Here is a 57,051-nt window from a genome sequence, read left to right on the forward strand (position 1 = left end):
TAGGAGTTAGGAGTTAGGAGTTAGGAGTTAGGAGTTAGGAGTTAGGAGTTAGGAGAATTTCCCCCATCTCCCTCATCTTCCTCATCTCCCCCATCTCCCTCATCTCCCCACTCCCCACTCCCCACTATTTTGGTGAGTTAAACTACTAAAGTTAAGCACTTAGCCGAAAAAGGTGACAAATTTAGCTATAGCTTGTTAATCTCAAGTGACAGCATTAGAAAATTCTGTCACTAGTTAATCATAAAAGGAATGCCACGGGGAGGGCTTTAGTGATTCATATAGACCAAAAAACCTATACAACCCAAGACGGAAACACTGTTATCGTCTTGACACCATCAGGCCGTCTGGATATCACCACTGCTTGGCAATTTCGCCTGAAGTTACAAGAGTGTATTTCCAAACTCAGTCGCCATGTAGTTGTAAATCTGGCTCAGGTAAATTTTATTGATAGTTCTGGTCTTACATCTTTGGTCGCTGGAATGCGTGATGCTGATAAAGTCAAGGGCAGTTTCCGCATCTGTAATGTACATCCAGAAGCCAAGCTCGTGTTTGAAGTGACGATGATGGATACTGTTTTTGAAATCTTTGAAACAGAAGAGGAAGCTTTAGAAGGTGTACCTCGTAGCATTGCTAGCTAAAAAAGAGTTAGAAGTTAGGAGTAAAGACGCGACGCCAGTCGCTACAACGGGGAGCCACTGCGGTCTTGGGGTTTCCCCAAGTGGAGCAAGTGGCGTGGGAACCCCCGCAACGCGCTGGCTCATTAATCGCGTCTGTACAGGAGTTAATTCAAAATTCAAAATTCATAACTCATAACTCATAACTTTATCTTATTGAATACTGATTTCGCTTGGTGTAGCGATAAGGCCCCATAATCGCCCCCCAGGTTGCTTTTCCAGTCGCGGGATCAATTCCTTTGTCGTAGCTGTGAAATTCTGTTGCTGTAGCGGCAAAACCTAAAGAAACATAGAGGCTATTGCCAAGATAAGTAAAGCTACAACGAGTCTCTGGTAGTGGGGTAGCGGTAAACTTATAGCGATCGCCAGCTAGTTTCTCTTGAGTAACTGTTAGGATACAACCTGGTAGTAAATCTAATTGTTCGGATGTCAGTGTGTTTAGTAGAGCAGGGTTATTACCTGCGCCTTTTAATGCACCTGGATCTTGAGGCATATAATATTGTACTTCCACAGTTGCGTCAGAGTCGCTGCTTTGACGCAACCGGATAATTCGTTGGCGGTAAGGTTGATCTAGGGTAATAACGTTAGCCTGTTCGGCAAATAAGGTGATGCTATCTTCTGTGAACAGATTAACTGGTCTTTGCCACAGGCACAGGTGGACATACCAAACTGGTTCTGCTATGGCTTGTTCTTGATTATCAAATTCACCAGCTAGGTACTCACCTAAAGCAATTAACTGTGGCGAGAAGTTCATAAGTATAATAAATAAATCATTAAGGATAATAATTTTTGGCTAGTTTTTGAGGAGAAAAGGTCTTATTTCCTGTAACTACCAGCTTATAAAATACTTCTGATATGTATATATTGTAAATGAAACCGTCACCCGCTAAAAGCTCAACTTGGCAAAGTAGCCTTTAAGCGAGAAAATAAAGATACGTCGCCCTTAACATTTCTTTTTTCTTTGTGAATAACGTCCGTACAGTCTCTGATACAAAGCGAACTTTCTACAATCTTCACACCCGTCCGATCAACACTATTTATCGTCGGGTAGTAGAAGAATTGATGGTGGAAATGCATCTGCTGTCAGTAAATATTGATTTTAGCTACAATCCAATTTATGCCTTGGGTGTCGTCACTACTTTTGACCGCTTCATGGAAGGCTATCAACCAGAACGGGATCAAGAATCAATTTTTAACGCCTTATGTCAGGCTATAGAACAAGATCCGCAACGCTATCGACAGGATGCGCAAAGATCGCAAACTGTAGCTAAAGGTTTGCCAGTTAAAGATTTAATTGCGTGGCTAGGCCAAACTAGTTACTTAGATCGAGATGCTGACTTGCAAGCAAACCTGCAAGCGATCGCCAACAATCCTAACTTTAAATACAACCGTTTGTTCGCAATTGGTGTATTTTCGTTATTAGAACAGTCAGATCCCGAATTAGTCAAAGACGAAAAGCAACTCACTGAGGCGCTGAAAGCGATCGCTGCTGGACTGCACCTCTCTGACGACAAACTCAACAAGGATTTGGAGCTATACCGTTCTAACCTAGACAAAATGGCGCAAGCGCTAGTGGTAATGGCAGATATCCTCTCAGCCGATCGCAAAAAACGCGAGCAACGTAAACAACAATCAACTACCCCAGTTGCTCCCCCAAGTTCCAACGAATAGTTAGGAGATGGGAGTGAGAAGTGAGGAGTGATGAGTTAGGAATTGTTAATAACTCTTAACTCCTAACTCCTAACTCCTCACTTTGAACTCCTCACTTTTGATTTTAGACGCCCAATATTTTGTAGATTAAGCTGTTAATTATAGTCAGCGTAAATGCCCCAATAACAGCACTCCAAATCCCGTAACGCAAGCGAAACCCCTCTACTAACCAAGCAGCAATACTAAAACAAACCACGGCAATCATAAATGTGAAAATGCCAGATAATAAGTCCAATGTGAGTAGATTTGGTACTGCAAAAATGAGGCTTAAAATCGGTCTGACTATTGCCGTCACGATACCAAGCACTGCGGCAGAAAGAAACGCTTTACCAGGAGTATCAATTTCAACTCCCAAAGGCAACTTACTAATTATCAACAAGCTGATAGCTGTTACAACCCAAACAATTAAAAGCGTCACGATATTCATGCCACAACCCCTGATATTAATTCGTAATTCGTAATTCGTAATTTGTAATTGGGACACACTGAAAGACGCTTGATCTAAGCGCTTTTCAATCTGTTAACCTATTTGGACATCCTTCCCCAATTTGGTATCAAATGTGGATGGTAATTGGTGATGAATTGCTCAGTCTATAGGTGGAAAAATCTTTAAAGCTCAACCAATTATTTGTAAATTAGCAGCTTTTTTTCCTCTAGCCAAGATTTATTCTAGATATCTTTAGGTTTGGGAAAAGGCTTGAAAAGGGACAAGGGGAGCAGGGGAGCAGGGGAGAAGGGGAGCAAGAAAGAAGTTGCAGTAAGTCTTTCCCCTCTGCCCCTCGTGCCCAATGTCCCTATCTCATCTTTTAAGAGGAGGTTGGGTTTGTTTGGGTGCTAGAGGCGCTTGAGGTGCTGGTGAGTTAGGAACCACGGGAGAAATACCAGGATTGATAGGATTGATACCTTGCCCAGTTGGAGGCTGAGTGATGCTAGGAAAGGGTACAGAAGAATTAGGTGCTAAGGGGAATTTTGGGGTAATATTTCCTTCGGGATTGATGCCTGGAACTGGTGCAGCACCAGGATTGATTGGGAAAGAGGGGACAGTAGGCTGGTTAGGTAAGTTTATGGATGGTTCAGATGGGCCAGGAATAATTCCCAAAGAAACGCGATCGCCTCCTACTTGTCGTAGCAAGTCCAATGTCTCAATCACATCGTTGTAAGTTGCTGTGCGCGAAGCATTCAGCACGACAATGGCACTGGGGTTTGCTTGGAGATACTGTTTTAACCTCTGTCCCAAATCTTCCTGTTTTACAGGCTGTTTTTCTATGTAAGTATTGCCCACAGCATCGATAGTTACAATCAGACTTCCACTCTGTGACGTGATTCCAGAGACTGTACTGGGGCTGGCTTTAGGCAAATCAACATTTATTGCCTGTTGGCGTGTAAATTGTAAAGCCGCTAATAAAAAAAACGTCAGGATACAAAAAACAACATCAATTAAAGGGATGATTTGAATTTGGACTTCTTCAATTGGAGTATGTAGGTTAACTTTCATGTCTCACTCTCAAGCCTGGTTCAGGGGTTGAATTATTAATTATTAATTAGGTGTATTTGGGGGTTCAGGAGGTTCAGAAACTCTAGTCTTTCCTGGCTTGCGGGGTGGAGTAAAATTTTCTGCCACAATTGCTGATGTCCTATTGCTAAAGTCAGGAGGAGACTGGCGATAGAGCAATTCCATCTCATTCCCTGCCTTCCGAAAAACTTTGACTTGGTTGACTACAAAACTTTGAAATAGGCGGTAAAATACCAAACTAATGATGGCAACTATTAGCCCACTTGCCGTACTAATTAAAGATTCACCAATACCAGTAGTCACCCCAGCGGTAGATTCAGTTCCCAAATCGCCAATCCGAATTGAGCGCAGAGAGTGGATTAAACCCAAAACTGTACCCAACAATCCTAGCAACGGCGCTAAGGCAATTACAGCTTCTAAAAGTTTTTCGCCCCTTCGCATCCCAGCTAATTCGTCTTCTGCCGTAGCCTCCAGTGCTAGTCGAAAGGTTTCCGCATCACTTTTGGCAAAACGTAGAGGGGCGTAGAGAAAACGCCCGACGGGCTGATGGCTTGCTTGTCTTGCTATGTCCGCAGCTACTTCCCAATTATCCTGGGCAGCATCCAAGATGCGATCGACTATTTGCTTTTCTTGAGTCAAAATTCGTAACCAGAACCACAAACGCTCGAAAATCACACTCAAAGCCAGAATCGATAGAACTAGCAATGGCCACATCGCTGGCCCACCCTTATAAAACAAATCTAAAATATCCACTGTTTAAGTTTCCTCCCTCCACGACTAAAGCAAATGTGTTAAGGCATTTTAATTCTAGAGATTAATGCAAAATGAGGGACTTCCAAAATATAAATTTCAGGGTAACCTAAAAAAACAGTGCAAGGATGACGTATTTCACTGAGACTGCTGTACAAACTTGCTGCTGGGTAAGCAATTGAATGATAGATCAGTAATTTTTGGCATACTTTTGCTAGACTTCCTTGTAATACCAATTTGAAAATAAGAATGCAATACATAGATAAGACCCCACCCAACCCTACCCAAGGCTTCGGGGAAGGTGCGCGTCAGTGAGGATGGGGTGTCGGCCGCAAAAATTTTTTGAATTGATATAACCTAAAGTTTCACCACAGGATATTTTCACGTAAAGGAGAGCAAATTTTGGCAGCAGTCCGAGTCCGCCAGCATGTTAATCCACTTGGTAAAAAGTATCAAACACCAGCAAGTCCCCAAGACTGGGAAAAAATTTATGCAAACCTAAATCAACCACTACATTTAGATATTGGCTGTGCTAAGGGGCTGTTTTTGTTGAATATGTCCAAGATAGAACCTAACTGGAATTTTCTCGGCTTGGAAATTCGGGAACCGCTGGTGGTGGAGGCGAATAAGTTACGTTCTGAGTTAGGTTTAACAAACCTGCACTATTTATTTTGCAATGTGAATAACTCACTGCGTAGGCAAAGCCCGCCGCAGGCATCGCTTTTATCTTCCTTCCCTCCAGGAAGTTTACAACGCGTTACAATTCAATTTCCCGATCCTTGGTTTAAAACCCGCCACGCTAAACGTCGTGTAGTTCAACCAGAACTAGTGGCAGACTTAGCTAATTATCTCGCGGTTGGAGGATTGGTCTTTCTGCAATCAGATATGGAATTTGTGGCTGTAGAAATGCGCGATCGCTTTGCTATTCACCCAGCTTTTGAGAAAATTGGTACAGAAGAATGGTTGGCTGAAAACCCGCTGCCAGTTCCTACAGAACGGGAAATAGGTACGCAAAAAAAAGGTGAACCTGTTTATCGGGCTTTGTTTGAAAGGGTGAGAAGTACAGAATAGAGATGTTTATAATATCAACTCTATTCCCCAATTTTGAATTTGAAGTTTTATTAAGCACTCTGATAAATATTTATTAATATTATTTAAGTTTTGCTTATTATATTTTTATTAAACATTGTCCATGATTGGAAAATTTTTTGGGACATAAATGTTTTATTAAAGGTCAAAATTTTAATTAAATATTCTCTGATAATTGGTAAAAAAGTCTGCTGCTGAAGTATTCATAGAGATATAACTTTTATTAATCAATAGTTATTAATGAAAGGTTTTAAATTATTGTTTAGTGACATAAAAGGTTTATTTATGTCAGTTTATAAATTTTTAAAACATAGTTAAATCTCTTATTACTATGCTTAAAATATATATAGGCTAGATAATTACAGTACTTAATCATTAAGCCTATATCTAGTTATATCTTCAGAGGAAAAGCACAATGGAAAGGAATAAAAAGAATTCAAATTTTCAATTTGATATTAGCAATCTGATTGATAATGCTGTTAACAATGCACTAGCACGACGTAACCAAAATCAGGATTTAGAAGATGCTTTGCTAACTCTGTCTGATGAAGAAATGGCAAATGTTGCAGGTGGTATTGCAAGCGTTGCAAGTGTTTCTCTTGTGAAAGAGCCGATCATTGCTGGTGGTATTTCTGTGAAAGTACCGATTACTTGTGGAATAATTGCACAAAATAACCTTATCTGAAAGCACAAGTCTTTGAAGTTACCAGTCAGTATTAAACTCTTGGACATTTAATTTGCTTATTTAAGTTGATGGAGAGCAGTTCAACTCAAAACTAGGTGTAAATCTCCATCAGCTTAAAAATACAATTCACTGCTGGTGAAGTGATTCATAATGATATGATATAAACTTTATTAATAAATAGTTACTAATGAAAGTTTTCAAATTATTGTTTAGTGACATAAAAGGTTTATTTATGTCAGCTTATAAATTTTTAAAACATAGTTAAATCTCTTATTACTATGCTTAAAATATATACAAGCTAGGTAATTACGGTACTTAATCATTAAGCCTATATCTAGTTATACCTTCAGAGGAAAAGCACAATGGAAAGGAATAAAAAAAATTCAGATTTTCAATTGGACATTAGCAATCTGATTGATAATGCTGTTAACAATGCACTAGCACGACGGAACTCCAATCAGGATTTAGAAGATGCTCTGCTAACTCTGTCTAATGAAGAAATGGCAAACGTTGCAGGCGGTTTTGTAACGGTAACAAAATTCAATCCAATCATTGCAGGTGGTATTACAGGTGGTACTGGTGTGATAGAACCGATTAGTGATATTCGTGTGATAAAACCGATTATTTGTGGACTAATTGGAGACCAGAACTTGATCTATTGATCTGAAAGCACAAGTTTTTGAAGTTACCAGTCAGTATTAAACTCTTGGACATTTAATTTGCCTATTTAGGTTGATGGAGAGCAGTCCGACTTAAAACTACGTATAAATCTCCATCAGCTTAAAAATACAATTCACTATAGGTTCAATTTATGGAAGACATCGCTACTGAAAAGACTACACTTTGCCCTAGTGCAAGACCAGAATGGCAGGACAGTGTTGTTTTCGGCGTCGTTGGTGGCACAGTCACAGAACCCCGCGTAGCTTATCTTAAGCACCCCCAACCTGTCACAGATGAACTGATAGCAAAGGCTAGTCCAGTAACACCCACTGAAATTTTTCGGACGGCTGCACCCTGTGCAACTAAGGGTTGCCAACATTTTGATGGTAAAGATTGTCGTTTAGCAATGCGAGTTGTAGAAAATTTGCCAAAGGTAGTAGAGGATTTACCACCTTGTTCCATACGCCGAGATTGCCGATGGTGGCAACAAGAAGGCAAGGCAGCTTGTATGCGTTGTCCACAAGTTATTACAGATAACTACAATCGCTCTGAATTACTGCTTAAAGTGGCGACACCAACTGTTAGTTAACTGATATCTTGCACCATTCTCAATAACCTTCAGTAAGGCACAAAACATAAGGTAAAAATGTGGAGAAATGAAACTCAGAATAGAATCCAGTAAAAGAATAGTAGCCATCAGCAAAACTGGTAGTGGTTTTGGTGGCAGCATTTGGACTCGTTAGAGTTGTTGCTCTAACTGAGAAAGGTACTGGCGCTATCTAATCAAACAATTTACGCAGTATCAGTTGTGTTTAAATAATTTCAGGAGAATATTATGTCCGTAGAAAATGTTCAAGCCTTTTATGCAAGGCTAGCAAGTGATGAAGCTTTCCGCAATCAAATGCAAGGGGTTACAAGTAAGGATGAATGTAGCCAACTTGTTAAAGGCGCTGGCTATGATTTCACTCAGGAAGAGTTTGAAGAATATACGGCTCAATTGTTGGAGTCAGAGGCTGCTGAGGGCGAACTCCAAGATTTAGGTGAAAAAGAACTGGAAGCTGTTGTTGGCGGACTTATTCAAAGCTATAACCTATTGATTTATGGAGCACCAAGTGGTCTCTGGAATAATATTGATTGTCCGCATAAGCCACCTGGTTCCCAGCTTGCGTATGGAGTTATTCAGTCAGATATTTCCCAGATTGCCTAATTAGTATTTTTAAGAATGAAGGAAGCAAGCTGTTCTTGAACTCTTGAGGCTCTTTAGGCTGAGGGAGAAAGAGAATTATTGAACAATAACTCTTTGATCTGACTTTTCCCGTTAAGTCGTGAAACATCCAGATAGCAAGGGTTTCATACTACAGCTAATTATCAACAACTTAATGTTAATGACAATGACTCACGAGATAATAGGACTTTGCGATAGGCGTATAGTAAGCGATTGCTCCGCCAAGAAGATAACGGGAAAAGTCAGTCTTTGATAGATAGTAATTTCAGCAATTTCAAGGAGAAAATTATGTCCCTAGAAAATGTTCAAGCCTTTTATGCAAGGCTAGCCAATGATGAAGCTTTTCGCGCTCAAATTCAACGAGTGACAAGTAAAGATGAATATAGCCAAATTGTCAAAGACGCTGGCTACGATTTTACCCAGGATGAGTTTGAAGAATATACGGCTCAATTGTTGGAGTCAACTGATGGCAAGGGTGAACTTAAGGATTTAAATGAAAAAGAACTAGAAGCCGTTTTTGGTGGGGCTTCATCAATTATTGGGAAGTCTCCTATACAACAGATATATGGACTTCCTGTTTGGCCACCGATTGATTGGGGTAAGCCACCTGATGCTCACCTTATGTATGGAGTTATTGTGTCAGATATTTTAGATAACAGTTTATAGGGACAAATAGGGATATATTCGTCCTTTTCTCAAGAAATTAATTGAGGCTATTTTAATGACTTATCGTCGAATTAGTTATGCAGTTTGGGAAATTACATTAAAGTGTAATCTAGCTTGCCAGCACTGCGGTTCTCGTGCTGGTCATACAAGGGCGAACGAACTTTCTACAGCAGAAGCCCTTGATTTAGTCAAGCAAATGGCGGAAGTTGGAATCACTGAAGTAACCATGATTGGTGGTGAAGCATTTCTGCGTCCTGATTGGTTGGAGATTGCCCAAGCAATTACCAAAGCTGGGATGCTTTGCGGTATGACTACTGGAGGTTATGGTATCACTCTCGACACAGCACGCCGGATGAAAGAAGCTGGAATTAAAGTGGTATCTGTCTCAGTTGATGGCTTAGAAGCAACTCACGATCGCCTCCGTGGTAGAGTTGGCTCTTGGCAATGGGCGTTTAAGACTATGAGCAATCTTAAACAAGCAGGTATTCCCTTCGGTTGCAACACTCAAATCAATCGTCTCTCTGCACCAGAATTTCCTCGTATTTACGAGCATCTGCGCGACGCCGGCATCTTCGCTTGGCAAATTCAGTTGACTGTACCAATGGGGAATGCAGCAGATAATAGCGAGATTCTACTGCAACCCTATGAATTACTAGATGTATATCCGATGATTGCTCGTGTTGCTCAACGGGCAAAGCGAGAAGGGGTGCAAGTACAGCCAGGGAATAATATTGGCTACTACGGGCCCTATGAACGGATGCTGCGAGGAGGAGATGCTTGGTCTTTTTGGCAGGGATGTAGTGCTGGGCTGTCTGCTATAGGCATTGAAGCCGATGGTGCTATCAAAGGTTGTCCCTCACTACCTACCACAGCATACACTGGGGGTAACATCCGCGACTATTCACTGCGGACAATTATTGAAGAAACTGAAGAACTACGGTTTAATCTCGGAGCTGATACTCCTAAAGGAACATCACACTTATGGGGTTTTTGCAAAACTTGTGAATTTGCCCAACTCTGTCGCGGTGGTTGCAGTTGGACTGCTCACGTTTTCTTTGATAAGAGAGGCAATAATCCTTATTGTCATCATCGCGCCCTCACTCAGGAAAAAGGCGGTATTCGAGAGCGAGTTTTTCTTCAGCGTCGGGCGGACGGAAACCCCTTTGACAACGGGGAGTTTGCGCTAATTGAAGAACCGATAAATGCTCCTTGGCCTGAAAACGATCCGCTTCATTTTACTAGCGATCGCATTCAATGGCCAAAAGGTTGGGAAGAAGAACCAAATCTAGCATCATCTTTAGTTAGTTCTAGTAATTAAAAACTGCAAAATCCCATTTCTATGAATAATATCTCTACTGATATCCCTTCAGAAAACACGACTGTTCCCGACTCTCAAGCAACCCTATTACCTCGTTCACCTTGGAATAGTCAACTAGCTTATTTGAGAGTGATTTTTCGGGCGAAGAAAGCTCTAGACCGCATCGAAAAAGAAGCAGGTGTTTTGAGAATTGAAAACTAGTTAGATTATATCCAAAAATTACTTAAGCTTGATTACTTCTCTTTTTTAACCCAAGGTAAACTTGGGTTATTTTTTATGATGCTTTCTATTTACTATTATTAAAAATTTTTGGGACATAAATGTTTTAATTTATTTTAGTTTTGATAGGGTTTTCAAATATTTCATTTAAAAAACAACAGCAGATTTGAAGACTCGACGGAAATAACATATATTGTTTAAGTATTTGCTATTATAAAACTCCAGTTTGATCAATAAATATTTTTCAGATAAAACCTTTGCTGGGCAAAAATTTTAATCTCAGTATACTTTCCAAATTCCAGTCGGATTCCTCTAGTCCATAACTGTATTATTTGTGTCTCTTTTATAGCAGATAAAATATTGAAAAAAGCGAATAAATCCTATATTATTTTAATTAATTAGATGAAGCAATTAAAAGTCTAATTCAAGCAATATAAGTGTACTAAAGGAAACCTAGAAAAATGGCAAAAATTCAAATCAATGATCTGACTCCGGCTCCGGAAAGCTATTTCACCCAGCTAACAGATGCCGAAATGAATTCAACTAAAGGTGGTATAATTATTGAAATACTTGCACTATTAATTTTGGCAGAAATTATTTTCTAGTAGGACACCAGCCTTAATTACCTCCTTTGCTTCAAAACTTAGACTCGCAGCAAACCCCCAACTATTCTGAGGAGTTTGCTGTGAGGCTCAAAGAAGTAACTCTAGAAGCCAAACTTTTAATTTTATGAGTGAAATATGCAATAAATGTAACTACATTTACACACAATACAAACGCGATCGCATATTCTCGAAAACTTGGTTGACTGATTCTAGTGACATCAACATTTTATTGCTGTCGTAATCAACTGTTACCGAAAAACAATGATTTTCTACTGGCATATAAATAATACATAGTTGACAAATTCAGAGCTTATGACATTTTTATTAAATTCTCATAATGTTTTCGATTATTTAATTGAACAAGGGTTATGTAATCAGTCCGAGCAATCACCCAGCAAGGTAGAACCACTTACAGCCAAAAATTTTAATTTATTACTGAGTTGGTCAGGCGATGTCTACGACGGGCTACGCCTACGCAAACTTCTTGTTAAACAAGAACGACATAATCAGGAGGGAAAAGCGGCTGGTGAATTTTTAAGTGAGTGGCGAATTCAAGAGTTATTACAACGATTTCCAAACCTTGGCAACTACCGCTCATTTTTACCAGAGGTACTGCATTTTGATGCCGAGAATTCTATTATTGTCTTTAAATATCTGGATAATTATCGGGATTTAATGGATTTCTATACTAAGGAAAATAGCTTTCCTACAGAAATCGCTACGGCAATTGGTAATATTTTAGGGACTATCCATCGTGATACTTACAACCGCCAAGAATATCAGGAATTTTTTTCTAAAAATTCAAATAATTTAATGGTTGATCAAGTATCACATTTAGTTCGGAGATTGGAACGGGTTGAGCCGGAAATTTTTGGTCTAGTTCCTGGTGATGGGTTAAAGTTTTTTACTCTATATCAACGTTATGATAGCTTGGGGCAGGCTATAGCTGAATTGGGTAATGCTGTAACGCCCTCTTGTCTCACCCACAATGATTTGAAACTAAATAATATTCTCTTGTACAAAGATTGGCAGAATTCCACTAACAATATTATCCGCCTAATTGATTGGGAACGCTCGACTTGGGGAGATCCAGCTTTTGATTTAGGAACACTTATTAGCAGCTATGTACAAATCTGGCTGGGTAGCTTGATTATCAGTAATTCTTTGAGTATTGAAGAGTCTCTACGCTTGGCAATAACACCTTTAGAACTACTTCAGCCTTCAATTGGGACGTTAACGCAAGCTTATTTAAACACTTTTCCAGAAATTCTAAAACACCGCCCTGACTTCTTGCAACGGGTGGTACAATTTACAGGTTTTGCTTTAATTCAACAGATTCAGGCGATGATTCAATATCAAAAATCTTTTGGCAATATGGGGATTGCTATGCTTCAGGTTGCTAAGACGTTATTAAGCCGCCCTATACAATCGATGCCAACAATTTTTGGTGCTGCTGCTGTTGAATTAACTCACCTGAGTAGTTCTGCTGTTTAAATCATTTTGTTATTACTAAAGTAGTTATGCAATTATTAAATTCTCCTCAAACTCAGCTAGAGACTGGTTTAACTGGGCAATTACTGGATGTTCTGCAAGATATTGTTCGGAAAATTGAGATAAAATCTGATTTTTCCATCCACCATCCAGATTACAAACCTTTGGAATTACCATCTGAGGCAGTTGAACGTTTTCAGAAGATGCCAACCCAGATGCAACAGAAATATCTGAGTCTGCAATTGCGGAGTTTTCTTTACGGTATCTATTACAACGGTTCTATACGAAGTGCACTGGCACTAGATGGGCAGGGAAATGGTTTGCCCCTAGATTTGGAGAATAATACTGTTTTAGGGGTAGATGTGGGGTTTTATAAGCGATTGCATGAAAGTAATTTTGGAGAGGGCTACTTTGACCCTGGTTGGTCTGTTTTGAGAGAAGAAAGTGATGGCAGTTTAGCCGTGACTAAAGGCGGTTTGACGCTGCATATTCAACGGAATAAGCATCTTCAACCTACTGAAGTGGCAGCTGTAGTAGGTGATTATGTGGCTATTCAGATGCCGAAGAATCGAGTACAAAATGGCTTTTATATGGCCGTTGGCAATACAGGCTTCAGTCGTATTGAAGATGTGAAAATTCAGCCTGTAACTGTACGAATTTATATCAATGTAACTTCTGAAGGTGCTGTTGCAGTGATGGGTAGTTTGACACAAGAACTGAATGAGTTGGCAATTCCCTTCAGCTTTAAGGTTTTGTATAATCCCAAAGAATACCAACGCTATGATTCAGGGGTGCTTTACTTTGACAAGAGAGACTATGAAGTTGTTAGGCAAGTATTAAAAACTGTTTATCAAGAACACCAATTGCATTTTAAGTCAGAAATTCCTTTATTTACCAAACAAATAGCGCTAGGGTTGGGGTTAGCAGAAGAACCAGATCAAAAATTTGCTGTTCAAGAAAGTTTTGGCATGAATCGCTGTCAGATTGTAGCAAATGGGTTGTTAACAGCTTGGTATCAAGAAGATAACTCAACTGAAGGGCGAATGCAGGCTATCCGTGAACAATTTTCTTCTTTGGGAATCGAATTGCATCGTTCATATCTTAATGCCAACTCTGAAGATATTTATCCACTTTTATAAGTATAAAATTTTCATTACAAAAGAGACTAAAAAATGTTGAAAAAGTAATCAATGCTGCTTCTGTATTAGTATTAATTACTTTTTGTAATTAAAAAACACTACTCTGGTGCGTTAAAGCTGCGCGTAACGCACTCTACAATTTAAGGTTTACTTTATAAATCATTTCTAACACCAATTTTAAAAATGATGGCGACACATGGACAGAGAAAACTAAGATACACTCCGTTTGTTTATTTCAATCTGACTTTTCCAGTTACTGACGACATAATTAGTGTTTCAGGCTTTCTCAAAATAGCGATCGCAAGCTGCTTGTTAAGCTAATAAGCATTTAAGTTGCATAAAAGCAGGGCTGAAGCCCTTACTACAAGCGAATCAACCTGGAAAAATGAATGACGATTAGCTTAAACAACAACGACACAATCAGCAAGGGGGATCGCCTGCTCAATTGGCGTTGCTGGGATGGCTGTCTTGATCGCTTTGAATACATCACTGCTTTGTATCGTTGGAGACAGCAATGATAAATCCTTGCAAGGACTGAAACTTAGCTAGCGTAGCATCTAAATAATAATTAAACCCCAGTCAGCAATGACTGAGGTTAGCAACTTTATCACTTCAAGTATTTGGAGTTAGTTGTTTACACAGATGAATTGATTCAAAAGAATACTTTTGTTACTTAAGACTACTAAAACAACGAGGGATGGCGTTACTAGGGTTACCATAATAATCCAAAATTTCATGAGTCCGCTTCACCATCGACTCCATCAAGATTGTCATATTCTTCTTTACCACCAATTGTTCTTCCGGTGAAACATAAGGAATTTCCGCAAGCAGCACCCTTGTAATATCTTCATGTTTTCCTTCCTGATTGATTCCAGCGTGCAGCAAAATGGGTTTATAAAATTCAACGGGTAGTTCTTTGGCTTGACACTGCTGTTCAAACAATTCATGGAACGCCTTATCGTCTTGCTCAAATAGCATCAACGCTGCTTTAAAAGTCAAAGAATGCTGGGAAGCAAACACTCCCAAGCTGGAACAGACAGCAAAGGTCATTGGTAAAGGTTGCATCTTCTCCAATTGCTCTGGTTTAATTCCCACACTATTCAAAGAATTCTCAATCAAACGCTCATGGTACAATTCAGAAACAAAGAAATCCTGTAAAAGTTTTTGCGTATTTCTTGATTCATAATTGGCTAAGGATGGAGCCAGGAGTCTCGGGCACAGATGGGTAACATGATAAGATTCCAAAGCATAGCCAATCAACTGCTCTTTGGTGATTGTCCCATCAACCATTTTTTGGGAGAAGGGAGAGGGCGGAAATTGCTGCTTCAGGTATTCCAAAAATCGGTATAACTCTCGGTAAAACTGTTGTCCATTGACATTATGTGATTTTACCTTTCTTTGAGTCTCCATCAGAAAACCACGGCGAGTAAAATCCATCAGCAATTCTGGAATATCCTCTTGAATTCCCGGACATACTTGAGCCAACTGCTCGAGTGACAAACCACCAATCTGCAAAAGTCTGAATAATGTAACTATCTCCTCGTGATCCTCTAGCGGAATCGTGATGGAGCATCCTTGATTGCCATAACGAATTTCTACCTCGCTATCCTGGAATTTTAAAAATACTCTATCTTTAAAAAGGGGCTGTTGCAATAAAACTTGAGTCAATGACATGATTACTTACCTGGCTTAAATAGTTGGAATTCGTCGTAGTAAATCACTAGTGTTGGAGTAGTGGTTCCAGATAGCTTTATAGAAATTGTTGTAAATTTCCACAAACAGATAAATTTGTCTCCGCAACCTTTGACTCATTTCTTCATTAATGTGGGGTATTTCTTGAAAGATGTGACGAGTTAAGCTTTCCGACTCACGATTGAGTTTTGTGGTGATCAATTGTTTAATCATTTTGATAAAACAAGAGTCAAGTTCAGCCTGCTCACAAAAATGAATATACGACTCAAAAGCTTCTAACGTCTTCTCTGCTAAGACTCCTTGGATACTCAATAAAAAGAGCGGATCAAAGTTTGCCCAATATGCTAAACCATTACACATTGCCATTGTTTCTGTAAGTGGTATTGTTTCTATCAGCTTATCTCCAGTAATACCAATGGTATTAAGCGCTGCCAGCAACAACTCATCTTGACCGTATTTTTGAAAATAAAGTTCTTTAATTAATTGTTGAATTTTTGTTGAACCTTGGAAACTAAGTATCGGAGAATATAAAAAACAATTATGGCAAAATAAGTGGTAATACTCTATAGCAAAACCATACAGTATATTGATAGGCAAATCACCTGTTGTTAAATTGATAGCTTTGTAGAAGTGATTTTCTTTTAAACTCTTGTTGAACAAATTATTAGTCAAATCTTCCAACTCTAAAAGTGCATCAATACCTGAAGTAACCCTCAACTGGACAACATCATCGATAAAACCCTGTCTGTCTAAATTATGAACAATCTCATTAATAGCTTCAGGGTTCTTAGGATAGATGATTTCTTGTATTTCACTCAGGCTACGACTACCGTCCATCATCAAGAGAAGTTTTTCTAACCTTTCTCTTAATTTATCATTAACCTGAAAAGCAAAATGTCGTCCATTCTGAGAAAGAATGATCTGCTCTTGATAGAGATTAACTTGACAGGTTAATCGAGGATACATTTCTGTAATCTTCTGATTATACAACTCAATTTTTTTATCTGTCGTAAGGGGTTTAATCGGATTTTTTTTACTCTCGGTAATTGTAGATTTAGACATAAAACTACTCTCTCACTTGTGCTTATTCTTTTACTCAACTTTGAGCGAATGCATCCTCACCTTAATACCTTCGCTCGTTTTTTATATATTTTAAGGAGCGAAGGCATTTGCTCAAATAAGCTTATAAGATGACAGGCGTATACGGGTTTACAGGAATCCCAATAGTACAGCCATAAGTAAGAAACGGTTCATTAACCACTGTAAGACGAATTGTAGCAACATATGTTTCAATTTGAACTACATCTAATCCACCCATAGCTTTTGCCAGTTCATCATCGCTGATCTCGTTGAGAAAAGTTTCCGAATCTTCAAACAATTCAACGCCACTAGTTTTTAGTTCATTAATTTTAAGCTTTGCCATTTGAGTTACATCCCAATAAATCTATGTTGTTTGAGAAACCAAATAATATTTTTGATTTCTGATCATAGTCTAATGAATCTAATTATTTTTTCTCAAATATTTTATTAATTATCGGGACATAAAAGAAATACTTTTGTCACTTTTGTGAAAATTTAGGTCATCTTAAAATCGTTCAAATGGCTTTCGTTAAAGATTTATTTAAACACTTTGTAGCAGCTATGAAAAGCGATCGCACAGTTTGCAGCAAGTCTCACCTGAGTTCGACAGATTGTAGCAGATAGTATAGGGTCTGCTGCTACTGCCAGAATGAAATAGCTCTAAATTTTTATCGTTCAGTCTAAGAGGATTATTGGGCTGATTTTTTATTGGTTTTTCTAATTTGTAGAAATGAAGTAAGCAGTGAAAAAGGAAAAAGGTCATAAATATTTTATATATGTCATTAAATATTAGGTGCTTTATCAAAATAAATACAATTTTGTTTTTTTTAGAAAAATAACGTAGCATATTTGATAACAAACAAAACCGTAACTGCATTATTTATGGCATGTTTTTGATTGATATAAACCTTGAAAGAATAAATTAAATAAAAGATTATAGTAATAGGAAAAGATAATAAAAAGTCTAATTCCAACTAACACAACTTAACTTAGGAGTAAATTTCAAGATGGCTAATATTACAATCTGTGACTTGAGTCCTTCCGAAAACTCTCTTTGTGATCTAACAGAGGATGAGCTAGCCTATGTGTTAGGTGGTGGTTGGTTTAAGGATGTTCTTGATTTTATTGAGGATCACCCTGTTCTAGTAAGTATTGCTCTAGCGATATTATTTTGAATGAAAAGTGCATAGTTTTAGGCTTGCGGTCTAAGACAGTAAACAATGCCTTCTAATTATTAGAGGGCATTATCTGTTAATGGTTTGAATACTTGACTTTTGAGTTTAATTAAAATTTAAGTTGTCCAATTGCTAAAGTCAAGTTTCTTAGTAATTTCAACTGGCTCAATTTGCTGCTTTATCCAGGCTGTAAACAAATCCTCAAGAATTTGATAGCGCAGCATAGGCTCCAATTCTGGTTTAATAATTTCCTCAACCAAAATTAGATGTACTCCTTTAGAGGCTACGATAGGTTTAAGAACCTGGGGAGGCGTGGCAGCAAAAACATTTGTTGAAATCTCCGGTTTCAACTCCTTGCGTTTGACTATTCCCCGATATCCTCCTTTGCGCCTTAATTCCTTATCTTGTATGTATTTGTGAGCAACATCATAAAAACTCATCTCACCTTCCTTAATGGCATAGAAGAGTTCTATTGCCAAGTCTTCATTATCCAGAACAACTTCATACATGACCACACCAGTATAATCTAGTTGATTTTCAAAGAAATAGGGTTCAACTTTATCTGCAAACAGATAAGCAGCTAACTTTCCAGAAATGACGGTATTGTAGACAATTTCTTCATAATCATCTATACAAAGACTATGTTTTTCCAACCACGCCCAGGTATCATCAGCACTATTGAGTTTATTCATTAACCGGAGTTGGTCTGCTGCTTTCTGAAGTTCCTCAGTCTCTACTTTGATACCCGCCTCAGCTGCGGCATTTGCAATAACCTTACGGGTAACAATTTCCTCAATGAACTTAGGAACTTTGCAGGATAGCTTGACTTGGTAAAGAATATCTTCATTGGTAATGGTAATAGGTTGAGACATGATTTTTCTCTTATGTAGATAGATGAAATTAAACGTGAAATCCATAGATGCTAGATTTGAGGAGGCAAAGCTTCCAATCAGCGCTTCCTACGCAGAGCATAGGAACTATAAATTAGCTGCAAAGCCTATAAATAGACGCTCTACAATTTCACCCCCCCCTGCTGCAACTTCTTAAATGGGTCAAGCAGAAAATCAATAATCCGACGCTGGCGCACAATTACCTCCGCCGTTGCCGTATCCCCAGGATGCAGAGCAATACATTTATTAGCGGAGGGTATACAATTTTCTTTTAGGGCAATTTCTAAATCATAAGCTGCCACCTTTCCATTAGGTGTTTCCACCTCTATGGTAGTAGGTGAAATCTCTAACAATTGTCCTTCCAGCACGCCATAATCCTGAAAAGGATAAGCATCAAACTTTAACTTGACTGGCAATCCTCTTCGCAAAGAACCACTCTCAGTTGTCGCCATTTGTGCCCGAATTATTAAAGGCGAACCTTGCGGTGCAATCTCCGCAATCATTGCTCCAGGCTGCACTACAGACCCAGCCCGTTGTATCGGTAACTGAAACACTCTACCATTGACGGTGGCTCTTAACTCTCGTTGTCCTAACTGAAACTTTAACGAGACAATCTGACTCTTACTTTGAGCAATTTCTGCTTGAAGTGTAGTAATTTCTGTCTCCAAATCTTTCTGTTGTTCGTCGATTTTTAGCAAAGCAAGTTTGTTGGAACGAGTTAATGTCTGATAACTCCTTTCCTGTTCTTTCAATCGCAATAGTGCCTGCTCAATATCTGCATTTGCTTGCCGAATAGTCCGCTTATAACTACTCTGTTGTTCTAATAAACGTAGTTTAGCCTGCTGAATATCTGACTGATTTTGTTCGTATAACTGTTGTTTGTCTTTAGCTATATCTTGCTTCTCGACAACATTAATTTCTGGAATAACCCCTGACTGCCAAAGACTACGATAACGTTCAACTTCCCGCTCGGTACTTGCCAAACTACTGTTTACTAACTTATTAGCAGTTTGACTATGCTCAAGAGTTTGCCGTGCCTGATTTACTTGAGATAATTTTTCGTCTTTTTGTAAATCATAGGAATTCCTCAGAGCATTCATATTCTGTCGCGCTTGATCAATTTGAGCCTGCTTTTCTAACTGTTGAGATTGATTTTGTTGCTGTTGAGTTGTCAAAGATACAACTAACTGACTTTTAGATGAATTTAACTGAGAAAGTCGATTTAATTGTCCCTCTAATTTATCCTGTACCTGTCGTAATTCTGCCTTAACTAATTCCGATTCCAACACTAATAAAGTTTGCCCAGCTTTAACTAGATCACCTTCCTTTACCCGAATTTCGGCAACAGTACCTGCTACAGCAGCATCCAGCCTAACTGTCTTTCCCTTTGGCTCAAGTCGCCCTGTTGCCGTACCCGTTTCATCCACCTTAGATAGCATTGCCCAAGGTAAAATGATTGAGACAAACACCACCAAAAAATACAGTAATCCCCTTGTCCAAACTTGGGGCAAGCTATCAAGTAAATCTTTAGTTGCATAAGCCCAATCATCAGTTGATCTAGCTGGTGTTTGCTCTCTTAAAACTTCCCCGTGCTGTTCTACCTCATAGATTTGGGTTTGAACCCTTCCATTTAATGTGTTTGGCATGATTTTTCCTAATATCAATTTTGGATTTTGGGAGACAACAAAAGCTTCCTGCTTATCTTCTTGTTTCATCCTGCAACATCCAACTGCTGATGATTGAGATAAAAATAATGTCCCCGTTTCGCCATCAATTCTTGGTGAGTCCCACTCTCAATCAACACGCCGCGATCCAGCACTAAAATCAAATCGGCATGACGCACAGTTGAAAGGCGATGGGCGATTATTAAGGTGGTTCTGTCTTTGAGAATTGTGTTTAAATTCGTCTGAATAATCCTTTCTGACTCTGCATCTAGATGGGAAGTCGCCTCATCCAAAATCAATAGCTTGGGATTGCCTAACAACGCTTTAGCGATCGCAATTCTTTGTCGCTGTCCTCCAGACAACATCCCCCCTCCTTCACCAATCTGAGTTTCATAACCCATAGGTAATTTTTTAATAAATTCATCAGCACCCGCCAATCGCGCCGCCTCAATAATCTCTGCCAAAGTTGCCCCAGGATGTGCCAAGCTAATATTTTCCCGAATCGTTCCGCCAAACAAAAAGGTATCTTGGTCAACTACTCCAACCTGTTCGCGTAGAGAACGCAATGAAATACTGGTAATATCCTGCCCATCAATCAACACTTTGCCATCTGTGGGCGGATATAACCCCAAAACGAGCTTAGAAATCGTGGTTTTCCCCGAACCACTCCGTCCCACCAAGGCAACCATTTGCCCGCTGTGTACTTCAAAACTGAGATTTTCTAAAACATTGATATCGCTTTCAGGATGATAGCGAAACGTCACATTGTCAAAGCGAATATTACCTTGAATGGGTGGTAAAGATTGCCGCGCCTGATGCTGCAAATCCTCTTCTGGTTCTGCATCCAACACATCATTAATTCGTTCCACTGCAATCACCACTTCTTGCAATTGATTCCACAAAACTGTTAATCGTTGGAAGGGTCTAATAATATTTCCCAGCAACATATTAAATGCCACTAATTGCCCAATGGTTAGCTGGTTGTGAATTACTTGATATGCCCCAAACCACAGCAAGATGGTAGTTACCAATGCTTCAATTGTGTTGCTGAAAATTTGCAGGCGATTACTGATAATTTGCCCGGAAAAGTTAGTTTTTACTTCTTTACTTAATAACTCTTCCCAATGCCAACGTACTGTCTGTTCTACTGCTGTAGATTTAACTGTTCGTACACCAGAAAGGGCTTCAATCAGATAGCTGCTTTCATTAGCAACAGCGTTAAAGATTTCTCTAGAAATCTTTTGTAAAAAAGGTGTGGCAATCAATGCCAGCAGTAAAAAAGGCGGTATAATCACCAACACTAGTAACGCCATTTTCCAACTGTACCAAAACATCAATCCTAAATAGATAAAGACAGTGACTAAATCTAGCAGGATGGACAACGCTTCACCGGAGAGGAAGCGTTGAATTTTACGGTTTTCTTGTACACGAGAGATAATATCCCCCACATAACGCGACTCAAAGTAACTCAAGGGTAGCCGCAGGGTATGGCGAATAAATCCGACAATTAGTGCTAAATCGAGCTTATTCGCTGTGTGGTCTAACAGATATTGCCGCAACCCCGTCATTGCCACACGGAATAAACTAAAAATCAGCAACCCTAACCCCACCGCCGTTAAGGTTAGTTCAGAACGCTGCACCACTACACGGTCTAAAATTAACTGCGTGAATAGGGGCGTAATCAGTCCAAAAATCTGGATAAATAAGGAAGCAACAAACACTTCCAGCATTACTAAAGAGTGAGGCTTGATCAACTCAAAGAATTGCCAAAAGGGAGTTATAGTCTCTTTGGCATCCTTCAACCAGGCTGTGGGTTCCAGCAGTAGTGTATAGCCAGTCCAGTTGGCTTTAAATTCGGCGTGGCTGAGGGTGCGTTGACCAATGGCGGGGTCGGCGACAATGACGTGTTTGGGGGTAATTTCATAAACAACAATGTAGTGCTTCCCCTCCCAGTGAGCGATCGCAGGCAATTTTTGCTTCGCCAATTGGTCAAGACTAGCTTTCACAGGTCGCGTGGCAAACCCAATACTTTCCGCCGCCGCCGATAACCCCCGCAGTGACGAGCCATTGCGGTCAACGTTGGCGATATCGCGCAGGCGATTGACACTAAAGTTTTTCCCCCAATAGCGAGACACCATCACTAAACAAGCTGCACCGCAATCCGATCCACTCTGCTGGGCAAAAAACGGATAGCGCCGAATCACCCGCTGTAATAAATGCCCGACTCGCTGCGTGGAGTTAGGAAAATAGGCTTTGCTAATCTTTTTCTCGCGTGGCTTTACTGCTGGCGTTGACAAAATCTTCGTTTCATGTATCTGTTCTAAGTCAGATGGGGGATTATCTGAGTCCACCTGTTGAGGGTTACGAGATCGCGCCTTAGCCCACAAATGCTCCCGAATTTGGGGATATTTAGTCATCAATGGGCACAACACTTCACCCGAAACAAAGCACAGTTGCAAGTTTACTGAAGCCCTGGCAGCATAAGGTTTAAAGTTACCTTCCTTAAACAAGGTAAATTCCCCAAATGAGTCACCTGTCTCTAAAGTGGCGATTAACTCATCGGCGCTAGAGAGCAACCTGACTTTACCAGCGATCGCCATATAAATTCCTGGTTGGACATCAGTTCCTTGCCAGAATTTGCCGACTTTCGGGTTGATAAATTTAACTTGTTGAAGACATTGTTGAAATTCCTCTGTTGAAAGAGAATAACCCAGAGTATGGTTGAACTGTTCTAGAGAAACCAACTGAGCGGATATATCTTGCGCCATAAATGTCTGAATCGTTTCCTAATTTTGTGAAGTTCAAAGACAAAAATTCGGAATCATCTGGAATAGCTGCCGATTTCAAGTCACTAATGAAAATTTTGGAACTCTTAGCCTGCTCATTGCTGTTTGCTTCAGAATTGCTGGGTTTTGGTAGTGTGGATAATCCCATCTGTTTGAGTAGCCGCTTGATATGGCGATCGCTCACCTCAATCCCAAATTCTTTTGCCAGATGTTTCCCAACCCAGTTAGCTGTCCAGCGTCGAAAAGCATAGCCATATTCGCGGGGACTACTATTAATCAGTTCTTTCAAACGTTGTAAATACTCATCATTTACTGCCTTCGGGCGACCAAGGGGGCAATCTTGCCATTGGTGCGCCATCCCAGTTCGCGCTATGTGTGTCCAATGCCTTACTGTTGCTGCACAACATCCCAAGCTTTGACAAATTTCCGTTTGGGTTTTTCCCTCATCTGCCAACAACATGATTTCAATGCGTTGGCGGTAGGATTCAAGTAAACTTTTTTGCAAATTTTGTAATAGGAGTTTTCGCTGAAATACTGTTAAATACTTACCAGTATATCCACTTAAGTAGTTAGTTTCAGGTTTACCTTGGTGATCAGACATAAACGTAAAATTGTTAGTTTTGTAAACGCATAAAAGCCTTGTGCTTGGGATATAATTTATCAAGCACTCACAAACAAATCTATTTAGGGGCTAGTGATTACCCTAATAGCGCACAATTTTTTATGTATTATATGTATTGTATGTCAGGTATATATCAAGCTACAAATCATATATGTGAATTCGGTAAATTAACCGTAAAACTTTTATGAAATGTTAGGCTAAATACGACAATCACTGTACATTTTCTTTACAAGTAAAATACTTTTGTAATTCAAAAGGATACACTAGGACTCCATCGGTGAGAGATTAAAATAATCTTTACGTTTGTCAATTAAAAATTATGCTGAAAATTTGGAACAAGCAAAGATATGAAGTTAACTCTTGTACTGAACCAATGGAGTAAGAATAAAAGATGCGTATCAAAATTACGCGTAGGCTAGCAAAAACCGTAGGATCGCCTGCTCAAAAATTGTATTTTCAACCCCAATTTTAGCCCGATTGTAGCGATATTTTAAGTATTATTGCTTATAGGCAGGAGGCAGGAGGGTTTGAGTCTATTTAATTTTTCTTAACATAGTTTTATTTTTCCATACCGCTCTACTTACTTTAAATCTACTTCAAAAAGAGGGACTTATATCATGTCCGCTTGATTACTTATTAAACCCGAAGAACCCCAAAGAGCCAAAGCTACGCGCCAGTCGCTCATGGGGGAAACCCCCAAGACCGCGCTAGCTACGCTTTGTCTCCTCTCGCGAAGAGCGGGGAGGGGATTAAGGGGAGCCAGTGCGGTCTTCTCCCTTGGCGCTAGCCTCTCCCTTTGGGAGAAGGGGAGACGCCAAGGGCGATAGCGCCGGCGGCAAGCGAGTCATCGAGCGTCTGGGGTCTCCCCAAGTGGAGCATCTGGCGTGTGGGGTGCAATGACTGTGGAAATCATAACTAATTATGCGGACATGATATTAAAGCCCAGGATTAAGTGCAGTGCAGGTAATAATACGATTACTGGTGTAAATAATAACAATTTGGTTGACCAAAACAGTGCTGAGTAACTCGGCTTAGATTAAAAAGTAAAATCAACAGACTAGGCACATAGGGTTCCAAGCCCCTAAATTTATTTATGAAAAAAAATAGAAATATTTTTTAAGGGGACTCGACATGCTGTGAAAAAGCGAAAAACGCGGTCTTGGGCAAAGCCCCAAGTGGAGCGATTTTTCAAGACAATGTGTCCTTGTTTCAATCCCCTAGTTTTAACTATGGGGTTATACTCTAAGCCGAGGCACTCAGCACTCAGCACTACTGAATACAGCAGTTTAGGACAACCTGTAATAATCCGACCAGTGGTTATCCAAAAAGATGCAATTGGAACTGACACTTTTAAAGATTTTGTTGAAACTGTCATCGGTGCTATCGGACAACTGAACAGTATTAATGCTACTTCTGACAGTAAAATGTATCAATAATAGTTGATTAATCAAATCCAAGAGTTGAACCACATTCGCAATTTATAACCGTCAGGAGATAGGGGTAAACCCAAATAAATGGGCATCCAGAAAATAAAAGCAGCCAGAATAATAAAAGTAATGGTGACACCTAGCGCCCGAAGTTGTTGATAATAACTGCAAAGACACCGATCGACAAACCAAGCGATCGCTAAAAAGACAAACACTACTGCACACATATAGTGGTAGATAAAAACGCACCTTGTCACTTTCACCCAAGGTAATAAGTTAGCAGCATAATTTATAACTAAATATAAGGCAATCCAAGTATCAACACTCAGGGTTGCAGGCATAGAAAAACGCTTTTCTTTTACCCAAGGAATTACCGCTTGTAACACCAGCATCCCTACTAAAAACAACATGGCGGCGACACCAAACCACCACAAAAATGGATTGCCCATTGCATGGACATCATAAATAACTTGTCCAGCGCCGGCAGGTAAAGGCGGGCCCATCACAGGTAAAGGTTCGGTGATACTTTTAGCCGTTTGATAATAATATGCCATTGGTCGAGTCATCAAAGGCCATTTATACCAGGCAGCACAATAAGGATGTACGTTCGGACTATTTCCCCCTAAATGTAAGTGAAACTTCAAAATTTGCTGATGTACTGCAATAAATCCATAAGTTTTATCTAGTTGAAGGTGAGGAATCCAGATGATACTGTAGATAAAAGCTGGGATGATTCCTAGATAAAACAGCATTTGGAAAAGATTTAGCTGAGTCAAGTTTTGTAGGGATGTATGAGATGAGGGGGATGAGGGGGATGAGGGGGATGAGGGGGATGAGGGAGAATAAGTACTAACCCCTGACTCCTGACTTCTGCCTCCTGCCGACGCTCGCGGACTCGCTAACGCTGCGCTATCCTGCCTCCTGCCTTCTGCCTCCTTCAATGAGGGGGATGTAAAAAATAGTTTGAGGTTAGCAAAAGAATATGTTAAATGAATTACCCAAGCTACTATCCAAATGAGATAAGCACCTGACAGGAACCACAAACCATTCCACTTAGTACCTACTGAGGCACCAAAACCAATGCCAGCAAAAACTAACCAAAAAGAACGTCGCCGATTTTGATTATCTAATGCCAATAATAAAAACCAGTGCCCTAACAAACCAAAAATGACGATATAAATATTACTTAGAGCATACCGAGACTCAACTAAAAAAATACCATCACAAGCTGTGAATAATCCTGCAAGTATTGCAAAGGTACGACGATAACTTAACTGATAAGCGATCGCAGCCACAACTAAAGGAATAAATGAGCCAGTGAGGGCATTTAACCAACGATAAGTCCAAGGCGATCGCAATGATCCTGTCAGCCCATTTACCGTATCGTGCCAAAAAGGAATGTGACTGCCAATCCAAATGCCGATGCCAATCATATATTGACTCAGCGGCGGATGAGCATTAAAGAATGGCGTATGCGTAAGATAATTATTACCAAATTTGGCAAAGTAAACTTCATCAAATACCAGAGTGTTGAATCGCTCCAGTCCCCAAAACCGTAAGGCAAGTGAGAGAATAAATATACTCACCATCCCAATTCGGAACCACTTTTTAGTCATTTGTCATTTGTCATTTGTCATTTGTCATTGGGCATTGAGCAATAATTAATAGTTCTTCTCCCCCTGCTCCCCCTGCTCCCCCTGCTCCCCCTGCTCCCCCTGCCCCCTGCTCCCCCTGCCCCCTGCTCCCCCTGCCCCCTGCTCCCCCTGCCCCTGCTCCCTGCTCCCTGCCCCCTGCTCCCCCTCCACTCTTCAGGTGCATCTAGTTGAAATAAGAGTAGTTCAATACCGTAATACTTGTTTGTTCGCCCTATTGGTTTCATAGCCAGTCTTTGAGTTACACGGATTGAAGCATGATTTTCTGGCTTCACTACGGCATAAATCACTGGTAAGTTCAAAACACTAAATCCGTAATTGAGCATAACTTGTCCTGCTTCTGTTGCATACCCTTTACCCCAAGAAGCTCGCCGCAAGTGCCAGCCTACCTCATAATCTTGAGTGGGTAAACCATCTTTGTCGGGCAATTGTTTAAGAAGGATAGTTCCCATAATTGTTGTACTTTCCTTTTCAAGAATTGCCCAAGATCCAGTACCATTGTTGCGTTGGTGCATTCGCTCGATACCTTCAATCAAGCGCTGACGCTGTGACTCAATACTTGCGGGGCGAGAAGCTTTACCAAGAAAGCGCGTCACTTCAGAATCGCTGTACATTACAAAAGCTTGCTCGGCATCGCGTTCGGGTATCCAACTGCGAATGATCAAGCGTTCGGTTTCCAAAAGATTTGTCATCTTGCTTTTGGCTAAAATAAATCGCCATTCTGCAAAATACTAAGATACTTATGGTTGAGCAGTCAAAAGTTTTGTAGACAATTACACAAACAAAATATGGCGATCGCTATCCTATAGGACTCATATTTGATTTTTAAGGGAGCTAGGTACACTTTTATTCCTTCTTCCCAGTCCCCAGTCCCCAGTCCCCAGTCCCTAGTCTCTACGAGTAATTCACCGAATCAAATCGGATTACTATATGGGCAGTTATCCAGAAGTTCAACTACCGTTGGTTATGCGATTGCAAATTCTGAATCTTTCCGCAGTTCTTCAGATCGGAACCCTAACACAATCCGATCCTTTGATATACCTGCCTTCACCAATTCCCCTGCTACCCCCTCTTCAGTGCCATCACGTTGAATCCAAATTTTGCCATCAATAATATCAATGTGAATCAGACAGCCGTGAACGCGACGTGTTGCAGTTGGAGAGAGTTCTGGCACTGGTTCTCGACCAAGAATCATCACCAAATATCGATCCTGTTCTTTATCAAAAATAGTTTCATGCTGAATATCACTGTAAGATTGACATACTCCTCACCCTTAAAGGGCGAGGATTCTGGAGTCAAACAGCAATTGCAGGGCTAGCCCGTCTTACATCACCTAATCCAATGGTTGATGCCCCAACCATTTGAATATTCACTGAGGCGTTCTCGTCCCTTCCGTTTACTGACTGGCAGGACGGACAACGCCACTCTCTAATAGACAAATCTAGACTTTCTAAAATATGACCACAACTAGAACAGGTCTTGGTAGATGGATACCACTGATCCACAAATACCAGTTGTTTGCCTTTCTTCTTAGCTACCCATTCTAAGATTTGTAGAAATTCTCCAAAAGCTAAGTCTGATATCTTTCTACCCCAAAGGCGTTGCATTCCTTTGAGGTTCAATGTCTCAAAGCATAGAATATCAAACTTGTTGGTTAATTCATGTGCTAACTTCCAAAAGCAATCACGCCGACGATTAGAGATATCCTCATACTTGCGTGCCAAGTTTTTCCTTGCCCGTTCTCGGTTAGCTGAACCCTTTAATTTTTGAGAATGCTGTTTACTAGCTTTTCTAATGGCTTTAAGTGACTGTTTGAAAAATTGAGGAGACTCAATTCTACTACCATCTGAGCAAGTGAGGAATGTATTAAGCCCAAAATCAAATCCCGCTATTTTACTAGTCGTGAATTTCCTCTCCGACTCCGAACAATTATCAACAACCACAACCATAAACAACTCACCCAATGGAGTGCGTTTAATAGTTAATGTTTTGACTGTTCCCTCGATTTTACTAGATTGACAAAATTGATAAACCTGACTCCCAATCTTGACTCGATTCCCACCCAAAAACTTATAACCTGCTTGCTTAAGGGTGAATGATTTGTACTTTTTAACTTTTTTGAATCTTGGCGGTCTAACTCCTTTATTGCTATGTTTAAAAAATAGCTGATAGGCTTTCTCAATGCGTTGACAAATATTTTGCACTGCCTGAGAACCTACTGATTGCCAAAACGGGTTATGCTTCCTCAATTTAGCAATATGAGACTGAAGTTTTGCACAACTTAAATGCTTACCCCACATTCGGTAATAGCGTTTGTGGAGAGCAATACAATGGTTATAAATCACCCCAGACGCATTAATCATTCGCTTGAGGTATCTATTCCGTTTGTGTTGATAGAGCTTAAACTTCAGACTTTTCATATTATTATTGTACGCTTTATTTGGATGCAATAACATGAAGAAATAGCTGAATTCATTGCATAAAAGTCGCCCTATAAGGGCGAGGCTTTAAACCCAATTTTTCGGTAAAGTACTGACCAATTGCCTGTTCGAGGTCTGCTATTTCCGATTCACCACTGAAGGTCTTGATTTCAACAGCAATTTTCTGCGTTCCTTTTTCTGCTATGAGTAACTTTTCGGCTGCCAAATCCACGTAAAGATCCTTTTTCCCCACTTTAGATGAAAAGGATCGTCGGTAATCGTCCAGGCATCTTTGATCAGCGCATTCTTCAAGTTCTCGTGGTAGCGGTCTCTAGCTGGCATAAATTAGTCGAATTACGAATTATGTAGCTTGCTTCTCACTTCTAAAGCGAGTATTACGAATTACGAATTACTACCCTCGACTTTTGCCACTTCCAACATTGTCTTTAAAACTGAATCTGGATTCAGGCTAATCGAGTCAATTCCTTGTTCAACCAAAAACTGGGCAAATTCTGGATAGTCGCTGGGTGCTTGCCCACAAATGCCGATTTTGCGATCGCATTTTTTCGCCGCTTCTATGGCCATTTTCACCATTCGCTTCACACCCTGACTGCGCTCATCAAATAACCGTGCCACTAACGCCGAATCCCTGTCTATCCCCAGTGTCAACTGAGTTAGGTCGTTGGAACCAATTGAGAAGCCATCAAATACCTCAGCAAACTCCTCAGCCATAATCACATTATTCGGTAACTCGCACATTACATAAACCTGCAAGTCATTAACACCCTGCTTTAAACCATTTTTTGCCATCTCTGCTAAAACCAAACGCCCCTCGTCAGGGGTGCGACAAAAGGGAATCATCGGGATAACATTCGTCAAACCCATTTCTTCCCGTACCCTTTTGATGGCATGACATTCTAAGGCAAAAGCTTCTCTGTAGCCCTCATCATAGTAACGCGCCGCCCCTCGCCAACCTAACATTGGGTTTTCTTCATGGGGTTCAAACTGTCGTCCACCTAATAAATTGGCATATTCATTACTTTTGAAATCTGACATTCGCACAATTACAGGTTTGGGATAAAATGCTGCGGCAATTCTACCTATACCTTGAGCTAATTTATCTACAAAATACTGGAGTTTATCGTCATACAGTGAGGTAATCTCAGCAATTTTAGCTTTCACAAATTCGTCTTTTAACGAGTCATAGTGAATCAACGCCATTGGATGAATTTGAATTTGGTTAGCAATGATAAATTCTGTCCGTGCTAAACCGACGCCATCGTTAGGAATTGCCGATAAACTCAATGCTTCTTGAGGATTACCCACATTCATGAAAATTTTAGTGCGGGTGCGGGGCAAATTTTCTAAAGGGACTTCTTTAACTTCAAAAGGTAATAAGCCTGAATAAACTTTTCCTTCTTCCCCTTCAGCACAAGAAATTGTTACCTCTTGACCAGGTTTCAAGATTTCCGTAGCATTGCCGCATCCGACGATCGCAGGTACACCCAATTCTCGCGCGATAATTGCTGCATGACACGTGCGGCCTCCAGAATTGGTGACAATTGCACTGGCGCGTTTCATAATTGGTTCCCAATCGGGATCGGTTCTCTCTGTCACCAAAACTTCCCCGACTTGGAACTGGTCTAGTTTGTGAACATCTAAAATTAGGCGTGCTTTTCCCTGACTAATTGCTTCTCCAATCGCGCGTCCCGTGACCAGAGGGATTGGCGATTGGGAATCAGGGAGTGGGGTAGGGGAAGATTTTTCCCCATTCCCTATTCCCCATTCCCTATTCCCCAATACCAACCGATAACTCCGCAATACATTTCCTGTCTTTTGCGACTGGACGGTTTCAGGACGCGCTTGCACAATAAAAAGTTGGTTAGTAATTCCATCTTTTGCCCACTCAATATCCATTGGAGTGAAAATGCCGTGGACTTGGGAATAATGGTCTTCAATTAAACACGCCCAACTTGCTAGTTGTAAAATCTCTTCATCACTCAGGGCAAATTTACCTCTTTCGCTGGGCGAAACCGAAACATTTTTCGTAAATTTGGAGCCGTCATCATAAATCATTTTCAGTTCTTTACTGCCTAATCTTTTATCGATAATTGGGCAAAAACCAGCTTTTAAAGTTGGTTTAAAAACATAATATTCATCGGGATTTACAGACCCTTGGACAACATTTTCTCCTAATCCGTAGGCGGCTGTAATCAGTGCTGCATCTTTAAAACCTGTTTCTGTATCAATGGAGAACATCACCCCAGAGGTTGCTAAGTCAGAGCGCACCATTTTTTGCACGCCCACAGCTAGAGCAATGCTAAAGTGGTCAAATCCTTTAGTGTGACGATAAGAAATAGCGCGATCGGTAAATAGAGACGCAAAGCATTTGTGACAAGCTGCTAAAACTCCTTCAACACCGACAACGTTGAGGTAAGTTTCCTGCTGTCCAGCAAAACTAGCATCGGGAAGGTCTTCAGCAGTGGCACTGGAACGGACTGCCACATCTGTGTCTGCATGGTATCGTTCACAGAGACTATGGTATGCTGTGGCGATCGCCTCCCGCAATTCTACAGGAAATGGGGTGTGGATTAATAGCGATCGCGCTTTTTTGCCGCGTTCTCGTAAATTTTTGACATCTTCAACATCCAAGTCAGCAAAAAGTTTGCGTAGCTTTGCTTCTAACCCCGCTGATTGAATGAAATGACGATAAGCGTAAGCAGTAGTGGCGAATCCGGTGGGAACATTAATACCTTTGGGTGTTAGCTGTTGAATCATTTCCCCTAGTGAGGCATTTTTACCACCAACTACTGGTATATCAGCAATCCCAATTTCATCAAACCAGAGAATGAGCGATCGCTCTTGGGCAAATAGAGACAAAGTGCTTTTAGATACTATAGTCATAAATATTACCTTTTAAGTTTATACTCAACTTGTAAGTGCATAACTGCTAATATATTTTTCCCATATTCAATTTTAGATTTTTAATCCTCTCGCGTGGTTTGAGATTTGGCGATGAAATGCAAGATGATCGGCAATAAAAATTAACAATTATTCAGTTTAATAACTCGATCAAAATACCGGATGTAATACATGATGGTGCAGCTAGAACGACTCCTAAAAATGGCAGAAGATGAACTAACCCAATACAGCACTGATGCCCGCAAAATAGAAAAGCTACGCCGTAAAATAGGTTTATCGGTATCGGCAGCCCAGCAGGGGCAAGTCAAAGAAGCATTATTAGCTAATAAGCAATCTAATATCATTACTCAAATTGTCGAAGAACAAAGACAAGCTGTAGCCTTACCATTTTGGGGAATTGCTGGATTGGGTTTGTTATTGGGAATTTCTTTAAATCAACCTATAGGCTTGTTAGCATCTGTAGTTGGCACTGTATTAGCTTACAGAATTCAGAAATGGGGTTGGCAATTGCAGGCAAGGAGTTTATTGTTACAAACATTGTCAGATATTGAAGCGCGTATTGCTCAACCTAATAAGTAATAAAACAGATGCACTTTACTTTATAGATAAATTATTTGTGTGTATCTGTAGTTGAATATACAAGTTAATCGACTAGTCAATTGATTGACACCTCGTAAGTACTTAACAATTACTTTAGGATCACCATAGCAAAAAAAATTAGATATTGGATTTGAGATCAGGTATTTATTCAGATGGTTTGCGTGCAATGAATACTGCATGACCCTTTGACAGAAGGTATTGACCATAACTACGGGTTATTTCAACTTGGAAACCCACGCCAGAGAGTTCACTTGCAATAGCTGTCGCTTCGTATAACCGCACGTGATGTACTTCGTCAGATCGTCTGTAGTGTTCCCCCATCTTGCGGAAGCTGGTAATTCGGCGAGTCAAAGTTATTTGCTCTTGATCCTCCTTTTTTTCAACTAATACTACCCAGCCGTCTCCTTCAGTGAATCCCCTAATTGTGGTACCTTGTGCAACTTGTCCTTTCTCCGCAATATCGAAGATGAATACACCTCCAGGAGTTAAGGCGTTATATATGCGGTGGAAAAGCTGAACAAGGGTTTGGCGATCGTTGTCTGAATCAAATAGGTAGCTGAGGCATTCACTAATGGATGTGACGACATTGCATGAGGGAATATCTGTTTTAAATAGTGAATCGATCCGAAATTCGGCATTCGGTACTCTTGTTCGTGCAATATTAATCATCGACTCAGAAATATCGACTCCGAGAACATGATAATGAGCCTTGGTGAGTTCTTGTGCCCATAATCCGCTACCGCAACCCAAGTCAACCACTAGTCCATCATATATTTTGTTTTGAGCCAGGATTTCTAAGATGCCTGGAGCAGATTTAAGAGCGAAGTCACGAAAACCAACATCATGAATAAACGCAAGGTCTTCTTTGTACCACTTATTCATATTGCTTAGTATCAGTTATAGTATTTTGTGCAACTAGGATAGCGAATTTGCCCAAAACTTTTTTGAATACTTTCTCTCAAAAGAGAAGAAACTAGTTTTTTAACAGATACTTTTTTTAAAGCAGCTTTTTAAAGCAGCCGCTTTAACTCAAAATTCTTGAGTTTCTTAACTGATGTAAATATTAGTACCAATCATTGTTAACTTTTTCTACTTTTTTACACGATTTCAAAGACCATCAGCAAAAATTTTAGTCATGTAATATTGGTTTTCCTTTTTATAATCAACTAACGAGATCGGCGATCGCCTCTGAAGCAGGGACTACAGCTTCAGGCTGATAGCGGATGCCAGCTTGCTTGAAGCGATGTAAAACTTCACCCAAGCGATCGCACTCTGCAATCAAACTGATCCTGACATAACCCTCACCTGCAACCCCAAAGGCATTACCTGGAGTAACCACAACGCCTGTTTGTTGCAACACGTTCAGGGCAAAATCTGTGGAACCAACATCAACGGGACACTTCACCCAAAGATACATTGTCGCCTTGGTTTTGGGGATATCCCAACCCAACTCTCCTAACCCCTGAATCAGGAAATCGCGGCGGGTACGGTAGCGTTGTTGTACCTCATGCAAATACACATCTGGCAGTTGCAAAGCTGTTTCTGCTGCTGTTTGTAATGCAGCAAAAATGCCGTAATCCAAGTTAGTTTTCAGCGTCCGCAAACCTTGAATTACATGGCGATTACCCACGACAAACCCGACGCGCCAACCAGCCATATTGTAGGTTTTAGATAAGGTGTGAAATTCCACACCAATATCTTTTGCACCGGGAATTTCTAATAAGCTAGTGGGTTGATAACCATCAAAAGCTAACTCGGCATAACACAAATCATGCACTAGCAAAATTTCATATTTGCGGGCGAAGGCGACGATTTCTTCAAAAAATTCGCGGGGGGCGGTGGCGGCAGTAGGATTGCTGGGATAGTTGAAATAAAGGATTTTAGCTTGTTTGGCAACCTCGTCAGGAATAGCAGCTAAATCAATTAACCAGTCATTTTCGGGTTTGAGAATCAAGCTGTGGATTTTCCCACCAGCGATCGCTGGGCCGCGAAAATGTGCAGGATAAGCTGGAGAAGGAACCAGAACTAAATCACCCGGGTTAACGTAGGCGAGTGCTAAATGGGTTAATCCTTCTTTAGAACCGAGAAGTGGCAAGGCTTCGCTATCAGGATCGAGAACCACATCATAACGGCGACGATACCAGTTAGTGATGGCACGGCGGAAACTAGCAGTGCCCTCAAAGGGTGGATAACCGTGATTGGCGGGATCTTTTAAAGCTGCGATCGCCGCTTCGACAACTGGTGCTGGCGTTGCACCATCGGGGTTTCCCATACCCAAGTCAATTAAATCTAACCCTTGTTCCCGTGCTTTAGCTTTCAGTTCATCTAAACGGGCAAATACATAAGGTGGTAGTTTTTGTATGCGTTCTGCTGGGACAATCCAATTTAAACTCATAAAACCTCGTCACTCATTACCCTTGGGCGAAACTCGATTTGTAGTATCTCTACTATCTATAGGTGCAGTGGTAGAAACCATTGCTGCCATCAACTGTTCTGGCGCGACTTTAAACGGTAGTCGATGGATGTCAGAATTAGGAACTAGAGCCATTTCGGCGGCTGTTTGCAATTCGCCTAATGTAATATTGCCCAATCCCAAATCACTTAATTTTTGGGGTAGTCCAATTTCTGTGTAGAACTTTAACAATTGTTGCCGTGCCGATGCAGCAAGTTGATTGCCTTGTAGCATTTCTTCTAAACGCAGTTGCACTAAAATCCCAAAAGCAACTTTTTCGCCATGAATACTGCCATGTCTTGAAATATGAGTTAAACCGTTATGCACGGCATGGGCGGCAACAGTGCGACACTGTGCCCCTCCAAGTCCCCCAACTACCCCAGCGAGTAACACAGTGGCATCTACCACTTCTCGCCAAACCTCACAACTTGGTTCTTCGAGGGCGGCGGCTGACTTTTGCAAGAGGATATCTCGCAAAACTCGTGCTTGTTGCACCGCAGCAATAATTAAAGTGTCTTGCAAGTGTCCACTGCTAACTGAGGCTTCGTACCACTTAGCGATCGCATCACCAATTCCAGCTACTAAGGTACGTTGTGGTGCAGTTTTAATCAAGTCATAATCGAGTATCAATAAATCGGGACAACGAGATAGCCCCACATCGTAGAGAAAAGCCCCATCTTCCGAATAAACATTCGATAAGGCACTCCAAGCTGCACAAGTAGCCCCAGAAGTAGGAATTGTCACCACTGGTAGATGTAACTGCTGCGCGACTAATTTCGCTGTATCTAGGGCTTTGCCACCACCAACACCGATAATCACATCAGCTTTATGTTCTTTTGCCTTCTTTTGTAAAGATTTTAGGCTAACTTCGCAGCAATCTGCACCATAAGAAGCTTGGACAGTATGTAACTGCTGCGCTTCTAAAACTGGTTGTAAATTTTGTTGGCTAATGGCGAGAGTAGACTTACCTGCCACAATTAAGGGACGACTTCCCAAACAGGCAATCTCTGCTGCCGCTGTTTGCAACACCCTAGAACCACGGATTACTTTTGCGGGGGAAACTGTGAGCGTAAATAATGAACTAGAGGTTTGAGTAGACAAAGAAGGTTGAGTAGAAAAATTATTGGGCATATAATCTCGTTTGCCAAAACCTTGATATTTCTTAATCAAATAGACTGGCGATCGAGGATACTTGTTGCCAAGCTGGTTTTTGGATGGCTCCAACCTTCCATCCGGCTTATCTGGATTTGAGCCAAGCAATTAAATAGACAAGTCCTGTTGCCGATTGATTGAGTAGTTTGACGACATTGCTTGAATCTATAAATACCCATTGACCTGAAATTCCGAACTATCAAAGTTTTGAATAACCGTATAATTAATTAACATTACCATTGTCAGATTCTCAAAAAAAGCAATCGAGAATTGATAATGTGTAGGCGATCGTGCTATTTCATGCAATTTTTAGCTACAGATACATAAGTAAAGTATGCAAATATATGTTCCTACAACCCCTTGATTTGCTGCAAAGAATTTTGAAAATGGCAACAGGGGCAATTAGGATAAAAACTGATAAATTACAACTATTAGTACCCATTACCCCACGCTGATTAACTTTTTCCTACAGTATAACCACTAAAGTGTGAATATTTTAATCTAAAAATAACCATTAATGTATCAGTAAATACAAAATAATTTCTGTCATCCTGATAACAAGCATGGAGGATTGGGAACTGGGGACTGGGAGATGGGGGAGATGAGGGAGCAGGGGGAGATAAGGGAGTAAGTAAACAATTATTATTCTTCCTCATCCCCCTCATCCCCCTCATCCCCCAGTCCCCAATCCCCAATCCCCTTAAGCATTGGATTTTGGCAATTTGGCAAAATTGTCTGTGTAAATTTTGACTGTTACTGGGGAATTTTGATGAGAAATGAGCGATCGCTTGACCTCACCCAAGTAAACTGGGACAGAAATCCCTGTTTCCGGGTGGATAATGGTACGGGCGCGAACTGTCAACTTGTCGTCTTCCTGTGTACCTGAGCGACCATAAGAAAAGAGATTACTAGCTGCTTGACGTAAAGTTGCTTCTAATTGTGTGGGTGTAATTTTGGGTGATGTAGCAATCACTGCTTGTGTTGAACCATTGTCATAAACTAGAGTGTACCGGACTGCTCCGGGAATCGCAGTCCGACTCAAGGGGACTATTGAGAGTGCAAATAAACCACTAGTCAGCACCAGCATAAAGCCAGTTGTACCCACCAGCCGAAAGCGGATGCCCCATTTGAGAATAAAAGCCAAAAATGTCAAGGCAGCAAATACCAATGTAGCTATACCTGACCATTGGGTGTACTGAAGAAAGTTAGCTGTTGTGAGCATAAGGTTGGTTATGGAGGCGTCTTTTTTTCGTTACCGACACACCCATTTTACCGATAGCTTACATCAATTACCTGTGAGGTTGCATAGATAGAACAACTTGCTCAAGCCTCTTGTATCACCAAGCCTAATTTTGTGTAGTTTCACAAAGAATTGATACTACACCATAAAGGTTATCGGTCATAATAAAGTTTCAACTTGTGTTTAGCCTAAGTTTAGCGGTGAATGGAGCCAACCTCAGAACAATTGAAACAGTTATACAGAGTCTTGACTTGGCTAACGCGAATGTATCTCCCGGTTTACCTAGTTAGCTTAGATGAGCGAACAGATAACATCGTAATAATAGCAGGTGAAGAGACGGTTGTAGTAATTAATCCAGAAGGAGAGGTTGATTATGAATAAGCCTAACTTTAGAGAAATGACACGCAAGCAATTGCGAGATTATATCTTACAAAATCGTGGCGATACAGAAGCAATTCACGCCCTAACATTACATGTTCAGTCTAATGGCAAACGTCTTAATTCAGTAGATGAGCTACAACAAATCATCCAAGAAAAACGTAGCCAAGGCTTAGAGCCATAGCTAAAAAACACATCATCATTCCGTTAGTGAGTAATTTGATTTTGTTAGGTTTTAGCGAATAAAGCTGGTAAAGAAATTGCTTAACTGACTTCCCCAGCCTCCCCAGTTTTTCTAAAATAGTATTGGCTCACCAGAAACAATATGGGAATTTTGAGATGTCTGCAATTTCGTTTGAACACTATCAATGATTGCTGGCCAATCGGCATCTTTGTTCCATTCACAGCGAATCCTGGTTTTAGTCGCCGCGTCGTAGAGGTTACAAAAAACCACATTTCCTTCTCCAGCAGTTGCAGCGATAATCAGTGGCTTGGAAAAGTCTTGGATTAGCGATACAGCTAAGAGGAAACTTTTAGCAAAGTTCGTTTCTTTCCCAGTCCTAACAACATAAATATCATCCGCTCTAACATAGATGTCTAACTTAATGTTGTCCTTTCCCTTAAATTCTTTCGTCGTTAATTTAAGTTCTGATATATACCCAGCTAATCCTGTTTGTGTGACAGGAGTAGTTATTTGATTCTTGTTATCGTAGTTATACCACAAATATGATTCCCCGTTTAATTCTCCATTTCTCACATGCAAATAAATAGGTTCTGGCGGGTTACAAAGACCTAGTTTTATTTCAGTAACCATATTTTACATTCCTGGACAAAAAATCAAACTATTTCAGATATTTCGTCAAATTCAATATTTTTTAAATTGTGTTGTAGCGAGAAAAATAATAAATATACAAAAGGGCATCTACAAGAGATGCCCGTCATGCAGGAAAACCCCAAAGGGATGTCCCTACACCTTCCCAACAATCAGCAACAGTGACTAATTAGGTATTAGTCACACTCACAGACGTGAATATAACAATATTATTAACTTCAAACTCTCAATGTCCCCAGTGCATACACTGAAAAACTAATAGCTAATTTTGATAAGATGCAAGCCTATCTTTTTTGTGATAACGATGTACTACTCCAGCAATGGCAGCCAAAATTAGCCATGAAAGCGCATTCAAACGAAAATCAAAGAGGGTTACATCTACTGTATTCAATAAAATCCACCCAACAAAGGACAGAAGATAACTGAAAAATATCAATTTGTCTCCTGTATTTAGATATTTTGACTTTTGCAGTAATTGGACACTTATAATTAAAATCCAAGCTAGTAAGCCACAAAATAAAAAAGTACTGGGAAAACCAGTTTCAGCAGATAACATCAAAAACAAGTTATGGGGATGACCCAAGGGAATCTGCATCTTTGCTCTGTAAAGTGTACTAAAACTGCGTAACCCCCAACCAGTCCAAGGATGTTGTTGAGCTAAAGACCAGGCGAACTCCCACTGAGTTTTTCGCATTAAAGCGACTGGTCTATCTGGATACATATCGTCATTTAACCTTGCCCAAAAGAAGGCAGGAACTACCCAGCGAAAAATGTGAGCCACTGATGAGGGAGCAAAAGCTGCCAAAAGCACACTAGAAACGATCGCCGCAACGCTACCGACAAGAATGCGCCAACCTTGGTAGAGCGCATAAGCTAAACAGGCAAAAATAGCGATCGCCCACCCATTGCGTGAGTTGGTGAAAATCAAGGTAATGAAATTTGCAATCACCGCCACGGTTAGGAAGAGAAAGGGAACTGGGGAGTGGGGCGCAGTAATTCTTTCCCCTCTGCCCCTCTGCCCCTCTGCCCCTCTGCCTCTTATGCCCAATCTCCAATACCTCATCCCTAATCGCCATTGTTCGATCCATAACCCTAGACTAAGAATGAAAACTATTACTAGATAAGCTGCGAAGGTGTTAGCGTGCAAGAAAAGTGAAGCGATACGACCTGGTGGATTTCCTCCTGGTCTAATTGTCCAACTCAACACAACCCACACAAACTGGAACTTGAAACTCCAGCCTAAAAATAACTGTCCCAAGCCCATAATTACCACTGGCATCGAACCAATCACCAAAGCCCAAGCCATTTGCCGCAATTGGGCAAATGTTTGAATCAGAGCGCTATGGGCAGCGAAAAGTAAAAAGAATGGTAATAAATTAAATAAGCCGAGGAAAGCTGCTGTTTTGTCTTGGGCAAAGCCAGCACTCACGATCAGCAAAAAACTCAAAAGGGCAAATCCCCAGTTGAGGGGGCGGCGATTAATTTTGCGGGATTGTTTCAGCCAAGTTATTAATGAGACAAAACCTACAGTCACAGCCCCCACCAAAGGACTCAATGGGAAGATTAACAGTGCCCATAGAGAGTAGTTCCAAGAAGATTGCCAACGAGATTTGAAATAGTTAAAAACCTTGTTCAAGCTGGCTCCCAACATTCCTCACGGGTAAGGCGAATTTGAGCTAAGGTGAAGATAGTAGGGATAATCCGACCATAGTTAGTGGCGATCGCTCTCCAGCCTAAATCCGCAAAAAACCAAGTCCACATCATTGGGCCGATCACGGCAAACATCATGCGGGCTGCCCCATAACGAGCTGCACTTACTGTCATACCCCGTTGCGCCATTTGCATCGCTACATAGCTTTGAAATTGCGTTGCAGCTGCTTCTGAGCCTGTAATTGCCGCTTGTTTGGCTACTTCATAAGTAGCAAAGTGGATGGCAAATTGACGGGCAATTTGCTTAAGTACTAGTGGCTGGAGAAGAGAAGTAACCGCTAGCGCACTACCGCCTTTGAAAAGCAACCCCAAGGGGTCACGTTGCAATAAAAGTGGTAGGGGTTGTTTTAGTTCTGATTTCAGCAGCTGACGCTGCACCTGTACAGTCAATTTTTGCTTTTCCTGTTCCGGTAATTTTTTCCAAACCTGTCCTAACAGATGTAAAAATACTTCTGCTTCTAAATCAATGGTTGCCAGCTGATGAGAATAGGGAATTTTTAGATACTTACATACTTGAACTAACGCTTGTCGGTAAGTTACCTGCCCCGTGCGTCCCCGTAATACTGTCATCCCATCTGCCGCCAAAAAACGAAAGCGGCCCTCTAGTGCGTCTAACCAAGCCTTGCGGTCTTGGCTTTGTACTTCGATGGGTTCGGGTGTGTGTACATAGTCTAAGGGATTGAACTTACGACTAAATAGAATTGCCGTTAAGTCTTGCAATTCTTCTTCGGTCGCTAACTCTAGCGCCGCCCTCATTTCATCCAATTTCCCTTCCTCCCTTCCGTGCAGCTTTCTGTACCTTATTCTACTATTAGCTTTCAGCAGTTATTAGTAGTAATTTTGTCCTTTGATAATAACCAATAACTAATGACCAATAATTAACTAGGGACTATTGACTCATGACTGATATTGCAGTGATTGGTGCCGGAATTGCCGATTTAGTCTGCGCCCAGCAGTTAAGTCAAGCTGGATATTCGGTGGTAGTGGTGGAAAAGTCGCGTGGTTTGGGAAGAAGACTAGCTACATGTCCCTTCCTTGGCTGAATACTCCCGAATGGATGCAAGTATATTAGACCTCTTGCAAAAGTTCCATAAACCCCACCCCCAGCCCTTAAGAGCCTGCTCTTAGGGGCTGGGGGTGGGGTTCTTTTTTTGGATTTATGCAAGAAGTCTATTATTGGCGTTATGCCTTTTTTAGCCATCCTTGCCACGAAGCTTTTTTGTCTGCTGGAACTACCTTACCTTTCGTTTGCTGTAGTGATTGGTGTGGCGGCAATCTTGTCGAAGGTGCGATGCTTTCTTTCTGAATTAGCTGCGGCTGATGAAATTAATAATCTGTTGCGTCATTTTATTTTCGATAATGTGAACTTTTAAAATGCTTTTCCCCGATCATTTCATCTGTCGCTAGAGTGATTCTGCATTTTGATTTAGTCAGTTATCAAAATACTGACTAAATCAAAGTGCAACAAATAAGTTTTTTAGATGAAATAGCAAATTTTATTGTAAACCTAAAAAGTGATGTCAATTACCCAAAAAGTTTAACTTCATTAAAAATGTGTTACTAATTCAAGTTGTTTCATCGCTGTTAATCTTGATCCCATAGCCTTTATGCTGCGTTTTATGTAGATTTCTGCCTTTTTGACATAAATTTGAAATAATTAGGATTATAAATATAAAATGTTGGTAATTTACCAGCTTATTGGACGCTGTTTTAATAAGTCATGCTGTGAGACAGTATAAACTTTAACTAAAATAAGCAAAGCCAGATGTCTGAGACTTTACCAAGATAAGAGGTTAGTTTCGGGGTTGATTGCATCTGTCAGTTGAATTACTTTTAACTGATTGTTATCACGATGTAGCCATCTAAAGAAGTTATTTTCTTCACCAAGCATTGACTCGATTAAAAAAGGAGTTTAAAAACCATGAAAACGGTAGTCAATTTAACACAACAATCAATAGTCGGAGAAATTGAAAGTATTTTGAATACATATCCATCTCATCCATATCAACAAGCCTTTGCGATTCCTGATTTACGTCAAGAACTAATTACTTTCGTCCTCAATCGCATTCCTTCCTTTTACAACGTCATGTCTGACGAACAGATTCTGCTTACGGAGGCTGAACAAGGAAGCTTGGCTTATTACAAATTGCCTCGTAAACCCTTAGAGCAGCAACTACATTTACAAAATTTGATTCACCAAGGTATTTGTTTAATCGTTCAAGAGAAGTCAGATTGGATTAGCCATCGTGTTTGTGAAACAGTTCAACCAGCTTGTGAACCCTCTCACTGGTTTGGTTAATAGTTCTAATAAGATTTGGCTCTCTGCTGAGATATCATAACGTCCGCAGTGAATTTTGAATTTTTGAGCTAATCCCACAGCCTTTAGTTGTGGGATTAGCTCAATATTTTTTTAAGTAGATTCCTCTTGAGGTGTAAACTTTGACAATTACTAAGTTCAAAGGATATTCCCAGGATATGAGAAAAATAACTGCTCTAATGCTAAGTATTTCCGTGAGTGTTGGGTTGGAAGCATTAACACCCAAAGTCACTAATGCCCAATTGTTTTACCCACCAGCAAGCGATCGCCATTCATTAATGGTAATTGGTCAAGGGGTAGTGAGAGTGCCAGCAGATACAGCGGATATTGAGTTGGTATTCAGTAGCGGAGGTAGCAATGATGAGTTACAAACGCAACCATCATCTCTACCCCAAACCCGCCGCATATCCTCACCGACTCTACTTTTAAATTACAAAACAGCAGCAGAATCTTTACCAAGTAAAAAATCCCTAACTAAAGCAACTCTCCAGCCTGTGGTGGATAGCTTAGTTGCTAAAGGGATTAGTGCTGATAAAATTCAAATGCAAATTAATCCTAATTCCAGTGAAAATAACGCCAAGATATTAGTGAGACTAGAAAAACCAACGCGCGATCGCGTCCAGGAAATTGTTGGTACAGCGAATAAGTCCACGAGCCAAATTGAAAACCTTTCTGTCAAGAGTGTGGGTGTTGAATATGCAGTAAATGACTGTCAGGCTTTGCAGAGTTCAGTTTATCAATCAGCGATGAAAGATGCTCAAAGCCGCGCTCAGGCTTTAGCAAGTGCAATGGAAGTTAAACTTAGTACTCCTTCTGTAGCCGAGCCATTTTACACATTATTTTATCCCTCATGTAGTTCTAAAACTGGAGTTCCTTTACCGTCGTTTGCTAGTTTTTTATTATCACCAGCTTATAATCCAGATGCCCCGGCAGAAGTTGAAATGAAAAAGGATATTTTTGTGACATATACAACTAAATAAACATTTATATTTAGTGCGATCGCACTTTGATATAGTCAAAATCGGAAGTGCGATCGCTTAATTATTTTTCCTCTGAGTCCAATCAATAAGGATAGGTGCGATCGCGCATTTCGGGAAAGAAAACAAAAAATAGTCAGGTAATTCAAGTTGCGTTAGTTTAGGAGATGGATATTTAATAATCAATCAAGTCTCCTGTCTGCAACTCCTGCCATTCTCTATCTTGCTCGTAATGTAATAACATTAACTCAGCTTGTGCTGCCAAAATGCATCGCCGTTCTTCTAATGACAATTTCATAAACTCCCGACGGTTGATACTCTTAGCTTGTACAAGTGTTTCCGAAGCTTGTAGCTGTGGCGTGTCTCTCTGAGGAGTAGAATTTGAGATTTCCATACTTTCTCAGTAATTTTTATAACAACTCCTAATTTATATTTATTTTACTCCACAGCTATAATATGCGTGTTCATAATCAAAATAAAATATTTACTTGAGTCTAGACTAGATTGCTGATTTCAAACTTCAGTAATGAAAAAACTCCAGAAATGTTTGTGACAAATCTGGAGTCAGGAAAGATACGCATTTACCTATACCAAATTTTCACCTTAAGAAAATCCTACGTCATCCGGGTATACACTCAAATGTAGATAAAAGTGTTTGAGGATTCTCGTTTACAATTTTTCTCTGTTATAAGTAACGCAAAACAGCCCCAGATAAACTGAGGCTGTTTTGCGAGAGTTGTTTGGTAGGAGGGGCACATCAATAAGTGATGCACGTGTTAAATATAGATAATTCAGTATGCATCCTTATTCAGCCATGTTTTGACATATCAGGATGATTGGGAAAATTTTTATGGCTTTTTCCAAAAAGAAACTCCAGATGCACTTAAGGCATTCTGGAGCAGTAACAGGTTTCTAACATCAATCAATTTTGACATCTGCGATCGCCCGATGTCGTTAGGGTATATACTCAAATGTGTTTTATGTCTACTCATCCGCAAATAGACCAGCAAATTACCTTCTTTTCTACCCATAACCTCAATGTATCTACAGAATTCTACGAACAAAAGCTAGGTTTGGAGCTATGGCTTGACCAAGGAACCTGTCGAATTTATACTGTTAGTGGTTCTGGATACTTAGGATTGTGTCAAGCAAGCGAAAAATTAAGTCCTCCAACCGACAAACAATCAAGTGTTATTTTTACCCTGGTGACACAGCAGGTGGATGAATGGTTTGAATATCTCAAAGAACGTGGCGTCGAATTTGAAAAGCCACCTACACTAAATGAAAAGTACAACATTTACCATTGCTTTTTTCGCGATCCTGATGGTTATTTGATTGAAATTCAACGTTTCGAGACTAACGACAAGAAAAAAGACATAACCAAATAAGTTATGTCTAGACGTTTAATTTACAGGGCAGGATTTTTACAGGCTAGAACTTTTTGATTTACTGGGGTACATGATACCGACTAATGCTGTATGAACATTATCAATAGGAATATACCTTTTCTTCCATAGATTTATCGCGATGAAATGTGGAGTTTATGCAACCACGGAAAAATTTTTATATTTATTTACAATTGCCATGTAGGCATCGCTTTTGACTTTTATATAATGTTTACCTAATTGACGATCAAAAAGCTCTTTGTGTCAGTACTAATAATAAGTATTTAACCAGGCTTGAAATTGGATAACAGAAACTAAAATACAATACATAACCGTCAGGATATCATGTTCTTAGCAAGAATAGTTTTGGTTCTTCAGTACTTAGTATGCTAAATTAATTTGTGAAAAAGCTGAAAACATTGCTGCACAAGAAAAACAGGCATTATTTTTAACATTGTAGGCAATTTTTGGGACTTAAGCGTTCTAAACTTGATTTTAAAGTCCAGTTTTGATGTTTAACTAATAATTTGGCATAACAGGTACTGAAGAACCATAGTTTTTCAAGTATCTCTTTGCTAATTGTGCTACTTTTATAATGATTATTTTTAAGCTATAGCAGTCCTAAATCATTTGTGAAATTCTCTGTTTGTTTTCTTCTCTACGAGACGCTGCGCGTTCGCGTAGCGTTCCGAAGGAAAGGTGGTGATCTTGGCGGCTTCTCTACGAGACGCTACGCGTTCGCCTAGTGTTCCATTCGCGTAGCGTCCCGTAGGGAAGGAAAGGCGGTTCGATAATTTTCACAACTCAAATAGGATTGCTATAACAAACGCTAAATTTATTAAACCGATAAACATTTTATTAGGGTGACTACATGATAGCCGAAAAAATTAAATGGTTACGCACAGCATTACAACCTAAAGGTTCAGTAATGAAAGCAATTTTCAAACATATTTTATGGTGTGGAGCTTTCGGATTTTTGATTTCTCTGCTTTACCATTTTGACAAACGTGTATCTCAGCCTAGTTTAGGAAGTGTTATTCCTAGTATTGTTTTAGGCTTGTTACTTGTCTTTCGGACAAATACTGCTTATGAGCGATTTTGGGAAGGGAGAAAATGCTGGGGATCTATAGTAAATAATGTCCGAAATCTAGCGCGGCAAATTTGGGTATCAGTTGATGAAATTTCACCAGAAGATAAAGACAAGAAAATTACAGCATTAAACTTATTGGCAGCTTTTGCTGTAACAACTAAATTACATTTGCGAGGAGAAGCTGTCAATAGCGAGTTAGAAGACTTAATGCCATCTACTAAGTATATAAAACTGAAGATTATGAATAATCCCCCCATAGAGGTTGCCTTTTGGATAGGAGATTATTTACACGAACAGTATAATCGTAATTGCCTGAATAGCTACCAACTAACATCTATGCAAGAATTATTGAATAATCTTGTGGATAATTTAGGTGCTTGCGAACGTATTTTAAAAACGCCTATGCCGCTTGCTTATGCTATTCATTTGAAGCAATTGCTAATACTATATTGCTTTCTGTTACCATTTCAAATAGTACAAAATCTCGGTTGGTGGACAGGTTTAATTTCTGCTTTGGTTGGGTTTACTGTGTTTGGCATCGAAGCCATTGGCTTAGAGATAGAAAATCCCTTTGGTTATGACGCTAATGATTTACCATTAGATGCAATTTGCGAGACAATGAAGCGCAATATTGACGATTTAATTACTTTGACTCCCAATGCGCGATCGCATCAAGATAGTATAAGTAATTGAAAAAGTTGAGAATATTGATTAATAACAAAGAATATACAGCAGTTGCAAGTAAGTGAGGTACAAAATGCAAGACTCACGCATCAGATAGAAAATATCTTTTCACAACCGCCGAATCGCCATCTCTAAACCTTCACATACACGAGTAAGAAAATCTAAATCCAAAGTAGCGATCGCATCACTAGCTTTGTGATAATGTGGATTTCGTAAGAATGCCGTATCTGTCACCATCATTGCTGGATAACCTAAATCCCAGAATGGTGCATGATCGCTAAGTCTGGTTTGAGGAACTATTAAACCTCGATTCGGCACGGGTAGCCATTGACTAGATACGCCAGCTTTGCGAATATTACGACTCATCCCAATTAAGTCAGGCAATGTCCGTAAATTACCAATTAAAGCAATAAAATCACCTGTATCTGGGTAGAAGCGTTCCAGAGGAGGGGGATAACTTTGGGAGCCAGGTGTAGAATCTTTATAGCCCAGCATTTCTAAGGAGATCATTAAGCGTAGCTGTTGCTTTTGTTGATCCAACAGGGCTGCATAGTCAGCACTACCCAGTAAGCCGTATTCTTCCATATCGAAAGCAACCAGCCTTAAGGGATATCTCACAGGTTCGGCAGCAAACTTTCTCGCCAATTCCAGCAACACCGCCACACCTGTAGCATTATCATCAGCCGCAACTGTTCCCGGAACGCCATCATAATGAGCGCCAATTAAAATAGGTGGCAAATCCTTTTTTTGCCCTTTAGCTGGGGATGGTAAATTTAATATCAAGTTATTACAAGTTTTCCCTCTGACTTGAAAGGTGTGGATTTCCACACTCCCCCATTGGGAAAATTGCTGGCGGATATATTCTTGGACAAAAAAATGCCCAGCCGTTGCCATGTAAGGATCGCGTTCTCGCGCGATCTCACTCAAGGAAGTCTGTAATCGCTCTGTTAAATTCAAATCTTTTAAGTAGTCGCAATAATATGAGAATTTTCAGGTACTCAAAAAAGCAGAGCAAGCATTATTAAGATTAACTTACCAATTTGCAGATACCTTAAACAGAAGTAGGCGGATATCAAGAATTGAGGCTGCTTGGGCACACCAACCATCTCAATGCTATCCTAGTCTTGCAACTATCTCCTCTAGCTGCACTTATTAGCTTACTGCCTTAATGATGAGTATTATACCATTGGGGTGTTTTTATCTTGTAGCACAAAGCTAGAGGTAGTTCCGCCCAATCATAATAAATATATAAGACACTTTAGGAGAAGAGTAACGCATGGGCAAGGTAGTCGGCATCGACTTGGGTACAACCAACTCAGTAGTCGCCGTGATGGAGGGTGGCAAGCCGGTGGTGATTGCCAATGCAGAAGGAATGCGAACAACCCCCTCCGTAGTTGGTTTTAGCAAAGAAGGTGAAAGGGTGGTTGGGCAAATGGCACGGCGACAAACCGTCCTCAATCCCCAAAATACCTTTTTCGCTGTTAAACGTTTCATTGGCCGGAAGTATGGCGAACTTAACCCAGATTCTAAGCGTGTACCCTACACCATCCGTAAAGACGAAGTAGGTAATATTAAAATTGCCTGCCCTCGTCTGAATAAAGATTTCGCCCCAGAAGAAATTTCGGCAATGGTGCTGAAGAAATTGGCAGACGATGCTAGCCGCTATTTGGGTGAACCAGTCACAGGGGCAGTGATTACAGTACCCGCCTATTTTAACGATTCTCAGCGGCAGGCAACCCGTGATGCTGGCAGAATTGCCGGTTTAGAGGTGCTACGGATTCTCAATGAACCGACTGCGGCATCTTTGGCTTATGGATTGGATCGGGGTGACACGGAAACTATCTTAGTATTTGACTTGGGTGGTGGCACTTTTGACGTGTCGATTTTAGAAGTTGGTGATGGGATATTTGAAGTCAAGGCTACTAGTGGCGATACGCAACTTGGTGGGAACGACTTTGACAAAATAATAGTAGATTGGTTAGCAGAGCAATTTCTGGAAACAGAAGAGGTAGACTTAAGACGCGATCGCCAAGCTTTGCAACGTCTCATGGAAGCTGCGGAAAAAGCCAAAATTGAGCTTTCTGCTGTCAGTGTCACCGACATTAATTTACCCTTCATCACCGCCACGGAAGATGGCCCCAAACATCTCGAAACTCGTTTAACTCGTTCCCAATTTGAAGGTTTGTGTGGTGATTTGGTAGGACGATTGCGGACACCAGTAAAACGAGCGCTCAAAGATGCCGGACTTTCACCTAGAGACATTGAAGAAGTTGTATTAGTTGGCGGTTCTACACGAATGCCAATGGTAAAGCAGCTTGTGCGGGACTTGATTGGTACAGAACCGAACGAAAACGTTAACCCCGATGAAGTTGTGGGAGTGGGTGCAGCAATTCAAGCCGGAATTCTTGCAGGCGAACTCAAAGATGTGCTGCTTTTGGATGTCACTCCCCTTTCTATGGGATTGGAAACCATCGGCGGCGTGATGAAAAAACTTATTCCTCGCAACACGACGATTCCAGTACGTCGTTCTGATATTTTTTCTACGTCTGAAAATAACCAAAATACTGTGGAAATTCACGTAGTCCAAGGTGAACGGGAAATGGCAGCAAACAACAAGTCTTTAGGACGGTTCAAGCTGTATGGCATCCCACCAGCGCCACGAGGAATTCCTCAAGTTCAAGTGTCATTTGATATTGATGCTAATGGTATTTTACAGGTAACAGCTTTAGATAGAACCACTGGGCGAGAGCAGAGTATCACCATTCAAGGCGCTTCCACCTTGAACGAGTCGGAAGTGAATCGGATGATTCAAGACGCTCAAAAATACGCCGATGTGGATCGCGAACGTAAAGAGAGAATAGAAAAGCGGACTCGTTCTGAGGCGTTGATCTTCCAAGCAGAACGACAACTTAGAGAAGTCGCGCTGGAATTTGGTATGCAGTTTGCCCGCAGCCGTCGCCAAAGAATTGATAATATTTGCCGACAACTACGAGAAAGTCTTCAGGAAAATAGCGATCGCGGTATCGATCAAGCCTACGCCGACTTGCAAGATGCTCTCTATGAGCTAAATCGGGAAGTCCGCCAGACTTATGCTGAAGATGAAGACGATGACTTGTTTGGGACTATCCGTGACATCTTTACTGGCGGTGATAAAGAACGAGAACGCGAATCTCCCAGAGATACATATCGAGAACGCGACTCATACAGTAAAGACTATGGCAAAGATTACGGCAGAGACTATGGCAGAGATTATAGCCGCGATAATCGTTCTTCCTCTTATGAAAGCCGTCCTCCACGCAAATCACGCCCAAGTTACCAAGATAACTGGGATGATGAAGAAGACAATGATTGGTTATAAGAAAAGTTAAAAGTAGAGACGCGATTAATCGCGTCTGTACAGGAGTTAAAAATAAATCTTTCAACTCATAACTTCTAACTCCTAATTAATCCAAAATCTAAAATCTAAAATTTAAATAACTGACTATGCAAAATTTGCCGAACTTTCGCGATTACTACGAGATTTTAGGAGTATCTAAAGATGCCTCTGGTGAGGAAATTAAAAAGGTTTATCGGCGGTTAGCAAGGCAATATCATCCCGATCTGAATCCAGGTAACAAAGAATCTGAAGAAAAATTTAAGGATATCGGCGAGGCTTATGAAGTTCTTTCCGATCCAGCCAAGCGATCGCAATACGACCAGTTTAGCCGCTACTGGAAGCAAAAAGACTTTGCAGGCAACAAACAAGCACCAAAGGCTAAAACTTGGCAGAGTGGCGCTAGCGATCGCAACGGCAATCCGGACCTAGATCCAAGCCAATTCTCCGACTTTGAAAGCTTTATTAATCAAGTTATCGGTGTCAAAAATAAGGGTGGGGCAAGTAAATCTAGTAATGGCAATACTAGCGATCCATTTCGTTCCCCCAGAACAAAAGTTGCCTATACAGTTAATACTCCACCACCTCGCATAACCCGTCGAGATATAGAAGCCAGATTAACGCTTCCACTAGAAAAAGCTTATCAAGGTGGTAATGAACGGATTCGTTTGGAAGATGGGCGATCGCTAGAAGTTAATATGCCTCCAGGGATGGTAACAGGTCAAACCATCCGTTTGCGGAACCAAGGCGTTGGTGGTGGCGATCTATACTTAAAAATTACCGTTGAACCTCATCGATTATTTAAGCTAGAAGGTTTAAATATCCTCTGCCAAGTACCTGTTACTCCTAGCGAGGCGGTTTTAGGAGGACAGGTAGAAGCACCTACTCTTGATGGGCCTGTGAAAATGACCACCCCTCCCGGAGTTAGGTCTGGTCAGAAATTTCGACTAGGAAATAAAGGTTATCCCAGTGATGATGGTAAACGTGGCGATCAATTAGTAGAAATTCAAATAGTTACACCGAAAAATATTAGTCAAGAAGAACGGGAACTTTACGAAAAGTTACGGCAAATTGAAACCTTTAAACCCCGTGCTGATTTAATACGTTAGGGATGAGATAGCATATCAAGCTATTGACCAAAATAATTAATAACTCATAATTCGTAATTAATGGACAGAGCAACTTAATTTATCAATAGAGAAAAAATGTAATCAATAGACCTCTTGCAAAAGTCCTAAATGCGTGGGACAAGTAGGTTAGAGTTGGGTAGCATCTATGACCTACCTTAAGGTAAAGAGCCTATTTTTTTGTACAAGCATTACTGGCTGACTCTAATAATTATCTGTCTCGCCCATCCTTGCTTCCTAAATTTTAGACCTTAATCCTTACTAACTTAGTTAAAATGCCCGAATTAAAGTGCCTAGAGTTGGTGCACCTAAAACTGAAGAAGCTAAATTTCCTGGGATATTTCCATCAATTATCCAGCAATCAATCCCTAAGCTAGAAATAGTCAAAAATTCTTCAACTTTCTTAGCCATCCCGCCAGTAACATCTACTGATTTGCTCTTGCCCAAGAAAGGTTTAATTTGAGAATAGTTAGCCTGAGTAATATTGGAAAGTACTTGCCCATCTTGGTCATATACACCTGCATAATTCCCAACGTTTATTAGTCGAACTTTAAACTTACCTTGAAGATAGAAGTATTTCGCTAGTTCTGCTAGCATTGTATCTGTGGAGAGGATAGTACCGCCAATAGCTTGATCTAGAACGACATCACCAAAAACTAAAGGAATCAAACCTGCTTGTAGACTATTTTCTATCACACTAAAGTCACTCTTCAATAGTTTTTTATTATGAGTGATTATCATAGTAAGAGGTGGCAAACTTACCACTGGCAAACCTGCTTGTAAAAAAAAACTAGCTAGTAGGAAATTTAAATCTAAAGCATCTTGGTGAACTAAGCAGAACCCTAGTTTTTCTTCGTCACATAAAAAACCATTAATTGTATTATATTTCTTCGCTGATTGGTGGGCGAAAGAACCAGCACCGTTACCAATAATCAATTTAAGATTAGGATTTTCATGTTTGATTAGGCTCACTTGCTCGACCAATTGTGCCATAACTTCTCTTCGAGCAGTATAAGGTTTATCCTTATCAGTAATTAAGGAACCTCCCAGCTTAACTAATACTAACTCCATAATAAAATGTTAAATAAGGGAAGACAAAAACTTACGGCAAAGTAATCATAAACAAAAAAAATCAAAATTACTAGTACCGTGTGGCGTAAATACGCCTACCATTTTCAAAGACTGCAAATGATGATTTTTTCAAGGTTCGTAATGGTGGGTTTATTTCCGCCGTGCTGTACTAGTAAATTCAACGGAATTTAACAAATGCTACTTTCATAATCAGCACATTCAGCAATCCCAACATTGCTCTACATATTTCCAGATATTTTCAATATCTTGCGCTGCTTGAGTAGAAATCCGAAATCGACTCATAGAGAATCGCTGTTAGCCAAATTTTGCTGTCCTCGTGCTTTAATATCTGCAAAAAAAGCTGGAAGTAATTCGTCGTTATATTCAGTATACTGTCCGCTATCAAGTTGCTTAAGACCAATGTCAATCTGACTGCGTAATGCTTCTAACTTGAGTTTTTGCAGTTCTTCCTCAAGGCGCTGGAGTTCATCTATCATCTGCTGAAACGCCTGTGCCTCATGCACCACAACCTCAGCTTTCCCATTCACTGTTAGTACAAGCGGAGACTTTGTGGCCTTGATCCGCTCGACGTAATCTTTGGCATTGCGCTTAAAGTCGGTAAGAGTTTGAATATTTTCAAGATTGATTTTGATACGCATCGCATCTAATTAAATGCTTTATTAAGATATCTTATCAGATGCTAGACCTGCTGTGTCTTCTTCAATTCACAAAGGATTTAAAATAGAAAAAATATCTTTGAGCAAAGTGACTCAAACAGATGTGAATCAAAACTGGGCAATGCCACAAAAAAGCAGCGAACCAACTTATTACTCCCTGCTAGGACTGCATCCCTGGGCATCGGTAATTGACATTCGACGCGCTTATCGGCAACTGAGCAAGCTCTATCATCCTGATACTACAGACTTGCCGACTGCGATCGCTACTCCCAAATTTCAGCAAATCAACGAAGCTTACGCCACCCTTAGCCATCCAGAACGGCGCTTCCGCTACGATTTAAAAATTGGCTATTCCCGGTTTGGAGTGATTCAACCACCCCCTGATTTGAATCATCCCGTCTCGCGTTCTCATGACTGGTCAAAATCAGCTTACCTCGATGCGAGCGATCGCCCCTTATCATCTGGCGAAATTTTTGCTTTATTTATGCTGGTGTTAACATTTGTAGGTTGTCTGTTATTAGCAGTTGCCATTGGCTTAACTCGTGGCGAGGCTGCTTTCCAAACCCATAAACTGCAATCAGCTGCATCTGTACAACAGCAGATTACCTATATGTTGCAACTAATTACCTATCTGATAATTAAAAATTAAACAATTCTCCGATCCAAAATCATTCGACTGAGAGGTTCGACGAGCGCTCAGTCGGGTCGTACTCACAATGAAGTCCAAAATCCAAAATCTAAAATTCCTATGGCTCTTCTTCCTTCTGATACTCCCCTATATAATCATCCCCTGCCACAAATTGAGCAGTGGCTAAAAGACCAAGGCTGTCAACAAGACGAAACACAAAGGCATTGCTGGCGTGTACAGCGACCTAGTTGGCAAGCTGAATTATGGCTCGATGTTGAGCAAATTGTAGTGCGATATGTCCAATCTGGGGAAAATGGACAAGATATCCAACGCTCATTCAAGTATTCTCTTAGTCGGAATGATGTAGAACAAGCTGTGTTTTCTGGGCCATAAGGAAGTGCTTAATGTATTATGGGACTTACGTAAAATCCTCAAAAAGCTTAATTTATCGAACTGCCTGATCTGCAATATGCTTTTGCCAACGCATAGCGTCTCGTAGAGAAGAATCGTAGAGTGTGCGTAAGTCCTATATTAGATTAAATCTAAAAGCAGGAGTTATAGCTGGTAGAGCTTCCAATAAGTCCGTTACAAGGTTGCTGCCCTATAACAAGAATTAAGTAGGTCGGTGTAAATAATTATTGTTGGGATAAGGCAGTTCTTGCTGGGGACAGGGAGCAGGGGGGAAAGAGTTTGAGCCTTATTTACTTTTCTTCACACAGTTTGGTTTTATTGCACCGACTTACTTATGTATCAGATTTTGTGACCAATGCTTTAGGAGTAAGTTCACTACAAATTTCCAGCAGTCGAGTGACAGCACGCGCAGCTGAAAACTTTTCTGCAACGTATTGGCTGGACTGAAAACCCCGGTTAATTGCTTCATTTGGATTATCTAAGCAGTATCGCATACATTTGGCTAATTCTTCTGCATTTTCGTTTTCAAAAAACAGGCTGTGCGGCCCTCCTACTTCTGACAATCCTCCCATTTTTGAGACAATAGAGCAGGTTTGAACGCTAGAGGCTTCTTGCACTACGTAACCTGCCGGTTCTTGCCAACGAGATGGAGCAATTAAAGCCAAAGCATCTTGAACTTTTAGAAGTACTTCTTTTTGAGGAACTTTACCTAAAAAATTAACTTTGTTGGCAATTCCTAAATCAGACGTTAGCTGTTTTAATTCCTGAGATTGTTCGCCATCGCCAATAATAATAATTTTAAATTCTTTATTTTCATCTTGTAAAATTCGCGCTGCTTTTAATAAAATATCTACGCCTTTGTCTGTAGCTAATCTGCCGACAAAAATAAAATTATATGGCTCAGATAAGTTTTCTAATGTTTTAAGCTGGGTTTTTGACTTGATTTCAATCGGATTATATAACGTATTAACTGACCAAGGAAAAGCAGAAGATTCTCCTAAAAAGTTACTACAAGCTGTATGATAATCGGCTAAGAAGGCAGTAGAAAGCCGGGTGGTTAGGCGTGCCCATTTGATAAAAGTGTGTAATTTCCACTTTAATGGATAATTAGCTTTCGGCAATGTGTGTTTAAATTCAGCTTTTAAACGTTGCGTCAACTTCATCTGCTCATAACTAGTATGAGTAGATTGATAAAGGGAATAATGATATTTAATAATTATCTTTTTTCGCAATGCTTTACATAATAAAGTAAAAAATAAATCATTTGAATTCATGTGGACTATATCTGCCCAAGCAATATAACTAAACCATTTGGCGATATTATCTTGTCTGGTAGAAATAGTTTTAACTTCAATCAATCTAGCTTCCAACTCAGGAATAATAGAAAAAATGTAAGTTAAAACTCCACTAATTTCATTGTCGTAATGACGGTGTTGAATTAATATTTTCATACATCAGGTATGGGAAATTTTGTATTTATGGGAATTGTGGTTGAGCATAACTGAAACTTGGGAAAAGGATTTTTTTCGATAGTTATAGTTATATAATTCCCACAGATGCTGCTAAAGTACCATTCTCTTCGCCACGGGCTAAAAGTTTAGTCTGACAGTAGTGTGTAAAATTATCATCAATTTGAAATACCTGCCGATCGGCCTGAGTGTTACCCAAACAGGAACCAAAAGCCATTATCCTTGGTTTGACTTCGTAGCGTCTACTCGTGAAAGAGAAGTAACAAGTCGCACTATCGCTTCGACTATCCTAACTTCTTGGAAGAATTTGTTTGGAGACACAAGTGCTGGTATATGTCTTTAACATACTTTACATATCCACTGACCAATGACCAATGACCAATGACCAATGACCAATGACCAATGACTAATGACCAATGACCAATGACCAATGACCAATGACTAATAATTAATTTCTTTCCACCCATGCATGGATGCTATGCCTTTTGTAATCCATTCGATCACAATTGGGGGAGCTTCTGATATCAAAATACTAGGATAAACTGCTGCACCCCAATCGGGATGAACTAACACACGGCATTGATTTTTAATCACTGGATAGTTGAGCAAAGCTTTGACTACTGCTGTGTCGTCGTGGGGGATTGCTCCGGGATGGGACAGTAAGGGATAGCCTGTACGAGGGTCAATCAGGTCAGTTAAATAGCCGCGATCGCGCAGATTAAATGCTAAATCACAGCCAAATCTCATAAACTTTTCTCGTAAGCGTTCTTTCTCTGACTCTACTTCTGTTGTCTTTTCGACTAATTGATAACGTGATTGCTGTAAGACAATCACTACTCGTAAAAATGGTTGCCGTTTCCAATCTGGTAATATCCGTTCGCAGTTGGCACAGATATATTGACTGGGAGCATGAATTGAAATTTGAACCGCTTGTCCTGTTTCGCCAACTAAATTAATGGGACGGGCTTGCTCCGAAGTGTAAACCTTGGGATAGTTCACTAAATTGATTCGGCTTATACAAATTTTTTAATTTAATCTCCGGTATAGATGATACCTCTTAAAAGTTAAGAAAAATCATCATTTTTCTATAATATGTTACTTTTTTTGGAAGCAGTTAATAATAATTTGAGAAATTTAATCCGAATTTTATCCTTTATTAACCTGTTCTCATAGAATTTGCTGCGATCGCTCTAGGCATTGGCATAGGTTCAGCTTGTGGTAGACAAGCGATGCCTATGGCAGGCTACGCCTACTGCTATAAAATATGTTCGATCAAAATCCTAAAAAAGCAAAGCAGGTTAGAGTAAGCAGAAAATAACAAAAGTAATTATGTCTGCCAGGAGATACTTCAGCGCGAATTTCTCACAAACAATAAAAAATCAATTTATATGGACTGATGTTAGA

The 57,051-nt window shown here is 40.3% G+C and carries 58 protein-coding genes and 2 pseudogenes; 28 read left to right on the top strand and 32 right to left on the bottom strand.

Annotation, left to right across the window (positions count from 1 at the left end):
* Positions 1–269: 269 nt before the first annotated feature.
* Positions 270–638: an STAS domain-containing protein gene (locus RMY63_RS29505; protein ID WP_094351701.1), complete on the top strand. Its 369-nt coding sequence runs from the start codon at positions 270–272 to the stop codon at positions 636–638.
* Between the two features lie 184 nt (positions 639–822).
* Here RMY63_RS29505 and RMY63_RS29510 read toward each other — a convergent pair whose 3' ends face one another.
* Positions 823–1,428 (bottom strand): chromophore lyase CpcT/CpeT, encoded by a 606-nt coding sequence (locus RMY63_RS29510; RefSeq protein ID WP_322732113.1) that lies wholly within the window; start codon positions 1,426–1,428, stop codon positions 823–825.
* A gap of 209 nt (positions 1,429–1,637) precedes the next feature.
* On the opposite strand from RMY63_RS29510, the gene psb29 reads away from it, so the two are divergent.
* Positions 1,638–2,345 (top strand): photosystem II biogenesis protein Psp29, encoded by a 708-nt coding sequence (gene psb29, locus RMY63_RS29515; protein WP_322732114.1) that lies wholly within the window; start codon positions 1,638–1,640, stop codon positions 2,343–2,345.
* A 103-nt stretch (positions 2,346–2,448) separates the two neighbouring features.
* Here psb29 and RMY63_RS29520 read toward each other — a convergent pair whose 3' ends face one another.
* The 3 genes from RMY63_RS29520 to RMY63_RS29530 form a co-directional block, all read right to left on the bottom strand.
* Entirely contained in the window at positions 2,449–2,811 is a 363-nt protein-coding gene (locus RMY63_RS29520) for a phage holin family protein (RefSeq protein WP_289798955.1), read from the bottom strand.
* A 372-nt stretch (positions 2,812–3,183) separates the two neighbouring features.
* Positions 3,184–3,879 carry an ExbD/TolR family protein gene (locus RMY63_RS29525; RefSeq protein WP_322732115.1) on the bottom strand — a complete coding sequence of 232 codons (696 nt, stop codon included), beginning with the start codon at positions 3,877–3,879 and terminating at the stop codon, positions 3,184–3,186.
* Between the two features lie 42 nt (positions 3,880–3,921).
* The gene (locus RMY63_RS29530; protein ID WP_322732116.1) at positions 3,922–4,650 is read right to left on the bottom strand and encodes a MotA/TolQ/ExbB proton channel family protein; all 729 of its coding nucleotides are present in this window, start codon (positions 4,648–4,650) and stop codon (positions 3,922–3,924) included.
* 399 nt (positions 4,651–5,049) lie between these two features.
* Here RMY63_RS29530 and trmB point away from each other — a divergent pair, with 399 nt between their 5' ends.
* The 12 genes from trmB (at position 5,050) to RMY63_RS29590 (ending at position 14,262) form a co-directional block, all read left to right on the top strand.
* Positions 5,050–5,718 carry a tRNA (guanosine(46)-N7)-methyltransferase TrmB gene (gene trmB / locus RMY63_RS29535; protein ID WP_322732117.1) on the top strand — a complete coding sequence of 223 codons (669 nt, stop codon included), beginning with the start codon at positions 5,050–5,052 and terminating at the stop codon, positions 5,716–5,718.
* A 433-nt stretch (positions 5,719–6,151) separates the two neighbouring features.
* Entirely contained in the window at positions 6,152–6,421 is a 270-nt protein-coding gene (locus RMY63_RS29540) for a hypothetical protein (RefSeq protein ID WP_322732118.1), read from the top strand.
* Positions 6,422–6,783: 362 nt separating this feature from the next.
* Positions 6,784–7,083, top strand: a complete 300-nt coding sequence (locus RMY63_RS29545; protein WP_322732119.1) for a hypothetical protein — start codon at positions 6,784–6,786, stop codon at positions 7,081–7,083.
* A 149-nt stretch (positions 7,084–7,232) separates the two neighbouring features.
* Positions 7,233–7,670 (top strand): nitrogen fixation protein, encoded by a 438-nt coding sequence (locus tag RMY63_RS29550; protein ID WP_322732120.1) that lies wholly within the window; start codon positions 7,233–7,235, stop codon positions 7,668–7,670.
* Positions 7,671–7,916: 246 nt separating this feature from the next.
* A complete protein-coding gene (locus tag RMY63_RS29555) occupies positions 7,917–8,288 on the top strand; it encodes a Nif11-like leader peptide family natural product precursor (protein ID WP_322732121.1) in 372 nt (123 codons plus the stop codon).
* A gap of 306 nt (positions 8,289–8,594) precedes the next feature.
* Positions 8,595–8,972, top strand: coding sequence for a Nif11-like leader peptide family natural product precursor (locus RMY63_RS29560; RefSeq protein ID WP_322732122.1), 378 nt, complete (start codon positions 8,595–8,597; stop codon positions 8,970–8,972).
* A 55-nt stretch (positions 8,973–9,027) separates the two neighbouring features.
* Positions 9,028–10,290 carry a nif11-class peptide radical SAM maturase 3 gene (locus RMY63_RS29565; RefSeq protein WP_322732123.1) on the top strand — a complete coding sequence of 421 codons (1,263 nt, stop codon included), beginning with the start codon at positions 9,028–9,030 and terminating at the stop codon, positions 10,288–10,290.
* A 21-nt stretch (positions 10,291–10,311) separates the two neighbouring features.
* Positions 10,312–10,491 (top strand): hypothetical protein, encoded by a 180-nt coding sequence (locus tag RMY63_RS29570; protein WP_322732124.1) that lies wholly within the window; start codon positions 10,312–10,314, stop codon positions 10,489–10,491.
* A gap of 479 nt (positions 10,492–10,970) precedes the next feature.
* Positions 10,971–11,114 (top strand): hypothetical protein, encoded by a 144-nt coding sequence (locus RMY63_RS29575; protein WP_322732125.1) that lies wholly within the window; start codon positions 10,971–10,973, stop codon positions 11,112–11,114.
* 312 nt (positions 11,115–11,426) lie between these two features.
* Positions 11,427–12,608, top strand: a complete 1,182-nt coding sequence (locus tag RMY63_RS29580; RefSeq protein ID WP_322732126.1) for a phosphotransferase family protein — start codon at positions 11,427–11,429, stop codon at positions 12,606–12,608.
* Between the two features lie 26 nt (positions 12,609–12,634).
* The gene (locus RMY63_RS29585) at positions 12,635–13,744 is read left to right on the top strand and encodes a T3SS effector HopA1 family protein (RefSeq protein WP_322732127.1); all 1,110 of its coding nucleotides are present in this window, start codon (positions 12,635–12,637) and stop codon (positions 13,742–13,744) included.
* A 389-nt stretch (positions 13,745–14,133) separates the two neighbouring features.
* Positions 14,134–14,262, top strand: a complete 129-nt coding sequence (locus tag RMY63_RS29590; RefSeq protein WP_322732128.1) for a hypothetical protein — start codon at positions 14,134–14,136, stop codon at positions 14,260–14,262.
* 151 nt (positions 14,263–14,413) lie between these two features.
* On the opposite strand, the gene RMY63_RS29595 is transcribed toward RMY63_RS29590, so the two are convergent.
* The 3 genes from RMY63_RS29595 to RMY63_RS29605 all read right to left on the bottom strand — a co-directional run bounded on the left by RMY63_RS29595 (position 14,414) and on the right by RMY63_RS29605 (position 16,859).
* Positions 14,414–15,418: a pyrroloquinoline quinone biosynthesis protein PqqC gene (locus RMY63_RS29595; RefSeq protein ID WP_322732129.1), complete on the bottom strand. Its 1,005-nt coding sequence runs from the start codon at positions 15,416–15,418 to the stop codon at positions 14,414–14,416.
* Between the two features lie 15 nt (positions 15,419–15,433).
* Positions 15,434–16,498: a hypothetical protein gene (locus RMY63_RS29600; protein ID WP_322732130.1), complete on the bottom strand. Its 1,065-nt coding sequence runs from the start codon at positions 16,496–16,498 to the stop codon at positions 15,434–15,436.
* Positions 16,499–16,619: 121 nt separating this feature from the next.
* On the bottom strand, positions 16,620–16,859 hold the full coding sequence (locus RMY63_RS29605) for a hypothetical protein (protein ID WP_322732131.1): 240 nt from the start codon (positions 16,857–16,859) through the stop codon (positions 16,620–16,622).
* Positions 16,860–17,523: 664 nt separating this feature from the next.
* On the opposite strand from RMY63_RS29605, the gene RMY63_RS29610 reads away from it, so the two are divergent.
* Positions 17,524–17,691, top strand: a complete 168-nt coding sequence (locus tag RMY63_RS29610) for a hypothetical protein (RefSeq protein WP_322732132.1) — start codon at positions 17,524–17,526, stop codon at positions 17,689–17,691.
* A 116-nt stretch (positions 17,692–17,807) separates the two neighbouring features.
* On the opposite strand, the gene RMY63_RS29615 is transcribed toward RMY63_RS29610, so the two are convergent.
* The 11 genes and pseudogenes from RMY63_RS29615 to ppsA form a co-directional block, all read right to left on the bottom strand.
* Positions 17,808–18,563, bottom strand: a complete 756-nt coding sequence (locus RMY63_RS29615) for a peptidylprolyl isomerase (RefSeq protein WP_322732133.1) — start codon at positions 18,561–18,563, stop codon at positions 17,808–17,810.
* Positions 18,564–18,703: 140 nt separating this feature from the next.
* Positions 18,704–20,227, bottom strand: coding sequence for an HlyD family efflux transporter periplasmic adaptor subunit (locus RMY63_RS29620; protein WP_322732166.1), 1,524 nt, complete (start codon positions 20,225–20,227; stop codon positions 18,704–18,706).
* 65 nt (positions 20,228–20,292) lie between these two features.
* Entirely contained in the window at positions 20,293–23,013 is a 2,721-nt protein-coding gene (locus tag RMY63_RS29625) for an ABC transporter transmembrane domain-containing protein (RefSeq protein WP_322732134.1), read from the bottom strand.
* Positions 22,907–23,632, bottom strand: coding sequence for a helix-turn-helix domain-containing protein (locus RMY63_RS29630; RefSeq protein WP_322732135.1), 726 nt, complete (start codon positions 23,630–23,632; stop codon positions 22,907–22,909). The genes RMY63_RS29625 and RMY63_RS29630 overlap by 107 nt, the downstream gene beginning before the upstream one ends.
* Before the next feature lie 1,108 nt (positions 23,633–24,740).
* Complete coding sequence (locus RMY63_RS29635) at positions 24,741–25,001, bottom strand: hypothetical protein (RefSeq protein ID WP_322732136.1); 261 nt, start codon at positions 24,999–25,001, stop codon at positions 24,741–24,743.
* Positions 25,002–25,100: 99 nt separating this feature from the next.
* Entirely contained in the window at positions 25,101–26,696 is a 1,596-nt protein-coding gene (locus tag RMY63_RS29640; protein WP_322732137.1) for a dolichyl-phosphate-mannose--protein mannosyltransferase, read from the bottom strand.
* A 17-nt stretch (positions 26,697–26,713) separates the two neighbouring features.
* On the bottom strand, positions 26,714–27,424 hold the full coding sequence (locus RMY63_RS29645; protein ID WP_322732138.1) for a GNAT family N-acetyltransferase: 711 nt from the start codon (positions 27,422–27,424) through the stop codon (positions 26,714–26,716).
* Positions 27,425–27,696: 272 nt separating this feature from the next.
* A complete protein-coding gene (locus tag RMY63_RS29650) occupies positions 27,697–27,975 on the bottom strand; it encodes a XisI protein (RefSeq protein WP_322732167.1) in 279 nt (92 codons plus the stop codon).
* A 52-nt stretch (positions 27,976–28,027) separates the two neighbouring features.
* The gene (locus tag RMY63_RS29655; protein ID WP_322732139.1) at positions 28,028–29,152 is read right to left on the bottom strand and encodes a transposase; all 1,125 of its coding nucleotides are present in this window, start codon (positions 29,150–29,152) and stop codon (positions 28,028–28,030) included.
* Positions 29,153–29,204: 52 nt separating this feature from the next.
* A pseudogene (locus tag RMY63_RS29660) lies at positions 29,205–29,494 on the bottom strand (element excision factor XisH family protein).
* Positions 29,495–29,554: 60 nt separating this feature from the next.
* Positions 29,555–32,056, bottom strand: a complete 2,502-nt coding sequence (ppsA, locus tag RMY63_RS29670; RefSeq protein WP_322732142.1) for a phosphoenolpyruvate synthase — start codon at positions 32,054–32,056, stop codon at positions 29,555–29,557.
* Positions 32,057–32,248: 192 nt separating this feature from the next.
* Here ppsA and RMY63_RS29675 point away from each other — a divergent pair, with 192 nt between their 5' ends.
* Complete coding sequence (locus tag RMY63_RS29675; protein WP_322732168.1) at positions 32,249–32,653, top strand: hypothetical protein; 405 nt, start codon at positions 32,249–32,251, stop codon at positions 32,651–32,653.
* A 165-nt stretch (positions 32,654–32,818) separates the two neighbouring features.
* Here the strand turns inward: RMY63_RS29675 and RMY63_RS29680 are convergent, their stop codons facing one another.
* From RMY63_RS29680 to RMY63_RS29695, 4 genes are all read right to left on the bottom strand, one after another.
* The gene (locus RMY63_RS29680) at positions 32,819–33,556 is read right to left on the bottom strand and encodes a class I SAM-dependent methyltransferase (protein WP_322732143.1); all 738 of its coding nucleotides are present in this window, start codon (positions 33,554–33,556) and stop codon (positions 32,819–32,821) included.
* A 280-nt stretch (positions 33,557–33,836) separates the two neighbouring features.
* Complete coding sequence (locus RMY63_RS29685; protein WP_322732144.1) at positions 33,837–35,069, bottom strand: aspartate aminotransferase; 1,233 nt, start codon at positions 35,067–35,069, stop codon at positions 33,837–33,839.
* Between the two features lie 9 nt (positions 35,070–35,078).
* Complete coding sequence (locus tag RMY63_RS29690) at positions 35,079–36,257, bottom strand: iron-containing alcohol dehydrogenase family protein (protein WP_322732169.1); 1,179 nt, start codon at positions 36,255–36,257, stop codon at positions 35,079–35,081.
* A 721-nt stretch (positions 36,258–36,978) separates the two neighbouring features.
* A complete protein-coding gene (locus tag RMY63_RS29695) occupies positions 36,979–37,500 on the bottom strand; it encodes a Ycf51 family protein (protein ID WP_322732145.1) in 522 nt (173 codons plus the stop codon).
* A gap of 222 nt (positions 37,501–37,722) precedes the next feature.
* Here RMY63_RS29695 and RMY63_RS29700 point away from each other — a divergent pair, with 222 nt between their 5' ends.
* Together RMY63_RS29700 and RMY63_RS29705 are read left to right on the top strand one after the other, a co-directional pair.
* The gene (locus RMY63_RS29700; RefSeq protein WP_322732146.1) at positions 37,723–37,899 is read left to right on the top strand and encodes a DUF6888 family protein; all 177 of its coding nucleotides are present in this window, start codon (positions 37,723–37,725) and stop codon (positions 37,897–37,899) included.
* A complete protein-coding gene (locus tag RMY63_RS29705) occupies positions 37,892–38,080 on the top strand; it encodes a DUF6887 family protein (protein ID WP_292858947.1) in 189 nt (62 codons plus the stop codon). The genes RMY63_RS29700 and RMY63_RS29705 overlap by 8 nt, the downstream gene beginning before the upstream one ends.
* A 111-nt stretch (positions 38,081–38,191) precedes the next feature.
* Here RMY63_RS29705 and RMY63_RS29710 read toward each other — a convergent pair whose 3' ends face one another.
* The 3 genes from RMY63_RS29710 to RMY63_RS29720 all read right to left on the bottom strand — a co-directional run bounded on the left by RMY63_RS29710 (position 38,192) and on the right by RMY63_RS29720 (position 41,203).
* The gene (locus RMY63_RS29710) at positions 38,192–38,710 is read right to left on the bottom strand and encodes a hypothetical protein (protein ID WP_322732147.1); all 519 of its coding nucleotides are present in this window, start codon (positions 38,708–38,710) and stop codon (positions 38,192–38,194) included.
* Positions 38,711–38,990: 280 nt separating this feature from the next.
* Entirely contained in the window at positions 38,991–40,379 is a 1,389-nt protein-coding gene (locus tag RMY63_RS29715; RefSeq protein ID WP_322732148.1) for an O-antigen ligase family protein, read from the bottom strand.
* Entirely contained in the window at positions 40,361–41,203 is an 843-nt protein-coding gene (locus RMY63_RS29720; protein ID WP_322732149.1) for a YaaW family protein, read from the bottom strand. Before RMY63_RS29720 ends, RMY63_RS29715 begins: the two co-directional genes overlap by 19 nt.
* Positions 41,204–41,337: 134 nt before the next feature.
* Between RMY63_RS29720 and RMY63_RS29725 the strand changes: the two are divergent.
* The 4 genes and pseudogenes from RMY63_RS29725 to RMY63_RS29740 form a co-directional block, all read left to right on the top strand.
* Positions 41,338–41,463 (top strand): annotated as a pseudogene (locus RMY63_RS29725) (FAD-dependent oxidoreductase); the annotation flags it as partial.
* 126 nt (positions 41,464–41,589) lie between these two features.
* Positions 41,590–41,811 (top strand): hypothetical protein, encoded by a 222-nt coding sequence (locus RMY63_RS29730; protein ID WP_322732151.1) that lies wholly within the window; start codon positions 41,590–41,592, stop codon positions 41,809–41,811.
* 548 nt (positions 41,812–42,359) lie between these two features.
* Positions 42,360–42,737: a hypothetical protein gene (locus tag RMY63_RS29735; protein WP_322732152.1), complete on the top strand. Its 378-nt coding sequence runs from the start codon at positions 42,360–42,362 to the stop codon at positions 42,735–42,737.
* 140 nt (positions 42,738–42,877) lie between these two features.
* Positions 42,878–43,735: an SIMPL domain-containing protein gene (locus RMY63_RS29740; RefSeq protein ID WP_322732153.1), complete on the top strand. Its 858-nt coding sequence runs from the start codon at positions 42,878–42,880 to the stop codon at positions 43,733–43,735.
* A gap of 172 nt (positions 43,736–43,907) precedes the next feature.
* Here RMY63_RS29740 and RMY63_RS29745 read toward each other — a convergent pair whose 3' ends face one another.
* Positions 43,908–44,126 carry a hypothetical protein gene (locus RMY63_RS29745; RefSeq protein WP_322732154.1) on the bottom strand — a complete coding sequence of 73 codons (219 nt, stop codon included), beginning with the start codon at positions 44,124–44,126 and terminating at the stop codon, positions 43,908–43,910.
* A gap of 586 nt (positions 44,127–44,712) precedes the next feature.
* On the opposite strand from RMY63_RS29745, the gene RMY63_RS29750 reads away from it, so the two are divergent.
* Together RMY63_RS29750 and RMY63_RS29755 are read left to right on the top strand one after the other, a co-directional pair.
* A complete protein-coding gene (locus RMY63_RS29750; protein WP_322732155.1) occupies positions 44,713–45,120 on the top strand; it encodes a VOC family protein in 408 nt (135 codons plus the stop codon).
* Positions 45,121–45,988: 868 nt separating this feature from the next.
* Positions 45,989–46,900: a bestrophin family protein gene (locus tag RMY63_RS29755; protein ID WP_322732156.1), complete on the top strand. Its 912-nt coding sequence runs from the start codon at positions 45,989–45,991 to the stop codon at positions 46,898–46,900.
* 99 nt (positions 46,901–46,999) lie between these two features.
* Here RMY63_RS29755 and RMY63_RS29760 read toward each other — a convergent pair whose 3' ends face one another.
* A complete protein-coding gene (locus RMY63_RS29760) occupies positions 47,000–47,848 on the bottom strand; it encodes a M28 family peptidase (protein ID WP_322732157.1) in 849 nt (282 codons plus the stop codon).
* 319 nt (positions 47,849–48,167) lie between these two features.
* On the opposite strand from RMY63_RS29760, the gene dnaK reads away from it, so the two are divergent.
* The gene (gene dnaK, locus RMY63_RS29765; protein WP_322732158.1) at positions 48,168–50,249 is read left to right on the top strand and encodes a molecular chaperone DnaK; all 2,082 of its coding nucleotides are present in this window, start codon (positions 48,168–48,170) and stop codon (positions 50,247–50,249) included.
* A 125-nt stretch (positions 50,250–50,374) separates the two neighbouring features.
* A complete protein-coding gene (locus tag RMY63_RS29770; RefSeq protein ID WP_322732159.1) occupies positions 50,375–51,373 on the top strand; it encodes a DnaJ C-terminal domain-containing protein in 999 nt (332 codons plus the stop codon).
* 288 nt (positions 51,374–51,661) lie between these two features.
* On the opposite strand, the gene RMY63_RS29775 is transcribed toward RMY63_RS29770, so the two are convergent.
* Complete coding sequence (locus tag RMY63_RS29775) at positions 51,662–52,462, bottom strand: isopentenyl phosphate kinase (protein WP_322732160.1); 801 nt, start codon at positions 52,460–52,462, stop codon at positions 51,662–51,664.
* 299 nt (positions 52,463–52,761) lie between these two features.
* A complete protein-coding gene (locus RMY63_RS29780; RefSeq protein WP_322732161.1) occupies positions 52,762–53,121 on the bottom strand; it encodes a type II toxin-antitoxin system Phd/YefM family antitoxin in 360 nt (119 codons plus the stop codon).
* Positions 53,122–53,260: 139 nt separating this feature from the next.
* On the opposite strand from RMY63_RS29780, the gene RMY63_RS29785 reads away from it, so the two are divergent.
* Positions 53,261–53,788 (top strand): J domain-containing protein, encoded by a 528-nt coding sequence (locus RMY63_RS29785; protein ID WP_322732170.1) that lies wholly within the window; start codon positions 53,261–53,263, stop codon positions 53,786–53,788.
* Positions 53,789–53,887: 99 nt separating this feature from the next.
* A complete protein-coding gene (locus tag RMY63_RS29790; protein ID WP_322732162.1) occupies positions 53,888–54,160 on the top strand; it encodes a DUF3143 domain-containing protein in 273 nt (90 codons plus the stop codon).
* Positions 54,161–54,510: 350 nt separating this feature from the next.
* Here the strand turns inward: RMY63_RS29790 and RMY63_RS29795 are convergent, their stop codons facing one another.
* The 3 genes from RMY63_RS29795 to RMY63_RS29805 all read right to left on the bottom strand — a co-directional run bounded on the left by RMY63_RS29795 (position 54,511) and on the right by RMY63_RS29805 (position 56,646).
* A complete protein-coding gene (locus RMY63_RS29795) occupies positions 54,511–55,629 on the bottom strand; it encodes a glycosyltransferase (RefSeq protein ID WP_322732163.1) in 1,119 nt (372 codons plus the stop codon).
* An 88-nt stretch (positions 55,630–55,717) separates the two neighbouring features.
* Positions 55,718–55,864, bottom strand: a complete 147-nt coding sequence (locus RMY63_RS29800) for a hypothetical protein (protein WP_322732164.1) — start codon at positions 55,862–55,864, stop codon at positions 55,718–55,720.
* A gap of 224 nt (positions 55,865–56,088) precedes the next feature.
* Complete coding sequence (locus RMY63_RS29805) at positions 56,089–56,646, bottom strand: methylmalonic aciduria and homocystinuria type D protein (RefSeq protein ID WP_322732165.1); 558 nt, start codon at positions 56,644–56,646, stop codon at positions 56,089–56,091.
* Positions 56,647–57,051 lie beyond the last annotated feature (405 nt).

This window comes from Nostoc sp. ChiQUE01b (assembly GCF_034531255.1).
In the GTDB taxonomy this organism is placed as follows: Bacteria; Cyanobacteriota; Cyanobacteriia; order Cyanobacteriales; family Nostocaceae; genus Nostoc.

Excerpts from the sequence above, each read along its gene's own strand:
- RMY63_RS29510 (WP_322732113.1), bottom strand. The coding sequence starts at position 1,428 with ATGAACTTCTCGCCACAGTTAATTGCTTTAGGTGAGTACCTAGCTGGT.
- RMY63_RS29520 (WP_289798955.1), bottom strand. The coding sequence starts at position 2,811 with ATGAATATCGTGACGCTTTTAATTGTTTGGGTTGTAACAGCTATCAGC.
- RMY63_RS29525 (WP_322732115.1), bottom strand. The coding sequence starts at position 3,879 with ATGAAAGTTAACCTACATACTCCAATTGAAGAAGTCCAAATTCAAATC.
- RMY63_RS29540 (WP_322732118.1), top strand. The coding sequence starts at position 6,152 with ATGGAAAGGAATAAAAAGAATTCAAATTTTCAATTTGATATTAGCAAT.
- RMY63_RS29545 (WP_322732119.1), top strand. The coding sequence starts at position 6,784 with ATGGAAAGGAATAAAAAAAATTCAGATTTTCAATTGGACATTAGCAAT.
- RMY63_RS29550 (WP_322732120.1), top strand. The coding sequence starts at position 7,233 with ATGGAAGACATCGCTACTGAAAAGACTACACTTTGCCCTAGTGCAAGA.
- RMY63_RS29555 (WP_322732121.1), top strand. The coding sequence starts at position 7,917 with ATGTCCGTAGAAAATGTTCAAGCCTTTTATGCAAGGCTAGCAAGTGAT.
- RMY63_RS29560 (WP_322732122.1), top strand. The coding sequence starts at position 8,595 with ATGTCCCTAGAAAATGTTCAAGCCTTTTATGCAAGGCTAGCCAATGAT.
- RMY63_RS29565 (WP_322732123.1), top strand. The coding sequence starts at position 9,028 with ATGACTTATCGTCGAATTAGTTATGCAGTTTGGGAAATTACATTAAAG.
- RMY63_RS29570 (WP_322732124.1), top strand. The coding sequence starts at position 10,312 with ATGAATAATATCTCTACTGATATCCCTTCAGAAAACACGACTGTTCCC.
- RMY63_RS29575 (WP_322732125.1), top strand. The coding sequence starts at position 10,971 with ATGGCAAAAATTCAAATCAATGATCTGACTCCGGCTCCGGAAAGCTAT.
- RMY63_RS29580 (WP_322732126.1), top strand. The coding sequence starts at position 11,427 with ATGACATTTTTATTAAATTCTCATAATGTTTTCGATTATTTAATTGAA.
- RMY63_RS29585 (WP_322732127.1), top strand. The coding sequence starts at position 12,635 with ATGCAATTATTAAATTCTCCTCAAACTCAGCTAGAGACTGGTTTAACT.
- RMY63_RS29590 (WP_322732128.1), top strand. The coding sequence starts at position 14,134 with ATGACGATTAGCTTAAACAACAACGACACAATCAGCAAGGGGGATCGC.
- RMY63_RS29595 (WP_322732129.1), bottom strand. The coding sequence starts at position 15,418 with ATGTCATTGACTCAAGTTTTATTGCAACAGCCCCTTTTTAAAGATAGA.
- RMY63_RS29600 (WP_322732130.1), bottom strand. The coding sequence starts at position 16,498 with ATGTCTAAATCTACAATTACCGAGAGTAAAAAAAATCCGATTAAACCC.
- RMY63_RS29605 (WP_322732131.1), bottom strand. The coding sequence starts at position 16,859 with ATGGCAAAGCTTAAAATTAATGAACTAAAAACTAGTGGCGTTGAATTG.
- RMY63_RS29610 (WP_322732132.1), top strand. The coding sequence starts at position 17,524 with ATGGCTAATATTACAATCTGTGACTTGAGTCCTTCCGAAAACTCTCTT.
- RMY63_RS29615 (WP_322732133.1), bottom strand. The coding sequence starts at position 18,563 with ATGTCTCAACCTATTACCATTACCAATGAAGATATTCTTTACCAAGTC.
- RMY63_RS29620 (WP_322732166.1), bottom strand. The coding sequence starts at position 20,227 with ATGCCAAACACATTAAATGGAAGGGTTCAAACCCAAATCTATGAGGTA.
- RMY63_RS29625 (WP_322732134.1), bottom strand. The coding sequence starts at position 23,013 with ATGGCGCAAGATATATCCGCTCAGTTGGTTTCTCTAGAACAGTTCAAC.
- RMY63_RS29630 (WP_322732135.1), bottom strand. The coding sequence starts at position 23,632 with ATGTCTGATCACCAAGGTAAACCTGAAACTAACTACTTAAGTGGATAT.
- RMY63_RS29640 (WP_322732137.1), bottom strand. The coding sequence starts at position 26,696 with ATGACTAAAAAGTGGTTCCGAATTGGGATGGTGAGTATATTTATTCTC.
- RMY63_RS29645 (WP_322732138.1), bottom strand. The coding sequence starts at position 27,424 with ATGACAAATCTTTTGGAAACCGAACGCTTGATCATTCGCAGTTGGATA.
- RMY63_RS29655 (WP_322732139.1), bottom strand. The coding sequence starts at position 29,152 with ATGAAAAGTCTGAAGTTTAAGCTCTATCAACACAAACGGAATAGATAC.
- ppsA (WP_322732142.1), bottom strand. The coding sequence starts at position 32,056 with ATGACTATAGTATCTAAAAGCACTTTGTCTCTATTTGCCCAAGAGCGA.
- RMY63_RS29675 (WP_322732168.1), top strand. The coding sequence starts at position 32,249 with ATGGTGCAGCTAGAACGACTCCTAAAAATGGCAGAAGATGAACTAACC.
- RMY63_RS29680 (WP_322732143.1), bottom strand. The coding sequence starts at position 33,556 with ATGAATAAGTGGTACAAAGAAGACCTTGCGTTTATTCATGATGTTGGT.
- RMY63_RS29685 (WP_322732144.1), bottom strand. The coding sequence starts at position 35,069 with ATGAGTTTAAATTGGATTGTCCCAGCAGAACGCATACAAAAACTACCA.
- RMY63_RS29690 (WP_322732169.1), bottom strand. The coding sequence starts at position 36,257 with ATGCCCAATAATTTTTCTACTCAACCTTCTTTGTCTACTCAAACCTCT.
- RMY63_RS29695 (WP_322732145.1), bottom strand. The coding sequence starts at position 37,500 with ATGCTCACAACAGCTAACTTTCTTCAGTACACCCAATGGTCAGGTATA.
- RMY63_RS29700 (WP_322732146.1), top strand. The coding sequence starts at position 37,723 with ATGGAGCCAACCTCAGAACAATTGAAACAGTTATACAGAGTCTTGACT.
- RMY63_RS29705 (WP_292858947.1), top strand. The coding sequence starts at position 37,892 with ATGAATAAGCCTAACTTTAGAGAAATGACACGCAAGCAATTGCGAGAT.
- RMY63_RS29710 (WP_322732147.1), bottom strand. The coding sequence starts at position 38,710 with ATGGTTACTGAAATAAAACTAGGTCTTTGTAACCCGCCAGAACCTATT.
- RMY63_RS29715 (WP_322732148.1), bottom strand. The coding sequence starts at position 40,379 with ATGTTGGGAGCCAGCTTGAACAAGGTTTTTAACTATTTCAAATCTCGT.
- RMY63_RS29735 (WP_322732152.1), top strand. The coding sequence starts at position 42,360 with ATGAAAACGGTAGTCAATTTAACACAACAATCAATAGTCGGAGAAATT.
- RMY63_RS29745 (WP_322732154.1), bottom strand. The coding sequence starts at position 44,126 with ATGGAAATCTCAAATTCTACTCCTCAGAGAGACACGCCACAGCTACAA.
- RMY63_RS29750 (WP_322732155.1), top strand. The coding sequence starts at position 44,713 with ATGTCTACTCATCCGCAAATAGACCAGCAAATTACCTTCTTTTCTACC.
- RMY63_RS29755 (WP_322732156.1), top strand. The coding sequence starts at position 45,989 with ATGATAGCCGAAAAAATTAAATGGTTACGCACAGCATTACAACCTAAA.
- dnaK (WP_322732158.1), top strand. The coding sequence starts at position 48,168 with ATGGGCAAGGTAGTCGGCATCGACTTGGGTACAACCAACTCAGTAGTC.
- RMY63_RS29770 (WP_322732159.1), top strand. The coding sequence starts at position 50,375 with ATGCAAAATTTGCCGAACTTTCGCGATTACTACGAGATTTTAGGAGTA.
- RMY63_RS29775 (WP_322732160.1), bottom strand. The coding sequence starts at position 52,462 with ATGGAGTTAGTATTAGTTAAGCTGGGAGGTTCCTTAATTACTGATAAG.
- RMY63_RS29780 (WP_322732161.1), bottom strand. The coding sequence starts at position 53,121 with ATGCGTATCAAAATCAATCTTGAAAATATTCAAACTCTTACCGACTTT.
- RMY63_RS29785 (WP_322732170.1), top strand. The coding sequence starts at position 53,261 with ATGCCACAAAAAAGCAGCGAACCAACTTATTACTCCCTGCTAGGACTG.
- RMY63_RS29790 (WP_322732162.1), top strand. The coding sequence starts at position 53,888 with ATGGCTCTTCTTCCTTCTGATACTCCCCTATATAATCATCCCCTGCCA.
- RMY63_RS29795 (WP_322732163.1), bottom strand. The coding sequence starts at position 55,629 with ATGAAAATATTAATTCAACACCGTCATTACGACAATGAAATTAGTGGA.
- RMY63_RS29800 (WP_322732164.1), bottom strand. The coding sequence starts at position 55,864 with ATGGCTTTTGGTTCCTGTTTGGGTAACACTCAGGCCGATCGGCAGGTA.